Here is a 42,877-nt window from a genome sequence, read left to right as displayed (position 1 = left end):
AAAAGCACGCAACACACAATGCTAGGGGAACATGTTTTCCTGTGGACAACCTGCGCCGGTTGCCCAATAGAGTGGGCAAAATCGGCCCGGTTATCCACAGAAACTAACGCTTCTCACGAGCATCTCAGTTTCACCGGCGCGTTCACGCCGCCGCCGAAGCTACCAGCGGCGGTCAGCCTGGTCGAAGAAGTCCACCTCGTGCCAACATGCCGCAAGGTAGGCGCGGGTGGCACGCGAGCGCGTGGCGGGGTCTGCGGCAGTGAGCGCTTCTTCGACGAGCGCGATGGCGGCGCGCACGCCGGTGAGGAATTCCTCGCCGCCGTATTGCGTGATCCAAGCGTTGTAGGGATGCTCGGGCGAGTTTTGGGCCGCAAGGTGGAGGCCGACCTCAGCGTAGAGCCAGTAGCAAGGCAGGACCGCGGCGGCACCGACGACGTAGTCGTCGGTGTGCGTCGTGGCGACGAGGAAGTCGGTGTAGGCGCTTGTCACCCGTGAAGGGGCGTTGAGCGCTGCAGAAGAGACCGTCGTGGTGTGGTGCGCAATCCAATCCTTGTGAAGGGACATCTCGACGGCGAGGCACTCGGCGGCACCCGAGGCCCAATGCAGCTGCGCGTCGGCGTCCGGTGCGAGGCCGGCTAAGCGCGCCAGCGCCTTCGAATACCGGTTGAGGTACTGCGCGTCCTGCGCCAGGTAAAAGGCGAAGTCCTCTTCGCGCAGCGTGCCGGTACCGAGCGCCTGGATGAAGGGCAGCTGCGTGATGGACTGCCAGGCGTCGCCGGTGAGCTCCCAGAGGCGGGCCGTCTCCGGGCCTGCAGCGGGAACGTGGGGCGCGGGGGCGGCCGCGGTACTCGTGACATCGCTGTAGAAGCGCGCCGGCACGGTGGAAGCCGCCGCCGCGAGGCGGCGGGCGCGGTGCCCATGGTCGACGGGGCCGTGACCCTGGCCGACCTCAAGGGCGGCCGCGTGGGAGATGGCCTCGTGGAGCCAGCGGGTGGACCAGGAGAGGGCATCGGAAAGCGAGTCGCCCGCGCCGAGCCGGGTGGCCAACGCTGAGGAGAGAGAACACCCCGTGCCGTGGGTGTGCGGGGTGTCCACGCGCGGGCAGGAGACACGACGGACGGCGCCATCCGGGGTGACGAGGGCATTATCGGCGAGGTCGCCGCGCAGGTGCCCGCCCTTGACGATGACGGTGGTGCGAGTGCTGGCGGACCATGCGGTGGCGTGGGCGATGGCCTCCTCGAGCGTGGTGGCCTCGGCCGTGTGGGTGAGCACGGCGAGCTCCTTGAGGTTGGGCGTGACCACGGTGGCACGTGCGCACAGCTCGCGCACGGCGGCCTCCGCGTCGCGGTCGAGAAGACGGAAGCCGCTTGTGGCCACCATGACGGGGTCGAGGACCACGGGCACGTCCGATAGTTGGTCGAGAAAGCGTGAGACCTCCGCCACGATGGCGGCGCTGCCCAACATGCCAATCTTCACCGCGTCAATGGTGACGTCTGAGGCCACGGCGGTAAGCTGCGCGCGGAGGAACTCGACCGGCGGGGTGTGGACCTCGCGCACGCCCTGGGTATTCTGCGCGACGAGAGCGGTCACGGCGGACATGCCGTAGCCGCCTGCTGCGGCGATGGATTTCAGGTCTGCCTGGATGCCGGCCCCGCCCGTGGGGTCCGTTCCGGCGATGGAGAGTACGCGGGGTACTGCAGGAATGCGCGCCGAAGCAGGCGCGCCAATAACGGCGTCGTTCACAACGATCCCTTCGCTAGCTCTAACTCAGTGCAGGTTCAATGGGTGTTTTCTCAGCCGCGGCTTCGAGCCTTGGCACCCCATGTTGCGCTCTCGACACTAACAAAGCACGGTGGGTGTGCGCGCGGTTTTGGGCATAAAAATCCCCCGTTCGCGATACAGCGAGACGGGGGAATGATGGGGAAGAGAAGACTTACGCGTCCTTGCCCATCTTGTTGCGGGCCAAACGCTGCTGGTCCGTGATTGCGAGGTTGCCGCGGACCGGGGAGACGGCGTTGATGAGCCAGTTCAGGGCCACGATGGCGCGGGAACGGAAGCCGACGAGGTATGCGACGTGGAGAGCCAGCCAGGCGATCCATGCCGGGAAGCCGGTCATTTCGGTCTTGCCCATCTTCACCACAGCGTTGAAGCGGGAGATGACGGCCATGGAGCCCTTATCGAAGTAGTCGAAGGCCTCCTTTTCGTTGGCAGTGGACTCCTCATCCAGCTTGGCCTCGATGAGCTTGGCAGCGTGTGCGCCACCCTGCATGGCGACCTGTGCCAGGCCCGGCAGACGGTTAAGACCCATCATGTCGCCGATGACGTAGACGTTGGAGTACTCGCCCAGGGTGAGGTCCTCGTTAACCGGGACGCGGCCTGCGCGGTCGGTCTCGACGCCAGCTTGTTCGGCAACCATCTTGCCCAGCGGGGAAGCGGCAACGCCGGCGGACCAGATCTTGACGCCAGCCTCGATGGTGGTCTCCTGCTCGGTCTTCATGTCCTTGTAGGTCACGGACTTCTCGTCCACGTTGGTGACCATGGCGTTGAGGCGTACGTCGACGCCCATCTTCTCCAGGGTGCGCTGTGCCTTGCGGCCCAGGCGCTTGCCGAACGGCGGCAGGACCTGCGGTGCACCGTCGAGGAGGTAAATCTTCGCAGACGACGGCGAGAAGTTGGAGAACTGGCCGTTGAAGGAGCGCTTGGCCATCTCGGCGATCTGGCCGGTGAGCTCGACGCCGGTCGGGCCGGCACCGACGATGACGAAGGTGAGGAGCTTCTCGCGCTCTGCCGGGTCATCGGTAAGCTCTGCCTTCTCGAAGGCGGCAATGATGTTGGCACGCAGCTCGAGTGCGTCATCCAGGGTCTTCATGCCCGGCGCGAACTCGGCGAAGTGGTCGTTGCCGAAGTAGGACTGGCCAGCGCCAGCGGCGACGATGAGGGAGTCGTACTCGAAGGTGCGCTCGGTGTCGTCCAGGGCCGCGGTGACGGTCTGGGCTTTGATGTCGATGTTCGTCACGTTGCCGTTGACGAAGTGGGCGTTGTCCTGGTCGCGCAGAATCTGGCGGGTGGACGGAGCGATCTCGCCGGAGGAGACGAGGCCGGTGGCTACCTGGTAGAGCATCGGCTGGAACAGGTGGTGGTTCTTCTTGTCGATGAGCGTGACGTCAACGTCAGCGTTCTTCAAGGACTTGACGGCGTTTAAGCCACCGAAGCCTGCACCAATAACGACGACGTGGTGGCGGCCGCCGTTGGGACGGAAAGCGTTCTCAGCCATGTGTGAGTAAAACCTCTCTTGAAAAATTTAAAGCCGTGTTTTAGCTACCCGTCTAGTGTAATAGGTTGCTCCTTGGTCGGCATAGTTTAGGTCACAAAATACTCCGGGCGCGCGGCCCCGCCTGGGCGCTGCGGCGTGCTGCGCCGCCTAAACTGGCGGGTATTGTCTGTCGTTCGCCGGTTCTAATGAGTAAGGGGCACCGTGAGCCATTCCCATCTTGACGCCATTGATGCGCAGCTGTGGCCAGGCGTGGCGGAGGTGCCCGTTGCGCGCTTTGGCGCGTGGCGTGCCCGGCGCGCGGAGGCTCAGTTTGCGCAGGCCTGCGACGCGGCGGGACTGGTGCTCGAAGGCGCTGACGCTGACCTGCGGGTCGCGCACGACGCGCTCTTCGACCGCCTCGCGCACGGCGGTTGGGTAGGCTTCGCGGAGTCCTACCTCGCCGGCGAGTGGACGACGCCGGACTCCGCGCATCTCGTGTGTGTCCTCAAGCGCCTGCTCGGTGCTGGGTACGCACCCAAGACCCCCGCAGTGCCCGAATCGCCCGCGACGGGCGGGGAGCTGCCCACAGAGCTAGTCAAGCTCTACGCCGGGGATCGCGTGAGCCACCAGGGCGGCATCTTTTCCACGGGCGTGCCCACGACGGTCCGCGAGTCTGTGCCGGCCTATGAGCGCTCCGGCGCCAAGGAGCACTTCGTCGACGTCACCCATCTGTCGGAGCCCACCGCCGTCGACCGCGAGGATTTGCGCTCTGCCCAAGAGCGCTCCGCAGCCTGGCTTGCCGATGCCACCCGTGTCGGCGCCGGCTCCCACGTCCTGGTTTTCCCGGCGACGGGTCTTCAGGCCGCCGTTCAGGCGGCCGAGCGCCGCGCCGTCGTCGATATTCTTACGGCTGACCCCGCGCGCGCCGAGGCGGTTCGCGAGCATCTCGTGCTCGCTGGCGTCTCTGACAACGTGGCTTGCCAGGATATCGAGCACCTCGTGCCGAGCCCGCAGGAATGGCGCGGCCGGTATGACGCGATCATTTCCATCGAGGCCCTGGAATCCCTGGGCAGTCGGGAGCGTGGACGCTACGTGCAGGCTATCGACCGGCTGCTCGATGCCAGCGGCCGCGCCGTGATCCAAACGACCGTCGCCACCGAGCAGATGACCGGCCCCGGCCGCGACGCGCTGGAGGCGCTCAAGGCCTACGTGTGGCCCGGTCTTGGACTGCTCACCGTCGCCGAGGTCAACAAGCTGGTCGAGCGTAGCACCGGCCTGCGCATTGTGGCCCAGACCCACACCGGACCGCACTACCGAGAGTCGCTCGAGCACGAGCGTTCCTTCTTCGTGGGCCACCTCCGCGAGGCCGCCGCCGCCGGCTTCGACCCGGTCTACCGCCGCCTGTGGACCTATCAATTCGCGCTGCGCGAGGCGCTCTTCGCGCTCGGCATGGCGGACTCCGTCCAGTTCACGCTCGTCCACCGCAATCGCGGCGGCCGCCGTTAGTCCAGCCGAGCTCGCACACGAGAAATCCCCCGCGCTCCTGTTCGAGAGCGGGGGAATTGGTCTGTGTGGGGGTTTAGACCTCGGTGAGGTCGACCTTGCTCATCTCGCGCATCGCGATGATGGCGACCAGGGAGATGGCGGAGACGATGATGAGGTAGTAGCCGACGGCGGCGACTCCCTGCGTCTTTACCAGCCAAGTGGCGATGAATGGCGCAACCGCAGCGCCCAGGATAGAGGAGACGTTGTACGCGATACCAGAACCGGTGTAGCGCACGTTGGTCGGGAACAGCTCGGGCAGGACCGCAGACATTGGGCCGAAGATGAGGCCCATAATGAACATGCCGAGCGTGAGGAAGGCTAGGACGGAACCGGTGGTCGCTGTTTCGATGTCCAGGAAGAACGGGAACGTGAAGCCGAAGGCTATCATGATGGCGGAGGTCACCGTGAGGACCGGTTTGCGGCCGTACTTATCAGCCAGCAGCGAGGCGACGGGGATGCCGGCCATGAAGGCGAAGATGGAGACCAGCTGGATTTCCAGGAACTGGATGTACGGGATGTTCAGACCCAAACCCTTGGAGCTATCGCCGATGCCGTAGGACAGGATCCAGGTGGTGACCAGGTAGAACAGCGTGTAGCAGGACACCATGACGAAGGTGCCGATCAGGGTGGGCAGCCATGCAGTCTTGAAGACCTCAAGGATGGGGGACTTGGCCTTCTTGCCGGAGTCCACAGCCTGCTGGAAGACCGGAGTTTCTTCCAGTTTCAGGCGGACGTAGAGACCGATGAGGACCATCACCGCGGAGCCCAGGAACGGCAGGCGCCAGCCCCACTCCATGAACGTGCCCGTCGTGTCGCCACGGTGGTAGTCCATGGTGGCGACCAAGGCGAGGAAGAAACCATTAGCGAGAAAGAAGCCGAACGGGGCGCCGAACTGCGGCCACATGGCGGCCGACGCACGCTTGCCGTCTTCGGCAGTCTCGGAGGCCAGCAGGGCCGCGCCGGACCACTCGCCGCCCAGGCCCAGGCCCTGGCAGAAGCGCATGAGCGCCAGCAGCGCGGGTGCGAGGATGCCCGCGGTGGCATAGGTGGGCAGGATGCCGATGATGAAGGTGGCGATACCCATGGTGAGCAGCGCGCCCACCAGGGTGGCCTTGCGGCCGATGCGGTCACCGAAGTGGCCGAAGACGACCGAGCCCAGCGGGCGGGCAACGAACGCGAGGCCAAAGGTGGCGAAGGACTGGAGCAGTGCAACCGTGGGGTCTTCGGTCTTCGGGAAGAAGAGGAAGGGGAACACGGCGACGGCAGCCGTGGCATAAATATAAAAATCGTAGAACTCGATGGTGGTGCCGATGGTCGACGCGAAAGCGATGCGTCGACGATCGTGCTTAGTCAACTGTGCCGTCGTGGTAGTGGCGGCGGGTGCTGTGGCAGTTGCGGTTGTGGTCACGGCAAGCCCTCCTTGTGCATTAAGAGAAATGAAGTTTCTATCACCCAATCGGTGAATGCGCTCAAGCTTAATATCTCACGTAATGAAATTGCAAGCTCATTGTGTGAAATTCTTTAAACTAGCCCATCGCTTTCTCCCGCGCGTTTCGTCTGCGCTCCAAGACTCCGAGGTCAACCCGAAAAATGACAACTGCCCGCCCTCGTTACAACGAAGGCGGGCAGCGGTTCCACGGCGTGTCGCATCGTTCCACAGAATGAAACGTGCGCGTTGAGACGCGGTGGGCTATGCGGGAAGGCTACGGCGTGACCACTGGGCGGGATGCGCGCTCGAGCAGCACGGCAATGGAGTCGTACGTGCGGCCGGTCATCATCTCCAAGCCCATCTCGCACGTGCGGTTGTCCGAGACAAACGCGTCGAAGTGCTCCGCGTCGAGGGAGGCGCGCTCCTCGCGGGTCGCAGACTCGACAAGCTCTGGGTGGAGCAGCCCGCGGTCGCCGGCGGTGCCACAGCACATCGCCCCCTCCGGCACCTTGGCCTCGCCGCACGCGTTGGCCAGGGCCAGCAGCGAGTCACTGATACCCATGTGGTGCGTCGAGCATGTCGGGTGGACGGCGATTTTGCCCATGGAGTGGACGATGGGCAGGTGCTCAATGACCTCGTCGCGCAGCCATTCCACGACGTCCATAATGCGCAGGTCTTCCCACAGCTCGCGGTCGGCGGGCTCGAGGGCATCCGGCACGTTGTCGAGCAGGCCATGCGTGCAGCTGGCTGCGTCCACGATAATGGGGAGCTTGCCGTGCTCCGACCAGTGCCACAGGTCGCGCACGATCTTCTGCGCCTGGTACGTGAAGCCCTCCGTGTAACCCTTGGAGGACCATGGCGTGCCACAGCAATCGCCCGTCACGTCGTTCGGAATCCATACCGGCTGGCCGGCGCGGCGGCCGAGCTCCACGATGGCGCGCGGCAAGTCGACGGAATCCGGCGCCGCACCCGCCGGGCGGCCAAAAATGCGGTTGATGCAGGCGGGGAAGTACACGGCGCCCGCGCCCTCACGCGGGGTCTCTGGCAGGCGCGAGGCGCCCTTGGGTAGCGGACCCGGCACCGTGGGCAGTAGGTCCGGGCTCACGACGTTGCGCGCGAGGTTCGCACCGAGCTCGAGCGGCTGATGCGGAATCTTATTCGCAGAAATGATGCCGGCGCGGGCAAGCTTCTCCACGACGTCCCACTTCTGGGCAGTGGTGAGAGCGACTTTTTCCGACTTCGGCGTAGCCTGCTGGCGGCGCAGCTGCTTCATGACGGCACCAGTGTCGATGCTGATCGGGCACGGAATGGAGCACGTGCCGTCCGCGGCGCACATGTCCACGGCGTCGTACTGGTACTCCTCCTGCAGCTTGGCCAGGACCTCGGAACCCTCCGGCTGGCGGGCCATCTCGCGGCGCAGCACAATGCGCTGGCGCGGGGTCACGGTTGCGTGTCGCGACGGGCACACCGGTTCACAGAAGCCGCACTCCACGCACGGATTGATGGTGTCTTCGACCTTGGGGAAGGACTTGAAGTTCTTGAGGTGCACCTTCTCGTCGCGCGTGAGTTTGACGTTGGGCGCGAGGATTCCGTGCGGGTCGAGCATATGCTTAACCTCCCACATGAGCTCCCAGGCTTCCTCGCCCCACTCGTGCTTGAGGAATGGCGCCATGTTCACGCCGGTGCCGTGCTCTGCCTTCATAGAACCCTGGTACTTGTCGATGACCAGCTCCGCCAGGTCGTCAAGGAAGTCCGAGTATTGTTGGCGCTCTTGCGGATCGTCGAGGCGCGGCAGCAGGAAGAAGTGCAGGTTGCCGAAGGCAGCGTGGCCCATGACGGACTCCGGGAAGCCGTACTTCGCCTGGAGATCCATGAGGTCTGCTGCGGCATCGCCGATCTGCGCCGGCGGGAAGCACACGTCTTCCGTGATGTACGTCGTGCCATTGGGTCGGCCCGCGCCCAACAGACCGTAGAGGCCGTTGCGTAGTTCCCATGCGCCGCGCATGCCCTCTGCCGAGGTCTCGAATTCGAGCGGACGCAGGAGCGGGGCATCGGCAAGCACGGCGTGCAGGCGGCCGAGTGCCGCCTGGAGATCGGCCTCATCCGTGCCGCCCATCTCCACGAGCAGCGCTGCGGCGTCGTCGTCAATGGTGCGCCAGCTCTCCGGTGCGTGCGCGTAGTGGTCAGCGGACAGGCGCATGACCGGCGCGATGAGGAGCTCGCAGGCCTCCGCGCCCGCCTCCATGATTGGATGTACATACTTCGCGGCGTCCCGCAGATTGGGCAGCTCGACCCACGTCGTAGCCTTGACGCGCGGCAGCTTCACCGTGTTGATGACGGATTCCGTGATGGCGCCGAAAATCCCCTCGGAGCCCACGAGCAGGCGCTTGAGGATATGGACCGGCTCGTCCTCGTCGAGGAACGCATCGAGGCGCAGACCGTTGGTGTTGCGGATGGAAAACTTCCGGCGCAGGAACTCCACCATGTCCGTATTCGCGCGCAGGCGATCGCGGAACTCGAGAAGCTGTGCATGCAGCTCTGGCTCCTGGGCCTTCAACGCGGCGTCGCCCTTCGTCGTATCGACGATGGTGCCCGACGGCAGGACGAAGGTGAGTTCGTCCACGCAGTGGTATGCGTCGCGCTCGAGCGAACAGCGCATGCCGCCCGAGTTATCCGCGAGCACGCCGCCGATGGTGCACACCGACGTCGATCCCGGGTCCGGTCCCAGCATGAAACCATGGCGGCCGAGGACCGCCTGCGCGTCGCCCAAGATGACGCCTGGACGCGACCACAGCTTGGCGCCGTTATCGCGCACCTCCATGCCCATGAAGTTGGTCTTCACGTCGACGAGAATGTCGTCCGACATGGCCTGGCCATTGAGCGACGTGCCCGCCGCGCGGAAGGTCATGTGGCGGCTGTTCTCGCGGCAGTACTTCATGAGCTTGGACAAATCATCTGCGCTGCGTGCTGAGACGACGATATTCGGAATGGCGCGGTACGGGCCAGCATCCGAGGAAAAGCGCACGAGGTCGGTGAGGCGTCCGTGGACGTTTTCCTCGCCGACGATGGCCTCCATGTCGCGGATGAGCGACAGGGGAGAGCCATTGATGTATTTCGTGGGGACGGCATCGGGCTGGCTCGTCGCGTCGACGGGCCGCCCGATCTTCGAGGAATCCGGGCTGAGGAGCTTGTGCATACTCACTAACTTATCGCCGTGTACCTATCGACCGATAGTAAGCGCGGCCTAAAAAGGGGTGGCCATCCAGAACCGCATTGGCTTCGTCTGTGGCTACTTCCTGGCCAAAGCCACCCGCCAGCGCGAGGCCGCCGCGCGCACCGCGGCCATCGAGGTCGCCACGCAGAACTCCGTCCTGGCACCGCGCCTTAGCATTTAAAACTGCAGGCTAGGGAAGTGGCAGTTCACTGAACTCACCCATGAGGGTAAGGCTCGGCACGAAGAAGTTCGTGCCCGTCACGGCCGTGGAAAAGTCCAGGATACGGTCGTAATTGCCCACCGGATCGCCGATGAACATATTGCGCAGACGCTCGTTGATGAACTCCGGGTCGCGCGCGTAACCGATGAAGTACGTGCCCATTTCGCCCGAGGCGAAAGAACCAAACGCCATGTTCTCGCGGTAGATATCCTCGTCCAGGTCGTTGAGCGCAACGTGGGAGTTGGACGGCTTGACGTCGTCATCCATCTCGATGTCGTCGACCTTGGACCGGCCAATGACGTCTTCTTGTTCCTCGACGGTGAGCTGCGCCCACGCCTTGAGATCGTGCGTGTACTTCTGCACGGTGACATAGGAACCACGCGGGTAGTCAGCGTCCTCGGGTAGGAGGACGGTCTCGAGAGCCTCGTTATCCGTCGGGTTGGCCGAGCCGTCCACGAAGCCCAGTAGGTCGCGGCCGTCCAGGTACTTGAAACCCTGCGTCTCATCGAGAACGCGCACCGCGTCACCGAGCTTCGTGAGAATCTGCGACGCCAGCTCGTGACATACGTCATAGGACTCCGCGCGGAAATGGAAGAGGAGATCGCCCGGCGTTGATGGGGCTGTGTGCTTGCCCTGGGAGATTTCCTCAAACTCCTTAAGTCCCGCCGGTACGGGCGCGGACGTGAGCCGCGGCCAGAGCTTCGCGCCAATGCCGATGACCGCGAAAAGATCCTCGGCGCTATAACGGAAATTCAGCGACTTGACCAGACCCTTGAATCCGCCGATGAGGTCGCGGACGGCATCTTCGCCACCCGGAGTGACGCCGAGAACGAGGAACAGGGCGGCGCGCGAGGGCTTGTCAACGATGTGCTGAATAGTCATGGACTCAATATTAAGGCTTCGGCGTCTGTGTCACGGGGATTGCGCGCAGAAATTTGCCAGATAAGCCCCAACGTGGGGAAGTCTTCTCATCGCTGTTTTGACATAATGTACATTATCGGACATTTATCACGATCTGCATGTTATCGCGCAGCGCTTGCCGATGCCCCCAATATCGCCCGCCGCATTCCCGTCCACCGTCCGCTGGCGCACCGTTGTACTTGCCTTGGCTTCAGCGTCCTTCGCTGAGCCTGTCGCCAGAAAACCCTTTGGCACGTCCGGGCTCATCGTGACTCCGAAACCGACGCAGAACTATTCAGTCTCTTATGGCAGCCGAATGTATAGAACGAGTCTTTCGGCGCTGTTGTGTCGCTGTGATCCGATTGCGCCGCTGAGGGCGAAAATTCCCCCCTCTCCCCGTGTGCTCGAAAAACCCTATTAACGTAACAGTTACGAAACTAACGCTATGGAGCGGACGTTGGTTCGGCAGCCTGTGTGCTGCGATCGTGGGCTTAGTCGCGGTTTCGATACGCGGCGACGAGTTGCCAGATGCTGAGCAACGCCAACAGCCCCGCGATGCCCGCGACGATCCACATCTTCTGCGTGGCGACGAAAACCGTAAACGCGATGACAACGATGAGCCGGAACCAGATAACCGGAATCATGACGCGAGAGTTCATACGAGTGCTTCCCTTGGACGCTGCGTGCGTGGCGCGTGCTTAGTTGGCTTGCTTGAACGAGATACGGATGTTGATGAAGCCGTCCTCGTCGATCTTAGCGGCGATGAGCTCCGGCGTATTGACGTCGTAGTCCGTGCGGTTGATGGGAATATCGCCGCCGACGACGAGCTCCTTGCCATCGCGCAGGACGTCGAAGTCCTCGGTGACCTCGTGCGTCTGATCCTTGATGGTGAGATCGCCGGTGAGGCTGACCTTGCCGATTGTGCCATCGTCTGGGACGGCGGAGAGATCGACCGGCTTGGTGACCGTGAAGGTGGCCTCCGGGTACGTCGTGGTCTCAAAGAGCTTGGACTTCATGTTCTGATCGCGGACCTTCTTGTCCGTGGTCAGCTCGTCCATGTCCACCGTGATGGTGCCCTGCTCAAGGACATTATTTTCAATTGTGGCGTCGCCGCTCACGGCCGTGGTCGAACCGGACGTATCTTTCTTCTCGGCAGGCAGCACCTCGTGGAAGGTAAAGCCCACAGACGTGTGGTTGTCCGGCTTGCCCTTCGTCACCGTCCAGTCGCCATCGAGCTCAACCTCAGCGGCCTTCGCGTGGCTCGCGTTGACGCCCTCGGTCTGGACGCCGCGGCCGGACACGAGAGAAATAACCAGCGGCACGAACGCAACGAGCGTGAGCAGCACGATGATCACGATGAAAATGGTGATAACGAGCTTGCGGTTCGCTAAAAGATTCTTCATTGCTATTTCAATTCCTCCAAACGGCGAGCGAGTTCTACCAGCTCGTCGCACAGTTGTTTAACCTCGTGAGCGTCGGCGCCCTCGCTCGTTGCCGTGGCGATGTCCTCGGCCGAACACCGCAGTTCAAAAAGCCCATCGCGCAGGCTGTCAGCCCGGGCGCGCGTCATGATGACTGCGTCTGAAGGAATGGTGGTTCCGGAGACGTTATGACGCTGCTCGTAGGCGCGTTGTTTGCATGCAGGACTGCAGAACTTGCGGGGCCGTCCGCGACCAGTTGAGTGCAGTTCGCGACCGCACCATTGGCACGTTGCGGGGCGCTGTCGCTGGCCAAAAGTTTGAGTCACTTAGGCGATCTTAGCCCACTTTGCGCGCTTTGGGAACAAACGCACCCAGTGGTCCGTTATACTTATATACCTTGTGTGGACGGTCTCGCTCTCCCCTGCTTCGCCCCGCGGCGCGGCAGAGCCGAACGAGTGCGTTCACGGCCGGACTAGAAGCAGAAAAAGGATGATGAGGCAATGGCAGATCGCGTACTGCGCGGCAGCCGTATGGGCGCCGTAAGCTATGAAACCGACCGCGACCACGATCTCGCGCCGCGTCAGATGGTGAAGTACCGCACCGAAGACGGCGACGTATTCGAGGTTCCCTTCGCGGACGAGGCCGAAATCCCCGAGGAATGGCTGTGCAAGAACGGTAAGTGGGGCACCCTCGTCGAGGGCGAGGGCGTCGAGTCCAAGCCAGCCAAGCCGCCGCGCACCCACTGGGACATGCTGCTCGAGCGTCGTTCCATCGACGAGCTTGAGGAGCTGCTGCAGCAGCGCATCGAGAACCTGCGCAGCCGCCGCCGCACTGCCGCTCGCTTGCTCAAGGAGCAGGAAGAGGCGCAGTCCAAGTAAGTCCCCCGCGAGACTTCCCCGAAGCACCCCGTCCCAGCACGCTGCTGGTGGCGGGGTGCTTCCGTGTTGTGCTGGCGCGCCCGTCCGCCGCCGAAAACACCGCAGGCCCCAACCCGAAGGTTGGGGCTTGCGGCGTCTCTATCTCTCTCAAGCGGTCCCTCTCGGCGGTGTCTCACGCCGCCGCCCCGGAACCAGGGGCTCTCATCTCTCTCACGATATGCGCTCTCTCAAACGCATGAACTCATTATGGGACACGGAGCTGCTCGGACGCTTCCGCGCAACTTCGCGTTGGCTGGCAATTCCTGGCAGTTTCCTGCTGGACTCTCCCCCTACGCTGTGCTCGACTCCGGGCTAGCTCCTCGCGTTGTCTTTGACGGACAGCGCCGGCCACTGCAGCGCGAGCTCGCCCAGATAGATGGCCAGCGCAGGCCCCACCGCGACGACGAAGAAGAGCCAGCCGCCCCACGCGCTCGGCACGAAGAAGGGAAAGCCGAGGAGCAGCGCCCACGGCACCAGCGCGAGAAGCGTGCGCGGAAGGAAGCGCACGGCGGACGTCGCGGCGGCGGCGAGACGGTGGGTGAAGGGGGCATCGGCAAGCTGGGTGTCCAGATGGAAGAACCAGACAGTGATGCCGGCGAGCACGATGAGGCCTGAGAGCAGGCCCGCGCGGAGAACGAGGCCCGCGGTGCCGAGCTCGGCGCGGGCGATGATGGCGAACTCATAGGCGGCCAATGCACCCACGGCGAGGACAATAAGCCACCATGCGGAGTTGACGCCCGGGCGCACGAGCAGGCGGCGCAGGAATGCCCGCCCGCGGCTGGTGCCTTCCTCGCGGACCATGTCCCCAATGACGTCGTGCGCGGTGCGCAGGCTCATGCCCGCCGTGAAGACGGGGAAGCTGGAGACCACGAGCAACACGTTGACGATGACCAAGTCCGCGAAGAGGGAGAGCACTTCGTAGAACTTGGACTCGGGTCCCAGGAATCTATTCATAAGCCTCTACCCTATTCGATGGACATGGAAACGCCCCGCACAGGCCGTGCGGGGCGGAGTGCGTGGCATTTAGCCCTTGACGGCGCCGGCGGCGACGCCTTCGATGATGTGCTTCTGCGTCACGAAGTAGAAGATGACGATCGGGATGATGGCGAGCACGAGCATGGCCATCATGGCGCCCATGTCGCGGTTACCGTTGGAGCCGACGAAGGATTGGACGACGACCGGGATGGTCTTGTACCGGGTGGACAGGCCGATGACGAGGTACGGCAGGAGGTAGTCGTTCCAGACCCACATGGCATTGAGGATGGCCACCGTGACGGCGGTGGGCTTGAGCATGGGCAGGACCACCTTGAAGTAGTTCTGGATGGGGCCGCAGCCGTCGATCATGGCGGCTTCCTCGATTTCCAGTGGGATGGACTTGACGAAGCCAGCGAACATAAACACCGACAGGCCGGAGCCGAAGCCCAAGTAAAGTACGACGATGCCCAGCGGGTTGTTGAGGTGGAGCATATCTGCGATCTTCACCGTGGGGAACATGACCATCTGGAACGGGATAATCATGGACACGACGAAGAGGTAATACAGGAGGTTCGTCCACCACGTCTTCACGCGGGTGATGTAGTACGCGGTCATCGCGGAGAAGAACACGATGACGGCGACGGACAGGATGGTGATGACAAACGACCACAGGGTGGCCTCGAGGAAGCCCTGCTTCATCAGGCCTACTGCGAAGTTCTCAAACCCGACGAAGGTCTCGCCCACCGGAATGGAAAACGGGTCCGAGGAAATGGCGAACTTCGACTTAAACGAGTTGATGAGGATGAACAGAATGGGGCCGAGGAAGACGACGGTGAAGAACGCGAGGACGGCGTAGATGACTGTCTTCGCGCCGCCAGACATCTTGGTCGCGTTGTCCGTGGGCAGCTTGTGGACCTTGGCCGCGGCCTTCTTGGCCTCGTGCGGGTTGTCGGTGATGGGAGCAGTCATGGTTTAGGCCTCGACTTCCTTGCTGCGGGTCGCGCGTAGCTGGACGTACGCGATGACGACCACGACGGCGACGAAGATGACGGCCTTGGCCTGGCCCACGCCTTCGACGTTCATGCGGTTAAAGAGGGTATTGACGATATTGAGGGCGACCATCTCGGTCTGCCCTCCCGGCGCACCGTTGGTGAGCGCCAGGTTCTGGTCGAAGAGTTTGAAGGAGTTCGCCAGGGTAAGGAAGAGACAGATGGTAATCGAGGGCATGACCATGGGGATGGTGACGTGGCGCAGCATCTCCCATTTGCTCACGCCGTCGAGCTCGGCGGCCTCGATGAGCTCTGGCGGAACGTTCTGCAGGCCCGCGATGTAGATGATCATCATGTAGCCCACGAGCTGCCAGTTGAGCAGCATGATAAGGCCGGCGTAGCCGAACTTCCAGTCCGCGCTGATCGTCGTGGCGTAATGCGACAGCACCGCGTTAATCATGGTCTGCCAGGTGTAGCCCAGCACGATGCCGCCGATGAGGTTCGGCATGAAGAAGACCGTGCGGAAGAAGTTGGTGCCCTTGAGCTTGCGTGTGAGCATCCACGCGAGCATGAAGGAGAAGATGTTGACCGTGATGACGGAGACGATGACGACGAGCACCGTGAAGAGGAACGCGTCGATGAAGCCCTCGCGTTCAGAGAAGGCCTTGGTGTAATTGCTCAGGCCGACCCACTTGGCGTTGGTGATGGTGGTGAACTTCGTGAACGACAGGAAGAAGCCGATGACGAAGGGCACGAGGAACGCGATGAGGAACGCGAGGAGGGTGGGCAAGACGAAGACTGGGAAGTACTTCTTCAGTGTTGCTTGCATAAATATCTCACCTAATTTGGTTGGTGTGCGAGGGGCTCTGCGGCGAGCCCGGAGTCATTCGCAGGAGAATGTGCTGGTGCTTCCCTGCCGTAGGTGCCAGAGGTGGCCGGAAGGAACCAGCACACGCCCCTGCGCCACGCCACCGGCCGGGAACGGGTGTCGGCGGCGAGGGTAGGTTCCGCGGAGGCGGCCCGGTAGGGCTTTGGGCCGCGGCGTATCAGGCGTGCGGGCGGGTGGGCCTGCTCGCCTACTCGGACCAGTTGGCTTCCTTCTCGGCCTTCCAGTCATCCTTGAACTGGGTGACGACGTCCTCCCACTTCATGGTGCCGGAGGCGTACTGGCTCAGCGCCTGGCCGAAGTCGTCCTTGAACTGCTGGGACGGGAAGTACTGGAATGCCCACGGAATGGTCGTGATGTCCTTGTTGGAGATAGCCTCCTGGATCTGCTTGGCCAGCGGGTCATTCGGGGTGTCGGTCTCGCTGTAGGAGTTGAACGGCGCGATGAAGCCCAGGTCGTTGATGACGTGCTGCTTGCCCTCATCCGAGGTAAACAGCCAATCGACGAAATCCTTGGTGGCCTGCTGGTCGGCCTCAGAAGCATTGGCGTTCACGCCGAGGTAGTTCTCCGTGCCCACGTTGAGGCCGAAGTCCTGCTCATCCGGCAGGCCCATGTACATGGGCAGGAACTTGATCTTGTCTTCCTTGACCACGTTGCCCTTGGTCTCGGAAATCTGGGACCATGCCCAGTTACCGTTCTGGACCATGGCGGCCTTACCCTGTGCGAACTCGGCCATGGAGTCGGAGACGGTCTTCGCTGGGGCCAGGGTCTTCTCCACGGTGGAGTCGGTGAGGTACAGGTCGAGGAGGTTCTTGTACTCGTTGGAGTACTTGAACTCGACCTCCGTCTTATCCTCGACGCCGTCGTCCTGGAACTCCTGCCAGATCGGTGCGTTGGCCAGGTGGGTCTGCCAGCGCCAGTCCTCGCCCGGGGTAAGCGAGGTGGAAGCGAAGGCGCCCTCGATGCCGAGCTCGCCCTTCTTGGCCTGCATGTCGTCCGCGACTTCCTTGAGCTTGTCGAAGCTCGTGATTTCGTCCGTGGACTTGATCTTCGCGCCGGGCAGCGCGATGTACTTGTCGAAGATCTCCTGGTTGATGATGATGCCGAAGCCCTCGACGGCGAACGGCACGCCCTTCGTGGTGCCCTCGTCATCCTGAAGCGCCGGGACGTCCTCGGTGAGCTCCTGGGCAATCTTGGTGTCAGACATGTCAGCCATGTAGTCCTGCCACGTGATGAAGCCGGCGGGGCCGTTGACCTGGAAGAGAGTCGGGGCTTCATCCTTGCCGATTTCTGCCTTGAGCGTTTGCTCGTAGCTTCCCGATGCCGCCGTGACGACCTTGACGGGCACTCCGGTGCTCTCGGTGTACTCCTTGGCGATCTCCTGGTAGGCGGCGTCCTGCTCCGGCTTGAAGTTCAGGAAGTAGACGGAGCCGGAGTCATCCCCCGAATCGCCCGACGAGCAGGCAACGAGGGTGGTGGTGGCGAGCAGAGCGCTCAGGGAGATAGATGCGATGCGAGTAAGACGCTTCATCGGGTCCTCTTTCTAGGTGTGAAGCCCTACCCTGATGGTGCCGATGTTCGGCGGGCAAGGCTACGGAATGCCTGTGGAGTTATCCCCTGGTGGTCGCGTGGGAGCCTGAGTCAAGCTCGTCACTGGTCCTAACCACCGGGGTGGCGTCGTAGTACCTTGCCGCGGTGTGGACATGGCCAATGGTGACGATGCCCAGCCTTGTGTCCGTGAGTGTGGACTTTTCTGGTGTCCAAGGTGCTACTGACCTCAACAATCAGCTTAGTGATTCTATTGAGCTGGGCCAAACATGAATGTAACATGCGCGGTATTTTGTGACATGTTGCATAGGTTAACACAGTTAACTGCCCCTCATATAGGGGGGGTGAACGGGCATAAACGGTCTATGCTCGGTGTAAATTCGCGTCTGAAATCTTTTATACGGAGCGGAACGGTCCCATCCGGAACAAATCCCACCGTCCTGCGGTAGTGTCCACTTTCCTGCAGGCTATATCCTAAGGCGGCGTCGTCACTCCGGGTCACTCCGAGAGGGGTGGCTGGAGAAGCCGCGCCTCATCGCGGCGGCTGGGGAGGACTGTCGTGAGATAGGACTGCGTGGCCTCGGCCAAGGGCACGGCGGCGCCGCGATGCTCAGCCATGAACCACCTGTGGTCCGAAATCTCGTGGAAGAGCTGCGCGGGCTCGAGCTTGGAGCGTGCGTCTTCCGGCACGGCGGCGATGGTTGGCTCGTATTCCTCCGTGAGCCAACGGTGCGCCGCCTGCTCGAGGCTCGCCGCCTCGGAGCATTCCAAGGCGCGGAACGTGTGGATGGCACCCAGTAGGCGCTGTGCCTGGTGTTCCTCCGCCGACAGGCCGGTGAGCTCGAGGAGCAGGCGATGGTGGTGCCCCGGCGAGACGACAACGGGCCGCAGCGTGACGGTCGCGCGGTCGGCCTCGGTCTCGACGCTCAACTCCCCCACGTCGAAGCCCATGCTCGCCAGCCTTTCGACACGTTCGGTAATCCGCCACGGCTCGCCCGCGTCAATGGCTTCTTCCGCCGTGAGCTCACGCCACAAGTCCTCGTAGGACGACTCCACGAGCGTGCCCAGCGCGATGACGTCGATGTCCTCGGCGAGGTACCCGCCTGCCTGGAGGTCCATCATTTCGCCGATGATGTTGATGCGCGCGGTGTCGAGGTCGTAGGCACGGCGGGCATTGGAAAGCTGGGCCTGGAACTCCCCTGTCTCGGCGTCGACGAGGTAGGCCGAGTAGGTGTCTGCGTCGCGCCGGAAAAGCGTGTTGGACAGGGAGACGTCGCCCCAGTAAAACCCCAAAAGGTGCAGACGCACGAGCAGGACGGCAAGCGCCTGAATGAGTTTCTCCGGCTGGCCCGGCACCATGTCCTGCGAGAAGAGCTCGCGGTACGGCAACGAGAACTCGAGGTGTTCCGTAATAAGCGCCGCCGTGAGCTCGCCATCGCGCGGGTTATCGGGCTGGCGGCCAGTGATGACGGCGACCGGTGCCACTGACGGGGCGCCCACGCGCTGGAGTTCGCGCAGCATCTTGTACTCGTGGTGAGCCGTGCGCACGCCAATCTCCTTCACGGCCACGACGCCGGTGCGCGCGTCCACCCCCTGCGTCGGCGCGGCGCCGAGCTCGATAAACCGCACCACGTGGCGCGATATGCCGCGTGGCAGGGCCGTGATGAGCTCGGCTGGCCACTGCTCCAGCGGCACGCTCCAGGGCAGGGTGAGCAGCGCCGCCGCATAGGTCGACGACGTAATATTCATCGATTCGCGCACGGCGCCCTCCTTATGCGCTGCAGGGGCAGGGTTTGCTTACGGTAGGCGGCGACCCGTCGAGGCGGAGAAGTTGTGCTGGCCGCCCTCGACGATGCGCGCATGGAAGACGCTGCCCGGCGCCGGCGCGGTGTTCGGTGCCGAGCGCACGACGATCTGGCCGGACTCGGCGACGTCTTCGGCGCTGGAGCCTAGGTCGCCTTCGCCCACGAGCTTGCCGTAGAGGTACGAGTCCGAGCCGAGCTCCTCGACGAAGTCGAGCTGGATTGGGATAGAATGCTCGGTGGCCTCGCCCTCGCCGATAATCTGGAGTGCTTCCGGGCGGAAGCCGATGGTGATGTTGTTGTTATCCTCCGGCACCATGGCATCGAGCGTCTCGCGCGAGAGCTTGATGCGCGCCTCGCCTGAGGTTGCCACGCCGTCGGCGCCCACGGTGAAGGTACCCAGGTTCATGGCCGGCGAGCCGATGAAGCCGGCGACGAAGACGTTGTCCGGGTGGTCGTAGAGCTCACGCGGGCTGCCCACTTGCTGGAGGTAGCCGTCCTTGAGCACCGCGATACGGTCGCCCATGGTGAGGGCCTCGGTCTGGTCGTGGGTGACGTAGACCGTCGTCACGCCCAGCTTGTGTTGGAGGGCTGCAATCTGAGTACGGGTCTGGACACGCAGCTTCGCGTCCAGGTTGGACAGCGGCTCATCCATGAGGAAGACTTGCGGGTTACGCACGATGGCACGGCCCATGGCCACACGCTGGCGCTGACCGCCGGACAGGGCCTTAGGCTTGCGCTCGAGGAACTCCGTAAGACCCAGGGTCTTCGCGGCCTCGTCCACGCGGGCGTTGATTTCCTCCTTGGACTTGCCTGCGATCTTCAGGGCGAAGCCCATGTTGTCGCGGACCGTCATGTGCGGGTAGAGCGCGTAGTTCTGGAAGACCATGGCGATGTCGCGGTCGCGCGGCGCGACGTGGGTGACGTCCTTGTCGCCGATGTAGATATTACCGCCGGTGACCTGCTCCAGGCCGGCGAGCATGCGCAGCGTGGTCGACTTACCGCAGCCGGATGGGCCGACGAGGACGAGGAACTCCCCGTCCGCGATTTCCAGGTCAAAGTCCTTGACCGTGGGCTCCGAGGCTCCCGGGTAGGTGAGCGAGGCCTTCTTGAATGAAACGGTTGCCATGAGTTTTCTGTCCCTCCATCGGCAGGTACGTGCCGAACGATCCGTAGTGTGGGTGGCGTCGCACTCCGATTGATGTACGACCTATCTTCGAGCCTAGCACTGTGACTCGCCCAACCTGAATATCGCGCGGTGTCGCACATCTCACCGTCCTGACGGTACAAAAAATCCCCGGACCTAAGGCCGGGGAATTGTGCGCGGTGCGCTGTTATTTCTTGTTGAGTTCGTGCTCGACGAGCTTGCGCATCTCGCCAAAGAAGCCGACGAGGTAGTCCTTCTTCTCGCCCACCTTGGTGCCCAGATCCAGGTCCTGGATCATGCGCTTGCCCACGGCGCCGAAGTCGTTGACGTAGCCCTCGACCTGGTCGCGGCGGTGCGCGACGCCCCACTTGGTGACCTCAGCGAGGGAATCCTTGACGAAAGAGCCGTCGAGCTTGGACTCGCCCAGCTCGCGCTCGGTGAAGGTAATCGGCACCTCGCGCACGTCGTAGCCAGCGCGGATGGCGCGGTTGGCGACGTCGACCTGGAAGATGTAGCCCTTGCGGGACAGAGTGTCGAAGTCGAGGAACTCAAGCAGCTCACGGCGGAAGGCGCGGTAGCCTGCCGTCATATCGGACAGGCCAGCGCCGAGCGCCATCGAGATGTAGACGTTGCCCAGGCGTGAGAGCAGCTGGCGGTTGGCCGGCCAGTTGACGGTCTTGCCGCCCGGCACGTAGCGCGAGCCAATGACGAGGTCGGCGCCCTTCTCGATCTCCTCGAGGAGCAGGTGGAGTTCTTCCGGCGCGTGGGAGCCATCGGCATCCATCTCGCACAGCACCTGGTAGTCGCGCTCGAGCCCCCACTCGAAACCGGCGAGGTAGGCACCCAGCAGGCCGCCCTTTCCCTCGCGGTGGAGGACGTGCAGGCGCTCGTCCTCGGTGGCGAGCTTGTCTGCGGCCTCGCCCGTGCCGTCCGGCGAGTTGTCATCGACAATGAGGATGTGGACCTGCTCCAGGGCCTTACGGACACGGCCCGTAATGAGCGGCAGGTTCTCGAGCTCGTTGTACGTCGGGATGATGACGAGCGTCTTCTCCAGGCGCTCCGGTGCAATGGTGGTCATGAATTCTCCTCGTTATTTTTCTGCGTGCGCTGAAGGCGGTTGGACCGCCACGCGGCGGCGACCGCGGCGAGGCCGATGAGAACGGCCACGGCTTGCAGTAACGCGCCATACTTTACCGCAGGCTTGATTCCCTCTCGCAGTGGGAGTTCCTCAATGAGATATTTTTGCTCGAAAATACCGGACTCTTGCGAGACCCGACCGTCGGGATGGACAATGGCGGATACGCCTGAGGTTGCCGCGACGACCACCGCGCGGTCCGTCTCGATGGCGCGCAGGCGGCTCATGGCGAGCTGCTGGTACGTCATGTCCGAGAACCCGAACGTCGCGTTATTGGTCGGCGTGGCGAGAATCTGCGCACCGTTGCGCACCGACGTGCGGTACGCCGCGTCGAACGCCACCTCGTAGCACGTGGCCAAGCCGACGGCGATGCCGCCCATGTGCACGACACCCGGCCCGTTGCCCGGCTTGAAATCGCCCGCCAGGTCCACCATGTCCGTGATTGTGCGGAAGAAGCTGCGCCACGGCATGGTCTCGCCGAAGGGCTGGAGGTACTTTTTATAGTGGTGCTCGCCCACGGAGCCGTCTGCGTTGAACACCTGCATGGTGTTGCGCTCGCCCACCTCGTCTACGGTGAGCGTGCCCACCACAATCGGCGCCCCCGCGGCCTGCACTGCGGACTGGATGAGCGCCATGGCCTCGGCGTCGCGGAAAGGATTGACGTCCGAGGAATTCTCGGGCCAAATATACAGGTCCACGTCAGGGTCAGCCTTCGCCGCCTTCGCCGTGGCTTGGACGTGGTTCGCGAGCACCGCGCGGCGCTGCGCGTTGAAGTCGAGCCCCAGCCGCGGCACATTGCCTTGGATGGCCGCGACCTTCGCCGTCCCCACCGTGCGCCCTGGGTCGTTGACACTCAGCCCCGCCACGAGCCCCAGCACCACCGGCAGGACGACGGCCGCCGCGGCCCACGACTCGCGCCAGGCGTGCCGCAGCACTGCCAGGTAGAGCGCCGCCACGCCAGTGCCCACGAGTGCCGCCGCGAGCGAGACGAGCGCTGTGCCGCCCCATGCCGCGAGGTTTGCCAGAGGGCCGTTTATCTGGCCCCAGGCCAGCCGCACCCACGCAAATCCCCCGAAAGGCACCGAGGAACGCAGCAGCTCAATTGCCAGATAAAAGAACGGGAAGCCGAGCCAGCCCCAGCGCCAGCGCGCGAGCAGTACGGCGCCGGGCGTGAGCAGCAGCGCGTAGACGGACAGCCACAGCGCGAGCGCGACGTACGGCATTGTGCCCACGAGCTCGCCAATCCACGGCAGCATGAGCAGGTATTGCGTGAGCGCATGGACAAAGCCGATGAGGGCGGCTCGGCCGGCGCGCACAGGCACCCCGCGCCAGGGCACGCACGAGAGCCAGAGCATGCCGATGCCCCCTAGCCCCGCCCACCATAATCCGTGCGGTTCGTAGGAAAAATAGACGGCGACGCCGGCCAACGCCGCAAGTAGCAGGCGCGGGAGCAGCGTCACCGTGGCCGAGAGGGCCGCGCGGAGTCTCACTGGGCGTTGCCGTTGGAGCTACCAGGATCCTGCGGGCGTCCGAAGTCCTCGGGATTGACGGACTCGCTCCAGCGATGGATTTCTTCTTCGTCGATGACCTCGTAGCCGCCGGAGCCGAACGTTCCGTACGAGTTGTGCTGCGCGTCCGGGATGGGTGATGCCTCGTAGACACGCATGCCCATGCGCTCGACGCCGCGCATGAAAGAAAAGCCCATGAGCTTGCGCGTGAGTGCGCGCGTCGGCGGCAGGAGTAGCAGGATGCCCACGATGGCCGTGAGGAAGCCAGGAATGGACAGGAGGATGCCGCCGGCGATGGTCAGGCCCACGTTGCCCGCGAGCTTACCCGCGCCTTCTTGCTTCATATACAGCGCGCCGGAGGCCTTATCCTGGACGATCTGGCGCGCCATGAGGCGGCGCACCTCCCACATGGCCACGGCCATGCCGAAGAACATGGTGACGAACAACGCGGTGAGCGCCCAGCCGACGCCGAGGAGCTTGGCCACGCCGTAGAAGGCGAGCGTCTCGAGGACGAAGTAGGCGAAGAAGAACAGTACTGGCATAGTGCCCACCAGCCTAGCGTCTGTGGGCGAGAGAATTCGCATAGCAACCCGCGCGTTCGCTGTCAGCGTGCGGCCGAGCGCCCGAGCCAGTACCGTCCCCGCGCAGCTGCGCCTTAGACTGGAACGCTATGAGCACTTCTACCCCATCGACCGTCCGCCTCGTGCCCACCGGCGCCGCCCTCCGCTCGCCGGAGTGGCTGGCCCTCGCCGAGCTCGCCCGCACGCACGGCGACGGCCAGGTCTATCTTGGCACGCGTGGCACCGTGGAACTGCGCGGCGTGCAGGATCCCGATGCCGCCCGCGCCGCCGCCCCGCAGACCCTCCAGGCCCCAGTCCCCGTTCTCCTCGACCCGCTCGATCTCGCCGCCGTGGAGATGGCCGAGCGCGTCGGCGCGGCGCTGGCCGATCTCTTCGCCGGCCGCTACGCCATCGACTTCGAGTCGGACGGCGGCGCCTTTGGTTCCTCCCCGGGCTTTGTTCTCGATCCGAAGGTCCGCCCCGACCCCAACGATGAGGACGCCGCCGAGTACGCGGACCTCATCGCGCTTATTAGCCCGGCACGCCGCGCGCTGGCACGTCGCGGTGCCGCGGACCCGTTCGTGGTAGGTGTCGGCTCCCCCACGGGCGACGTGCATCGCCACCGCCCGCACCTGCTCGTCGCACCGGCGAAGGACCAGACGGTCTATACCCCGCGCGGAAAGCGCCGCACCCCGGTGGAGATGCAGGGAGCTACCGCGCGCATGCTCCTCGACAACCTCGTCGAGGAAGCCCTCGCGTTGCTCGCAGGCGACGTCGACGCGGGCCAGGGGCCGGCCACCCCGCCGGTGCAGGAGGCGAAGAACCCGCCCATCGGCTGGTTCGAGGAGCACCTCCCCGACGGTCATGCGGCTCTTGGCGCCGCTCTTCCCGAGGGCTCGATGCCTGCCGAGTACGCCGAGATGATCGGCCGCATGGACGTTGACACGGTACTCACGCCGTGGGGCGGCGTCGTCTTCCCTGATCTGCCCGTCGCTGACGCGGACGTCGTGGTCCGCTTCCTCGCCCCACGCGGCTTCGTCTTCGACATCAACTCGCCACTGCTCTAGATTCGTCGCCAGCCCAGGGGACGAAACCCCACCCACACTCGCCGATCGTGTACAGATTTCGCGAGAGTCGGTGGGGTGTGGTCCGGTTAGCGGGGCATGTGCCGCCAGAGTGGGCGCGGAACGCAGCGCATGACCCAGGCCAGCAGCCGCAGCGCGCCCGGAATCCACAGCGTGCGGCTGCGCCCCGAATCCATCGCCCGCACGACCGCGCGTGCCACGACGTCCGGCGTGACCGAGAGCGGCGCCGGCTTCATGCCCGTGGTCATCGAACCGATGACGAAGCCCGGGCGCGCCGTGATGAGCGCCAGCGGCCCGCCATGCAGCCGGTCCGCGAGCCCCTGACAGAACGCGTCGAGGCCTGCCTTCGTCGAGCCGTAGACGTAGTTCGCTCTCCGCGCGCGCCAGCCCGCAATGGATGAGAACGCCGCGATGTGGCCCGACTCCATGACGTCGGAGAGCACCGTGAGCATGGACACCTGCGCCGCGTAGTCGATGGTCGCTATCTCCGCCGCATGCGCCTCGTCGCGTTCCGCCCGCTCCTGGTCGCCCAGGATGCCGAACGCTACCACCGCAGTCGTCACGGGACCGGCGAGCTCGACGGCCTGCTCCACCACACAACGGTGCGCGGCAAGGTCCGCTGCATCGAAGTCGATAATGTGCACGGCCGTGGCGCCGCGCGCCGTGAGTTCGCGCTGCAGCGCCTCGAGTCCATGCGAGCCGCGCGCAGCCAGCACCACCGGGCGCCCTAGTGCGAGCAGCCGGGCGATCTCCCCGCCAATGTCGCTGCGCCCGCCGAGGATCAGCACCGCTCCCATTAGCGCAGCTCCCGCGGGCAGGCGTTAAGCGACTCGCAGCCGTCCGCCGTCGTCACCACGATGTCTTCCAGGCGCATGCCCCACGTACCCTCGAGGTAGATGCCTGGCTCGATGGAGAAGGTCATGCCTTCCTCAAGCACGAGCTCATTGCCCGCGAGAAGGAACGGCTCCTCGTGGACCGAGAGACCAATGCCGTGGCCCGTGCGGTGAAAGAAGGCGTCGCCGAAGCCCGCCTCGGCTATCACGGAGCGTGCGGCGGCATCGATGTCCTGGGCGCGCACGCCCGGCGCGGCAAGCGCCCGGGCCGCTGCTTGTGCCTCGGCGAGGATGGCGTAGGCGTCGCGGAAGGGGGCATCGGCAAGCTCGGGCCCACCCACGACGTAGGTGCGGGTGCAGTCCGAGTGGTAGCCCGCGCCGAAGGTGCCTCCGATGTCGACGACGACCGGCTCGCCCTCGGCCAGCACGCGGTCCGAGAAGCTGTGGTGCGGATTCGCGCCGTTGGGCCCAGAGCCGACGATGATGAAGTCGACGGAGACGTGCTCAGCGAGGATGCGCTCCTCGATATCCGCCGCGACCTCGCGCTCCGTGCGGCCAGCGCGCAGCAACTCCGGAACGGCTTCATGGACGCGGTCGATGGCGGCTGCCGCCCCGCGCAGCTGCTCGAGCTCCGCGTCATCCTTGCGCATGAATAGTTCTGAAAGCGCCGTCGACGCCAGTAAGAGCTCCGCGTCCGGCGCGTGTTCCTGGAGCTTAAAGAGGTGGTCCGCGGTGAGCGACGCCGAGACCGCGAGCCGCGCGTAGCCGGCCTCGCCCAGCGCGAGCCCGTACGGGTCCTCGCCATCGGCCCACCCGATAAGCTCCATGCCCATCTCAGGCACGGCCGTGGACTGCAGCTCGAGCACATCCGTCTGCGGCGCGACGAGACGCGGCGTCCCCTCGGCCGGGATGACCAGTGCGGTGAGGCGCTCATTGGAGGTCATCCACGAGCCAGTGAGGTACGCGAAATCCGGGCCCGTCGCAGCAAGTAGCGCGTCGAGCCCCTGCGCGCGCAGGACCTCCTGGGCACGTGCCACGCGCGCGGCGTAGACGGACGGGGCAAAAGGTTTAATCTCATGCGACATGCTGGTTAGTTTAATCGCGGTACTGTCGTGGGAATGAACACCTCTCCCCTGCCCGTCGTGCGGCTCACGCGCGCCGGGAGCTACTGCTCGGGCACCCTGGTTGCCCCGGACCTGCAGCCGCACGCGCACGTGGCGCCGCGGCTTGTGCTCACGTGCGCACACTTCTTCCGGGAACCAGGGCCGTACCGCGTCACACGCGCCGGGGTCTCTGCCCGCGTTTCCGCCGTGCGCGTCATCAACGGCACGGATCTGGCGCTCGCCCTCCTTGACCGTCCCGCCGGTCCGCGCGCGGTGCCGGGCCTGCTGCGCGACCGGGTGCGGCTGGGCCAGACCACGCGTACCCGCGGCTTTGGCGGGCGCGCACTCGACGTGCACGACTACCGCGGCCTGCTCGTCGCGACGCTGCCTTGGGCCGTGTCCCGGGACGGGCTCACACGCGTGCGCCACGGCGCGCTCGTGGCGCATGGCGCGGTTAAAGGCGATAGCGGCGGCCCCGTCCTTCTCGGCGATATGGTGGCGGGCGTGCAGTCGCTCGTCCTCGATCCGTTCGGCACGAACCTCGGCCTGGCGACCGTGAGCCTGGTCGCACCCCATCTTCCGGGGCTGCGTCGCGCAGCCCGGGCACTCCTCCTTATGACAGGCACCCACGCATGACGCAGATCATTACTCCTACCTTCTGGATGAACCGCACCGCCGACGAGGCCGCCGCAGCGCGCGACCAGCATGGCTGGATGGTCGACCCCTTCGGCGTGACGCGGCAGATTGGCATTGCCGGTAAGGAGGCCTAAAAAGTCCGTTCCGACCGTAGCCGAGCGCTGCGAGGGGTTTTCCGTGTCGGAGGGATTTGCGGTGGCTTAGGCGCCGATGGCAACGACGCCGCGCTGAATGGCGTCGATGGCGCGCCGGGCGTTGGCGCGGATGTCGTCCTCGTAGCCGGTCTTGGCGACCTGCTGGAGAAGATCGACGACTTGGCGGCACCAGCGCACGAAGTCGCCCGGAGTGAGCTCGGCGCCGGACTCGTTCGCCGCGGCCATGCAGTAACCCAGCGGGGCGCCCGCGGTCCACTGGTGGATGGCGAGCGAGAAACCCGCGTCCGGCTGGCGCGTGAGCGGCAGGCGGTGGCGCTGCTCGTCGGCGATGAGCTCGGTGTAGATGCGTAGGGTGGCGTTCATGGCGTCGGCCATGGGCTCCGTGGCGGCCTCGGGCTCGCCGGAGGTGGCCTTGCGGTTTTCAAAGATGCACATCGACGCGACACCGGCGAGTTCCGCAGGGTCGAGCGCGTTCCAGATGCCGCGCTTGAGACACTGCGCGACGAGGAGGTCGGCCTCGGAGTGGATCTGTGCCAGGCGGTCGCCCTCGTCCGTGACGAGCGGGCGGCGGTCGTCGCCGAAGCCCTCGAACTCGACGTAGTCCATCTCGGCAAGCAGCTCCACGATGCGCGTAAACGTCGTGCCCAGGGTGTCGCGCGCCGTGGAGACAACGCCCTTGAGTTTGGCGAGCTCGGACTCGCGGCGGGTGAGCTTCGCCGCGAGACGCGCGAGCTGCTCGCGGTCGGCCGCCGGCCACGCGTGCACGGGGTGCTGACGGATGGCGTCGCGCAGCTCCCCCACCTTTTTGCTGGGCCGGTTGCGCGTTGTCATTTTCATTTTGCGCGGCCGATCGTAGTGGTTGCGGCGGAACTGGTCCTGGAAGAACTTCGTGTGGCGGCGCGGGTTCTTATTCATGCCGCGCGGAATGCGCATGTGGCCCACGACGATGGGCGGATTGCCAATGCCAGAGGCATCGATGCGCCCCGACCAGCCCTGCTCCGTCGTCACCCACGGGCGCGGGTCCTGCGCCTGGTTCGCTGGAGTGTTGACCACGGCGAGGATGGGGTGCTTGCGTCCAGCCATCGCAATAACGTCGCCGAGCTGCAGGCGCGCAAGTACCTTGACTACCTCGACGTTGCGCTGCGCCGTGGAATCCTTGGCGGCTTTGCGCTCCTCGCCCGTAAGTTTATGGCGCAGGTCCGTGTACTCGGCCAGCAACTCCGCGGGATCCTCGTCGTCGCGGGTGGGCGGGGCGAGGGCGGAGACGGCACGGACAAGCTCCGTACGCAGTTCGCGCACGCGCTGCTCGGCGCGCTCAATTTCTGCGGCCTCCTCGACGACGGAACCATCTGCCTGGAACTGGGCGAAGGAGCGCTCGATAAGGCGCAGCGAGTCGTCGAAGCCCCTGAGCCCTAGCAGATTGATGGCCATGTTGTAGCCGGGCGTGAACGTCGAGTCGAGCGGGTATGTGCGTGTGGAGGCCAGGCCTGCGACGGCGTGCGGGTCCATGGCTGGGGCCCACTGGACGACGGCGTTGCCGAGCGTATCGATGCCGCGGCGTCCCGCGCGCCCCGTGAGCTGCGTGTATTGGCCCGGCGTGAGGTCGACGTGAGCCTCGCCGTTGTACTTGATGAGCTTCTCCAGCACGACCGTGCGCGCCGGCATATTGATGCCCAGTGCAAGCGTTTCCGTAGCGAAGACGGCGCGTACGAGCCCCTTGACGAAGAGCTCTTCTACGATGTGGCGGAACGCCGGGAGCATGCCGGCGTGGTGGGCGGCGAAGCCGCGCGAGAGGGCCTCGCGCCAGCGCTTGAAATCGAGAACCTGGAGGTCTTCTTCCGGGATGCCCTCGACGCCGGCGTTGACGATGGCCTTGATTTCCTCAGCCTCCTCTGGGCTGGTGAGCACCATGCGCGAGCGCAGACACTGATACAGCGCGCCGTCACAGCCCGCACGCGAGAAGATAAACGTAATCGCAGGCAGCATGTTCTGGGCTTGGAGGACCTTGAGGACCTCTGGGCGGCCGAGCGGGCGGTAACGGTCCTGCTGGCGCGAGGCGCCGGAACGCCGCGGCGAATGGTCGTCCCCGTGCTTGGAGCGTGAACGGAAGGAGTTGCCGGAGCGATAATCTGCGCGGCCGTTATCCGTATCGCCCGCCTCAAGGCGCTGGATGCGGTGTGCGAGCTCGCGGTTGACCTGGCCGCCGGACTCGGGCTCGAAGAGCGGGTAGATCTTGCGGCCCACGAGCATCCACTGATCCAGCGGAACGGGACGGTGCTCGGAGACGATGACCTTCGTGTCTCCACGGACGGCGGAGAGCCACTCGCCGAATTCCTCAGAGTTGGACACGGTGGCGGACAAGCCCACGACGTTGACCGTGGGGTGCAGGTTGAGGATGACCTCCTCCCACACGACGCCGCGTGAGGCGTCTGCGAGGAAGTGGATTTCGTCCATGACCACGTGCGTGAGTCGGTCGAGCGCCGGCGACTCCGCGTAAATCATATTGCGCAGGACCTCGGTGGTCATGACAACGATCTCCGCGCTGCCGTTGATGGAGACGTCGCCGGTGAGCAGGCCCACGGCGTCCTCGCCGTGCTCCGCGACGAGGTCGTGATACTTCTGGTTGCTCAGCGCCTTAATCGGCGTGGTGTAGAAGCACTTCGTGCCCTGCGAAAGCGCCAACGAGACGGCGAACTCGCCGACGATGGTCTTGCCAGCTCCGGTCGGCGCGCAGACGAGGACGCCATGGCCCTCCTCGATAGCGCGGCAGCCCTCCACCTGGAAGGGATCGAGCGGATGGGAAAGTCCAGCGGCGAAAGCCTCAAGGTGGGTGGTAGTCATATCTGTTCACCCTACACGGCAGCCCCGCGCCACGCGGGCTTAGAGCACGTCGTCAAAGATGCTCGGGCCTGCCGATGCTCCCCCGCCCGGCGTCTGCTTTCCCTGCGACGCAGACTGGTTCGGCGCCTGCGGCGGTGCTGGTGGCATCATGCCAGGCTGTGGGCGTCGACGGCTGCTGGTCGGGCGCGCAGGAGCCGGGGGCTGTTGCGGCGGTAGGCCCTGCTCGCGGCGGACCTGGGCGCGGGAGTAGCCGGAACTCGACGGTTGGACGGGGTCGGGCGCCGTGACAGGTGCGGGGGCTTCAAGACCCGCCGAACCAATGGGGCCGGATGCCTGCTCATCGTCGAGGTCCATCCACTCGGGGCGTTCCCGGTTGCGACGCTTGTCGTTGATGCGGCAGAACTGGAAGGCGATTTCGACGAGCAGGCACACGGCGCTGCCCATGGTGACCATTGCGATGGGTTCGCCGCCCGGGGTGAGTACCGCCGCGAAGATCATGACGATGACGATGATGAGGCGACGCTTGCCCTGGATGGCGGTGTACTCGAGGATGCCCAGGATGTTGAGCATGACGATGACGAGCGGGACCTCGAAGCTGATGCCGAAGATGACCAGCATCGCAAGGAAGTAGTTGTAGTAGTCGCCGCCGGAGAGCGCGGTGGTCTGGAATTCTTCGCCCACGGAGAGGAGGAACTCGAGGCCCTGGCTCATGACGAAATAGGACAGGAACGCGCCGGCGAGGAAGAGCAGGACTGCGAAAAAGACGAAGATATAGGTCCAGCGGCGTTCGTTCTTGTGCAGGCCGGGCACGACGAAGGCCCAGACCTGGTAGAGCCAGAACGGCGAGGAGATGACGAGGCCCGCGAGCGCGCCGACCTTGAGACGCAGCATGAACATCTCGAAGGGCTTGGTGGCCAGCAGGCGGCACTCGTTGTCGTTGGTAAACGAGGCGCGAAGGTTCGCCGGCAGGTCGCAGTAGGGTCCGCGCAGGAAGTCGCCGAGGCTCGGCCAGCCGAATGGTGCCTGGGCGTACCAGTAGAAGCCTACGATGGTGCCGATGCCGATGAAGAGCACGGCGAAGAAGAGGCGGCGCCGCAGCTCCTGGAGATGCTCGACGAGCGTCATGTCCCCCGTCGGGTTCTTCGGCTTACGCGCCGCGCGCAGACGCGCGAGGGCGCCCGCGCGTTTCGCGCCACGGGGGCGCTGCGGACGCCGTGGACGCTGCGGGTTGGAACCGGGGTTCGGAGTTGTGGTCATGGGGCAACCTTCATCTTCAACACAGGAGGCGCCCACGGTCACCGCTGAAGGTGACGATGAGCGCCGTTGAGCAAGCCTTGGCTGGAAGCGCTAGGCGGCGAGCCAGAAGCGAGCCAGCTTTAGGCGTTCGGGTTCTGCTGCTGCGGCGCCTGGCCGTAGTCGCCGCCCTGGTAATTGCCGGTAGAGCCGTAGTTGGGCTGCTGGCCATAGTTCGGCTGCTGCGGCTGCTGTGGTTGCTGGGCCTGGGGCTGCTGCGTGAAGTTCTGCTGCGCGGTCTGCTGGTACTGCTGCTGACCCTGCGGGAGCTGGTTCTGCTCGAGGTCGCTCGAGGGACGAGCACTGTCGTTGTTCATCTCGTTGACCTCAGACTTGATGATGCGCATGGACCGGCCCAGGGAACGGGCTAGGTCCGGCAGTTTCTTCGCTCCGAAGAGCAAGACGATGATGAGGACGATGATGATGATCTCGGGAGCGCCAATCCTGCCCATAGCAAGACCTCTTTCAGTGGTAGATCGTCCGGAGCGTGACCTCCGGCTGGGAAACGATTATTGAGTATAACGGTCGCGGGCCGCAGACGCGGCGCGAGCAACGGCATCAACCAACTTTTGGGGGCCAACTACCCGCAATCTATCAGCTTGCCCCAAGCAAAAACGCACCATCCATTCCTCGGAGGCGACGGGCATCGTGGCGCGCACCCAGCCGTCGGAGGCGGTGGTCAGCTGCGGCAGCGGGTCATCGATGGGCGCGTCATCCGGATCGTCTGGGTCGTAACCGTCATCGTCAGTGCCGGAGAGCTCGGCATCGAGAGCAGCCGAATTCACGACGCGTGCGAACTCGCCCTCGACAACGCGGTCATCCGAGTCGACGATATGGAACTCAATGTCATAGTGCTCGGCCAGCCACGTGGCATCCGGGTGGATGTCGAGGACAGCCTCCTCGTAGCGGTCGTAGCCGAAAGGATCCTCGGCATCGAACTTGAGCTCGTCCTTGTGCGGCGTGGCGGGCGTGTCGAGCACCTGCAGGTCGCGCATGCGGTCGATGCGGAACGTGCGGTGAGCGCCGCGGTCCTCTTGCCACGCGATGAGGTAGCTCTCCCCCTCCCGGACATAAATTTGGGCGGGCGAGACGGTGCGGTGCGAGGTGGTATCGCTCGAGGCGGCCCAGTACGTGAAGGCAACTTGGACGCCGTCGCGGAGGGCATCGGCAAGCTGGGCTTGCAAGGGCGACTCGACGGGGTCGGGCTCCGCGGTGGAGTCGTAGATGCCCACGCCACGCTCGTCGAGGACGGCGCGCAGCTTGGCCGCGGCGGAGCGCACGGCGTCGGCGTCGACGAGGCCCGGGATGGCTTCGAGGGCCTCGAGGCTGAGCAGGAACGTGCCGGCCTCCGTGGGGGTCAAGCGCAGTGGCTTGTCTAGGCCCTGATCATTGAGGATATTGACGCCGCGGTAATCGACGATGAGGTCGAGCATCTCTTCCGTGTACGAGCCAACGCCGGTGGTCGTAAGCGCGTCGAGGGCGCTCTTGACCTCTTTGGCATCCATGTTGAGGTCTTGGGCTGCTTCGAAGATGGACGCGTTCGGCTTATTGCGGAAGTACGGCACGAGGTTGAGCCACCGCACCAGGGTTTGGTTCTTATCGAGATTCGTGGCCACTGCGGTTAGTCCTCCTCGGTAGTGAATGGGGCGGCCTGGAGCAGTTCGCGCACGCGCTCGCGCGCGACGGCAGGCTCGAGGATGTCGACCTCGGGCGCAAAACCGACGGCGGTGCGGGTCAGCCAGTCGAGCGAGACACCCGTGAGCGCGTAGCGGCCGTCGGGGCGGCGGGTGCCGCGCACGGCGAGCTCCTGGGCGGTGCCTTCGGGGATCTCGAGGACGGCGTCGATGAGGTCGTGTGGCTGCAAGATGTCTGCAACAATATCATCGAGCGGCGCTGTGGGCTGGGTAAATTCTGGGCTTTTGCGCTGGAGGGCGACCTCGCGCAGGCGGGTGATGCGGAACGCACGCGGGGCCTGACGGTCGATGTCGAAGCCGACGAGGTAGACGCGGCCGCCCTGGGTCACCATGCCCCACAGATCCATCCGGCGCTTGGTGAGCGGCGTGGTGGGCGTGGCGCGGTAGTGGAAACTGATGCGGTAGGAACGCTCGACGGCGTTGACGAGCATGTAGAAGTCCTCGGCGCGCAGACGGTTGAGGTCGTTGGTGGCGAGGACGTGCTGGAGCGGGTGCTCCTCGGCGCCGGGAGCTGAGGTCACGCCGGCGGCGGCCATCTTGGCCCAGCCGGTATCGGAGTAGCGGGACAACTCGCCAAACTGGTTGAAGCCGCGGATGAGCGAGAGCGCGAGGGCCTCCTCCGCCGTAAACGAAATTTCCGGCAGGCGGTAGCTGTCCCGGTCGATGCGGTAAAGCGTGTTTTCGTCGCCGCCGCCGGAACGGCGATGGATAGGCACGCCCACGCGGTGAAGGTCCTTGGCATCACGCTTGAGCATGGTGCTGGGTTCTTTGGACTCGCTATAGCCTTCGACGTGTTCGATAATCCACGCGGCGGAGCGCTCCGGGTTGCGGCTATGCTCAGCCGCGCCAAGAAGCACGAAGGTCAGCCGGGTCATGCGTTCTACTGCGTCGTCGTACCGCGACATGAAGTGCCTTCCAAGAAAAGTGGTGGTGAGCGTCGTTTATCCGTTATTCGGCAAGATGACGGGCGTGTACGTCCATGTACTCTAGCAGCGCGTCGAGGCGCGCGTCCGCCGAAATGAAGGGATCGCTAAATTCCTCCACCCGCGCTTCGGGCCGGTTGACCTTCATGCGCGTCCAGTCCACGGTGTAGTTCGCGCCAGTCTCCTTCGCCTTGGCGAGGAACTGCCCGCGCATCCACGCGCGCGTGGTGGGCGGGGCGGTGTCGACGGCGCGGGTGATGGCGGCATCGGTGGTCCAGCGGTGAATGAGCCCGCGGGATTCCAGGACGGAGTACAGCCCGCGGCCCGGGCGGATGTCGTGGTACGTGAGGTCGACCTGCGCGAGCTTGGGATGGCCCCAGTCCCCGCCCAGGCGATCGCGGTAGCGCTCGAGGAGCTGGAGTTTGATAATCCAGTCGACGTCCTGTGCGACGTCGGACAGGTCGCCGGATTCCAGCGCGTCGAGGACGCGGCCCCACAGCTTAACCACGCGCTCGAGCTCGGTGCGTGGAGTGCCCTCGTCTGGGCGCTGCGCGAGCCACTCGACGGCGCGGGCGTGAAGCGCCTGCTGGACCTCGAGCGCGGTGATGGTGCCGCCGGACGCGAGCTCCAGGACCGTGCGGCCCGTGGTGTCGCGCGCAATGTCACGGATGCGGGCGATGGGCTCGACGATTTCCAGGTTAGGCAGCTCGAAGCCGGCCTCGATCATCTCGAGCATGAGCAGCGCCGTGCCGATTTTCAGCGCGAACGTGGGCTCGGCCATGGTGGAATCGCCCACGATGACGTGCATGCGGCGGAAGCGTGCGGAGTCGCCGTGGGGCTCGTCGCGCGTATTGATGATCGGCCGCGAGCGCGTCGTCGCAGACGACACGCCCTCCCAGACCTGGTCCGCGCGCTGCGAGAGCAGGAACTGCGCAGGCTGGTCGCCCTTGGCCGGCTGGATAAGGCCGGCGCCGCAGATGAGCTGGCGGGTAATCATAAACGGCAGGAGCGCACGGCCCAAGTCGCGCAGGACGAGGTCGCGGCCCACGAGGTAGTTCTCGTGGCAGCCGTAGGAATTGCCCGCGGAGTCCACGTTGTTTTTAAACAGGTAGACCTGCGCGCCGGTGGCGTCCTCGGCCTGGCGCGCGAGGCGGTCGACCATGACGTCCCCGGCGCGCTCGTAGGCGAGCAGCTGGCTCAGCGAGTCGCACTCGGCCGTGGCGACCTCAGGGTGCGAGCCCACGTCGAGGTAGAGACGCGAGGCGTTGGGCACGAAGACGTTGGACGAAGAATACTCGTCGATGACCGGGCGAAAGAGCTCGCGCGCGATCTCGTCTGGGTGAAGTTGGCGGCTTCCCGCAGGTGTGCGCGCCGTGATGCCGTACTCCGTCTCCACGCCCATAATCCGGCGGTAATGCACGCTCATGAGGCTTACTGGCCACCCTTTTGCACGTAGGAGCGCACGAATTCCTCGGCGTTGGACTCGAGCAGGCCGTCAATCTCGTCGAGCAAGTCGTCCGTGCCTGCCGTATTAATCTGCGCCTGGCTTGCCGATGCCCCCTCCAGGGCGTCGTCCTCGCCGGCACCGCCGCCAGAGATCTGGGATTGCTTGTCAGCCATGATTTCTCCTTGAGGTTGGGTTATAGATGACGATACTCGGGGTTGAGGCCAGCCTTGGCGAGCGCCCCCAGAAGGGCGTGGACGTCGCCGGCGGGCGTGGCCTCGAGGGCCGCGATGATGTCAGGTCCCGTCGCGGCGTCGACCTCGTCGAGGTGGAACAGGACATAGCTGTCTTTTGCGCGCAGCGTGACGTTTTGCCAGCTGGCCGCGACGACGGCGTCACCGAATTTCTCGGTGACGCGGCCCCGGAAGTAGGCGCGAGTCTCGCGCGGCGGGGTCACCGAGGCGCGCTCGAGTTCGGCGTCGGTGACGAGCGTGCGCATCTGGCCTTTGCGCACGAGCGCGTGGTAGAGCGACTTCGCCGGGTCGATATCCGCGTACTGGATGTCGATGGCCGCGAGCTTCGGGTTGTCCGGATCCACGCCGCGGTCGAGGAAGGCCTTGATGAGTCGCCACTTGGCGACCCAGTCGAGCAAGTGCGCAGCTTTGAGCGGGTCCTCGGCGAGTAGGCCCGCCGCCTCGTCCCAAGCGGTGATGACCTTCTCGTCTGCCTCGGTGCGCGGGGTGACGCGCGTGCGGTACTCCCCCAGCAGCTCCAGCGCCGTGAGTTCGCGGCCATCCCCCAGCACGAGACGGTGCGTCAAGGAGACGTCGTGGGAGACTGCGGCGACCTCGGAGACGGCATCGGCAAGCTGAAGGTCGGAAAAGTCTACGCCCTCCTCGATGGCGTCGAGGACGAGCGAGGTCGTGCCGAGCTTGAGCAGCGCCGAGGTCTGCGAGCAGTTCGCGTCGCCAATGATGACGTGGAGGCGGCCGAAGCGGCCGGCCTCGGCGTGGGGCTCGTCGCGGGTGTTGATGATGCCGCGGTTGAGCGTGGTCTCCAGCGAAATCTCCTGCTCGATGTAGTCTGCGCGCTGAGAAATCTGGAAACCCGGCCTGTCGCCATCGTGGCCTAGGCCCACGCGGCCGGCGCCGGTGAGCACCTGGCGTGCGACGAAGAACGGGATGAGGGCGTGCGCGAGCCGGTCAAAGTCCGTGTCCCTGTTATAGAGGTAGTTCTCGTGCGCGCCATAAGAGGCGCCCTTGCCGTCGACGTTGTTTTTGTAAAAGCGCAGCGGCGGGCAGGGCTCGTGGCCCTGGAGGATGGATTTGTTGTCCTCGTAGAGTTCGGCCACGCCAGCTAGCGCGCGCCGGGCAAGCACGTCTCCAGCCGCGTCGTAGACCATCGCGTCCCACGCGCCGAGGCATTCCGGCGAGGAATACTCCGGGTGGGCGTGGTCGACGTAAAAACGTGCGCCATTGCTGGGCACGACGTTGGCGACGCCGATGGCGTTGGGATCGACCACAGGCACGGTCTGGTAGCGCTTGAGATCAAAGCCACGCTGGTCGCGCAGCGGGTGTTCCTCGGCAAAATCCCAGCGCGAGCGCGCGGTGGTGTGCAGCGCGCCGTAGGCGACGACGGCGTGCGTTGAGGTGACGATGGGTGACAGTGCCGGGTTCGTGGGACACGAGATGCCGTATTCGGTCTCAGTGCCCATAAAGCGCGGGACGCGCGTGCTTTCTAGTTGCTGTGCCATGTCGGGCTCCTGAATCCGAGTAGTTCGACGCGTTCAATGGGCCGGCCGCTGCGCGAGCCGTTGCCCGCGATGCGCGCCCACTCGTCTGGGTTTGTGGAAGTGGGCAGGTGCTCGCTTTCGGCCTGTTCGGCGGCGATGGCCTGGTGCAGGTGCGCGCTGGAAATGGCGGCGGGCGTGCCAGCGCCGAGGGCCTCCTTGATGGCGAGCTTCTTCGCGCGCGACATGATATTGGCGATCATCGCGCCGGAGACGAAGTCGCGGTAGTGCAGCACGCGCGGCTCGTCGACGCCCACGAAGTGCAGGGCGACGAAGGGACGGTCGGCGTAGAGCTCTCCCACCGCGGCGTTGATGAGTTCGTCCACGGGCTGGGCATGCGGCACGGTGTCCGGGAAGTGGCGCGCGAAGATTTCGCGGGCGCCCTGCTGCGTCGGGCGGTTGACGCGAATCTTGATGTCGAGGCGGCCCGGGCGCATGATCGCCGGATCAATGAGCTCTTCGCGGTTGGTCGCGCCGATGACGATGACGTTGCGCAGATCTTCCACGCCGTCGAGCTCCGTGAGTAGCTGCGGGACGACGGTAGTCTCCATGTCTGAGGACACGCCCGTGCCGCGGGTACGGAAGATGGACTCCATCTCGTCGAAGAAGACGATGACGGGGCGGTCTCCCCCATGGGCGAGCTCGCGGGCGCGCTCGAAGATGAGGCGAATGCGGCGTTCGGTCTCGCCCACATACTTGTTGAGCAGCTCGGGGCCCTTGACGTTGATGAAGTAGCTGGGAGCGCTCTTCTCCGGCGAGGGCGAAATCGCGGAGGAGAGCGAATTCGCGACAGCTTTGGCGATGAGCGTTTTACCGCAGCCCGGCGGGCCGTACAGCAGCACGCCCTTGGGCGGGTGAAGGTCGAACTCGCGGTAGAGGTCCGGGTGGAGGAAAGGCAGCTCGACGGCGTCGCGGATCTGGGAAATCTGGGCGTCGAGGCCGCCGATGTCCTCGAAGTGGACGTCCGGGACTTCCTCCAGCGAGAGCTGGGAGACCTCGGTTTTCTCGATGGCCTGGAACGCGACGCCAGCCTTGAGATCCACGAGGACGTTGTCCCCGGCGCGGGCGGTGCCGCGCAGTGGCTGGGCAAGCAGCACGACGTGCTCGTCGCCCGAGGGGGTGGCGATGACGGCGTGCTCGGTGTCGAGGACCTCGACGAGGCTCACGAGCGTGCCCGTCGGCTCGATGCCGCAGGCTTCCACGACGATAAAGCCGTCGCCCAGGCGCACGGACTCCCCCGGCTGGAGGCTGCCCGGCTCGACCTGGGGCGCGACCTTGAGACGCATCCGCCGGCCGTTGGTGTAGACCTCGGCGTCCTGGCGGCCGTCCTCGCCGCGCGGTGCGCCGGAATAACGCAGGAACGTGCCGTATGTGGAGGCGGGCTCGGCCAGCGCATTCAAGTCCGCGGCGAGCTCGCCCAGTTTCGTGCGGGCCTCGTGGAGCAGGCCCGCAAGTTTGGTGTTGCGGGTGGATAACTGCTCGATGTGGCGCTTGAGCTCGGCGGACTCGCGCAGGTTGGTCGCCGTGCGTGCCTCTCTGACGTGTCTACTCTGATGCGAGGAAGTGGCGTCATTCATGTCTCCACCCTAGCGCGCGACTGCGTCACACTGGTAAGGCACCCCTATCGTGGCGGACCGGCGGCCCAGGATCGCGAAAACCCGCAGACCAGGCGGCGGTTCTACGGGTTCTACGTCGTCCGGCGGGCAGGACTACTTTCGGGCGCGGCGCTGCGGGCGCGGCGGCGTGACGCCGTCGGCCAGGCGGCGGGTCCACACGAGGAACGCGGTGTGTGCGTTCATGCGATGCTCCGGGCGGGTGGCCAGGCCCTCGACCTTCCACTCGCGCACGAGGGACTCCCAAGCCTTCGGCTCGGTGAAGCACTTGAGCTCGCGGATGCCTTCCATGACGTTCATGAGCTGCGGCACCGTCGCCACGTAGGTCATGAACACACCGCCCGGGATGAGGATGTCGCGTACGGTGTCCAGGTAGTGCCACGGCTCGACCATGTCGAGGATGACGCGGTCGACAGGGCCGCCCAAGTCTTCGACCTTCACGTCGCCGAGGTCGCCCAAGCGCGGGGTCCACCATTCGGGCTGCTCGCCGAAGTATTCCTGCACGTTGTTTACGGCGAACTCGAGGTGGTCTTCGCGAATCTCGTAGGAGTAGACGTGGCCCTCAGGACCGACGGCACGCAGCAGCGACATCGACAGCGCGCCGGAGCCGGCGCCAGCCTCGAAGACGCGGGCACCCATAAAGATGTCGCCCTCGACGAGGATCTGCGCCGCGTCCTTCGGGTAGATGACGGCCGCGCCGCGCGGCATGGACAGCACGTGGTCGACGAGGAGGTGGCGAAAGAGCAGGAAGTCTGAGCCCAGCGTGGAGCGGACCACGGAGCCTTCGTCCAATCCGACGATGTCGGAGTGCTTGATAAGGCCCTTGTGCGAGTGGAACTCCCCGCCCTCTTCCAGGACCTGGGTGTAGTGGCGGCGCTTGGCGTCCGTGAGCTGGACGCGGTCGCCGTAGTGGAACGGGCCGGAATAAGGCATGGGCGGATCTCTCCTCGAGATGGGTGAAACTAACCTACCCAGTATGCCTCAAGGCCCTGGGAGAGCCACACTTGGTCGTCGACGCCGACCATCTCGCGCGCCGAGTGCATGGACAGCATGGGCACGCCCACATCCACGGTGTCGATGCCCAGGCGTGTCGCCGTGATCGGGCCGATGGTCGAGCCGCACGGCACATCGTTATTGCCCACAAACCGCTGGACCGGAACTCCGGCCCGGGCGCAGGCGGACTCCCACAGGGCGACCGTGGTGGCATCGGAAGCATAGCGCTGGTTGCCGTTGACCTTGGTCACGGGGCCGCCGCCGATGATGGGATGGTGGCCTGGGTCGTGCTTGCCCGCGTAGTTGGGGTGGACGGAGTGAGCGGCATCGGCAGACACACACGAGGAACGCGCGTACATCTGGTGGCGCGCCTCCTCATCTGCCCCTAAAGCGCGGCCCGTGCGGTCGAGGACGTCGGCGAGGATGGGGCCCGCCGCACCGAAGCGCGACGACGAGCCGACCTCCTCGTGGTCGAAGGCGGCCATGACGAGCACGTCGGTGCCGTCATAGGACTTGGCGGCGTTTCGCAGCGCGACGAGCGAGGCGTAGACCGAGCTCAAGTTATCCATGCGGCCTGCAGCGATGAACTCGTTGCGGGGACCGAATACGGCGCCGCGGGCGGCATCGGCAGTAATGAGGTTGAACGCAGCGATATCCTCGCGCTGGATGCCCGCCTGGGCGGCGACGACGTCGAGGATGGAGGCCTCGCCCGTGGTGAGCACCGGCTGCATATGGGCCTGGCGGTCCGGCTTGAACTCGTCCTTGCGGTAGAGGTGGATGGCCAGCGAGGGCAGGCGCAGGACCGGGCCGGTGGTGACGAGGTGCTGCGTCCCGTCCTTGGAGACAACTTGGCCTGCGGCGGTGAGCTCGCGGTCGAACCACGTGTGCAGCAGCGCGCCACCGTAGACCTCCACGGCGACCTGGGACCAACCGGCGTTCTGGAAGTCCGGGGTGGGCTTGAGCGCCAGGCCCGGCGAGTCGGTGTGGGATCCGACGATTTTGAAGGCGCTGTCTTTGGAGGCATGGGACGGGACGAACCACGCCATCACGGCGCCGCCCCGGATGAGGAAGTGCCCGCCGGGTGCGGCGGACCACTCGGCGGCCTCGTCCTGTTGGGTAAAGCCTGCCTCGGCGAGCTGGCGCGCGACCTCGTGGGCGGCGTGGTAGCTCGACGGCGAGGCGGCAATGAAATCAATAAAATCGTCTGCGTAACTCATGCCCTCTAGCTTGCCACGTTTGGCAGCGCATTAGAGTAGAGATCAACCATGACTTCTTCGACACCCCGCCCCCTGGCTCTGTCCCCCTCGCGCGCGAGCGACTACAAGCAGTGCCCGCTGCTCTACCGCTTCCGCGCCATCGACCGCCTGCCGGAGCCCAAAACCGAGGCACAGGTCAAAGGCACGCTCGTCCACGCGGTGCTCGAGCACACTCACCACGCCCCGCGTGACGAGCGCACGTTTGAAGCGGCCGTCGCACGGATTAAGCCGGAGTGGGAGAAGATGTGCGAAGACCCTGCGGTGGCCGAGGTCGTACCCGAGGGTGAGACCTCCCGCTTCCTCAACGAGGCATGGACGCTCCTGCGCGGCTACTTCCAGATGGAGAACCCACAGGGCTTCGACGCCTACGAATGCGAGATGTATGTCGACACAGTCCTGCCCAACGGCGTGCCTGTGCGCGGATTCATCGACCGCGTGGACGTCGCGCCCACGGGCGAGGTCCGCGTCGTCGACTACAAAACGGGCAAAAAGCCCAAGCCCCAGTGGTCCCACGACGCGCAGTTCCAGATGCGCTTCTACGCGCTGGTCTACTGGCGTCTTTTTGACACCATTCCCTCCCAGCTGCGCCTGATGTATCTCAAGGTGCTCGACTCGATGTTCCTGGCTCCCCATCGCGAGGAGCTCGAGTACTTCGAGCGCGACCTGGGCGAGTTGTGGGCCAAGATCGAAGGCGATGGCAAGTCCGGCGACTTCCGGCCCAAGACCTCCAAGCTGTGCGGCTGGTGCTCCTTTCAGGCGCTTTGCCCCGCCTTCGACGGTGTGCCGCCCGAGTACCCGGGATGGCCCGGGTCCGCTGCGGACTAGCACGGGTTCGCTACGGCTAGGTGATAACCTCTTTCACCATGAGCGAGGAAATAGAGCGGTTCCAGCCCCGCGAGGTCGACTATTACCGCAGCCGCAATCTGCCTTCTTTCGCGACATGGCTCGTGCCCACCCTCCCTGCTGGCGTGGCCTTCGGCGCGCTCTCGCTGCATTCCATTCCCCTGCTCGTCCTTGGGCTCGTCCTCGCCGTCGCCGGTGCCGTGTGGATTTTTCGCCGCTACCCCATGGTCGCACCGCAGTTCGTGGAATTTCGCGATGACGATTACTCGTTCTGGTACAAGTACTCCTGGATCGCGCCACTTATCCCCATCGGCCCGCTCTACGGACTCATCGAGCCCACCCTGCCCCACCTCGAGCTCGAACCACCCCTTCTCCTCGTCTCCGCCGGCGCCGGCCTCTACGCCACACTCGGCCTCGCGTGGGGCGCACACCTCCAAGTCCGCTGGCTCCAGCGCATTGGGGCGCGCCGGGTTCGGCGGCTGTCGCACAGCTTGGAGGGCGTGACTCCCGAGCTCCTCGAGCTCGTCGACCGCCAGCACGTGCTCCTCGCCGGGCTGCAAGGAATCGGCGCGGTGGACGGCGGGGAGATTTCCGCCACGGCCTTGAGCCGCGTCACCGGCACCCCGCTTTCCGATGCCGCCCCTTCCCTCCGCGAGCTTGATTCCGCCGGGCTCGTGCATGTCAATCGGATTGGGCTCTACGCCGACGAGCCCAAGTGGCGCGTGACGCTCACGCCTTTGGGCGTGCGCTGCGTGGCCGCGAGCGCACGCCGCTGACCGGCGTGAACGCGCCGGTGAAACTGAGATGCTCGTGAGAAGCGTTAGTTTCTGTGGATAACCGGGCCGATTTCGCCCACTCTATTGGGCAACCGGCGCAGGTTGTCCACAGGAAAACATGTTCCCCTAGCATTGTGTGTTGCGTGCTTTT

At 65.0% G+C, this 42,877-nt stretch carries 38 protein-coding genes and 1 riboswitch; of the genes, 8 read left to right on the top strand and 30 right to left on the bottom strand.

Annotation, left to right across the window (positions count from 1 at the left end; translation table 11 throughout):
- Nucleotides 1-159 precede the first annotated feature (159 nt).
- Complete coding sequence (locus tag ABJ196_RS10940; protein WP_347307050.1) at nt 160-1,743, bottom strand: bifunctional hydroxymethylpyrimidine kinase/phosphomethylpyrimidine kinase; 1,584 nt, start codon at nt 1,741-1,743, stop codon at nt 160-162.
- A riboswitch (TPP riboswitch) is annotated at nt 1,731-1,833 on the bottom strand. It overlaps the preceding gene by 13 nt.
- Nucleotides 1,834-1,933: 100 nt before the next feature.
- Complete coding sequence (locus ABJ196_RS10935) at nt 1,934-3,274, bottom strand: NAD(P)/FAD-dependent oxidoreductase (RefSeq protein ID WP_347307048.1); 1,341 nt, start codon at nt 3,272-3,274, stop codon at nt 1,934-1,936.
- A 201-nt stretch (nt 3,275-3,475) separates the two neighbouring features.
- Here ABJ196_RS10935 and ABJ196_RS10930 point away from each other — a divergent pair, with 201 nt between their 5' ends.
- A complete protein-coding gene (locus ABJ196_RS10930) occupies nt 3,476-4,759 on the top strand; it encodes a class I SAM-dependent methyltransferase (RefSeq protein ID WP_347307046.1) in 1,284 nt (427 codons plus the stop codon).
- A gap of 73 nt (nt 4,760-4,832) precedes the next feature.
- On the opposite strand, the gene ABJ196_RS10925 is transcribed toward ABJ196_RS10930, so the two are convergent.
- Both ABJ196_RS10925 and ABJ196_RS10920 read right to left on the bottom strand, forming a co-directional pair.
- Nucleotides 4,833-6,206 carry an MFS transporter gene (locus tag ABJ196_RS10925; RefSeq protein ID WP_347307044.1) on the bottom strand — a complete coding sequence of 458 codons (1,374 nt, stop codon included), beginning with the start codon at nt 6,204-6,206 and terminating at the stop codon, nt 4,833-4,835.
- A 295-nt stretch (nt 6,207-6,501) separates the two neighbouring features.
- Nucleotides 6,502-9,423 (bottom strand): FAD-binding and (Fe-S)-binding domain-containing protein, encoded by a 2,922-nt coding sequence (locus ABJ196_RS10920; protein WP_347307042.1) that lies wholly within the window; start codon nt 9,421-9,423, stop codon nt 6,502-6,504.
- A 58-nt stretch (nt 9,424-9,481) separates the two neighbouring features.
- Here ABJ196_RS10920 and ABJ196_RS10915 point away from each other — a divergent pair, with 58 nt between their 5' ends.
- Nucleotides 9,482-9,622 (top strand): hypothetical protein, encoded by a 141-nt coding sequence (locus ABJ196_RS10915; protein ID WP_347307040.1) that lies wholly within the window; start codon nt 9,482-9,484, stop codon nt 9,620-9,622.
- Between the two features lie 9 nt (nt 9,623-9,631).
- Here the strand turns inward: ABJ196_RS10915 and ABJ196_RS10910 are convergent, their stop codons facing one another.
- The 4 genes from ABJ196_RS10910 to ABJ196_RS10895 all read right to left on the bottom strand — a co-directional run bounded on the left by ABJ196_RS10910 (nt 9,632) and on the right by ABJ196_RS10895 (nt 12,308).
- Nucleotides 9,632-10,543 carry a Dyp-type peroxidase gene (locus ABJ196_RS10910; protein WP_347307038.1) on the bottom strand — a complete coding sequence of 304 codons (912 nt, stop codon included), beginning with the start codon at nt 10,541-10,543 and terminating at the stop codon, nt 9,632-9,634.
- A gap of 509 nt (nt 10,544-11,052) precedes the next feature.
- Nucleotides 11,053-11,220 carry a hypothetical protein gene (locus tag ABJ196_RS10905; RefSeq protein ID WP_347307036.1) on the bottom strand — a complete coding sequence of 56 codons (168 nt, stop codon included), beginning with the start codon at nt 11,218-11,220 and terminating at the stop codon, nt 11,053-11,055.
- A gap of 39 nt (nt 11,221-11,259) precedes the next feature.
- Nucleotides 11,260-11,964, bottom strand: coding sequence for a YceI family protein (locus ABJ196_RS10900; protein ID WP_257034550.1), 705 nt, complete (start codon nt 11,962-11,964; stop codon nt 11,260-11,262).
- Between the two features lie 2 nt (nt 11,965-11,966).
- Entirely contained in the window at nt 11,967-12,308 is a 342-nt protein-coding gene (locus tag ABJ196_RS10895) for a hypothetical protein (RefSeq protein ID WP_077210065.1), read from the bottom strand.
- A 174-nt stretch (nt 12,309-12,482) separates the two neighbouring features.
- Here ABJ196_RS10895 and ABJ196_RS10890 point away from each other — a divergent pair, with 174 nt between their 5' ends.
- The gene (locus ABJ196_RS10890; protein WP_066488077.1) at nt 12,483-12,860 is read left to right on the top strand and encodes an RNA polymerase-binding protein RbpA; all 378 of its coding nucleotides are present in this window, start codon (nt 12,483-12,485) and stop codon (nt 12,858-12,860) included.
- Nucleotides 12,861-13,211: 351 nt separating this feature from the next.
- Here the strand turns inward: ABJ196_RS10890 and ABJ196_RS10885 are convergent, their stop codons facing one another.
- The 9 genes from ABJ196_RS10885 to ABJ196_RS10845 form a co-directional block, all read right to left on the bottom strand.
- Nucleotides 13,212-13,853 carry a hypothetical protein gene (locus tag ABJ196_RS10885; RefSeq protein ID WP_347307032.1) on the bottom strand — a complete coding sequence of 214 codons (642 nt, stop codon included), beginning with the start codon at nt 13,851-13,853 and terminating at the stop codon, nt 13,212-13,214.
- A 69-nt stretch (nt 13,854-13,922) separates the two neighbouring features.
- Entirely contained in the window at nt 13,923-14,756 is an 834-nt protein-coding gene (locus tag ABJ196_RS10880) for a carbohydrate ABC transporter permease (protein ID WP_347307056.1), read from the bottom strand.
- A 90-nt stretch (nt 14,757-14,846) separates the two neighbouring features.
- Nucleotides 14,847-15,692, bottom strand: coding sequence for a sugar ABC transporter permease (locus ABJ196_RS10875; protein WP_347307030.1), 846 nt, complete (start codon nt 15,690-15,692; stop codon nt 14,847-14,849).
- A gap of 247 nt (nt 15,693-15,939) precedes the next feature.
- A complete protein-coding gene (locus ABJ196_RS10870) occupies nt 15,940-17,280 on the bottom strand; it encodes an ABC transporter substrate-binding protein (RefSeq protein ID WP_347307028.1) in 1,341 nt (446 codons plus the stop codon).
- A 515-nt stretch (nt 17,281-17,795) separates the two neighbouring features.
- The gene (locus ABJ196_RS10865) at nt 17,796-19,058 is read right to left on the bottom strand and encodes a DUF4032 domain-containing protein (RefSeq protein WP_347307026.1); all 1,263 of its coding nucleotides are present in this window, start codon (nt 19,056-19,058) and stop codon (nt 17,796-17,798) included.
- 36 nt (nt 19,059-19,094) lie between these two features.
- Nucleotides 19,095-20,228: a sn-glycerol-3-phosphate ABC transporter ATP-binding protein UgpC gene (ugpC, locus tag ABJ196_RS10860; protein ID WP_347307024.1), complete on the bottom strand. Its 1,134-nt coding sequence runs from the start codon at nt 20,226-20,228 to the stop codon at nt 19,095-19,097.
- 205 nt (nt 20,229-20,433) lie between these two features.
- Nucleotides 20,434-21,324 (bottom strand): polyprenol monophosphomannose synthase, encoded by an 891-nt coding sequence (locus ABJ196_RS10855; protein WP_347307022.1) that lies wholly within the window; start codon nt 21,322-21,324, stop codon nt 20,434-20,436.
- Nucleotides 21,321-22,841 (bottom strand): apolipoprotein N-acyltransferase, encoded by a 1,521-nt coding sequence (gene lnt, locus ABJ196_RS10850; protein WP_347307054.1) that lies wholly within the window; start codon nt 22,839-22,841, stop codon nt 21,321-21,323. The genes ABJ196_RS10855 and lnt overlap by 4 nt, the downstream gene beginning before the upstream one ends.
- A gap of 26 nt (nt 22,842-22,867) precedes the next feature.
- Nucleotides 22,868-23,431: an FxsA family protein gene (locus ABJ196_RS10845; RefSeq protein ID WP_347307020.1), complete on the bottom strand. Its 564-nt coding sequence runs from the start codon at nt 23,429-23,431 to the stop codon at nt 22,868-22,870.
- A gap of 128 nt (nt 23,432-23,559) precedes the next feature.
- Here ABJ196_RS10845 and ABJ196_RS10840 point away from each other — a divergent pair, with 128 nt between their 5' ends.
- On the top strand, nt 23,560-24,516 hold the full coding sequence (locus ABJ196_RS10840; RefSeq protein ID WP_347307018.1) for a hypothetical protein: 957 nt from the start codon (nt 23,560-23,562) through the stop codon (nt 24,514-24,516).
- 86 nt (nt 24,517-24,602) lie between these two features.
- Here the strand turns inward: ABJ196_RS10840 and ABJ196_RS10835 are convergent, their stop codons facing one another.
- Nucleotides 24,603-25,331, bottom strand: a complete 729-nt coding sequence (locus tag ABJ196_RS10835) for an SDR family oxidoreductase (protein WP_347307016.1) — start codon at nt 25,329-25,331, stop codon at nt 24,603-24,605.
- Entirely contained in the window at nt 25,331-26,452 is a 1,122-nt protein-coding gene (locus ABJ196_RS10830; RefSeq protein ID WP_347307014.1) for a Xaa-Pro peptidase family protein, read from the bottom strand. Before ABJ196_RS10830 ends, ABJ196_RS10835 begins: the two co-directional genes overlap by 1 nt.
- A 33-nt stretch (nt 26,453-26,485) precedes the next feature.
- Between ABJ196_RS10830 and ABJ196_RS10825 the strand changes: the two genes are divergently transcribed.
- Both ABJ196_RS10825 and ABJ196_RS10820 read left to right on the top strand, forming a co-directional pair.
- Nucleotides 26,486-27,106, top strand: a complete 621-nt coding sequence (locus tag ABJ196_RS10825) for a trypsin-like peptidase domain-containing protein (RefSeq protein ID WP_347307012.1) — start codon at nt 26,486-26,488, stop codon at nt 27,104-27,106.
- Complete coding sequence (locus ABJ196_RS10820; protein ID WP_347307010.1) at nt 27,103-27,240, top strand: hypothetical protein; 138 nt, start codon at nt 27,103-27,105, stop codon at nt 27,238-27,240. Before ABJ196_RS10825 ends, ABJ196_RS10820 begins: the two co-directional genes overlap by 4 nt.
- A gap of 66 nt (nt 27,241-27,306) precedes the next feature.
- Here ABJ196_RS10820 and ABJ196_RS10815 read toward each other — a convergent pair whose 3' ends face one another.
- From ABJ196_RS10815 to ABJ196_RS10765, 11 genes are all read right to left on the bottom strand, one after another.
- Nucleotides 27,307-30,102, bottom strand: coding sequence for an RNA helicase (locus ABJ196_RS10815; RefSeq protein ID WP_347307008.1), 2,796 nt, complete (start codon nt 30,100-30,102; stop codon nt 27,307-27,309).
- A gap of 39 nt (nt 30,103-30,141) precedes the next feature.
- Nucleotides 30,142-31,227 (bottom strand): twin-arginine translocase subunit TatC, encoded by a 1,086-nt coding sequence (gene tatC / locus ABJ196_RS10810; RefSeq protein ID WP_347307052.1) that lies wholly within the window; start codon nt 31,225-31,227, stop codon nt 30,142-30,144.
- Between the two features lie 251 nt (nt 31,228-31,478).
- Complete coding sequence (tatA, locus tag ABJ196_RS10805) at nt 31,479-31,847, bottom strand: Sec-independent protein translocase subunit TatA (RefSeq protein ID WP_257070314.1); 369 nt, start codon at nt 31,845-31,847, stop codon at nt 31,479-31,481.
- A 57-nt stretch (nt 31,848-31,904) separates the two neighbouring features.
- On the bottom strand, nt 31,905-33,011 hold the full coding sequence (locus ABJ196_RS10800; protein WP_347307006.1) for a WYL domain-containing protein: 1,107 nt from the start codon (nt 33,009-33,011) through the stop codon (nt 31,905-31,907).
- A 5-nt stretch (nt 33,012-33,016) separates the two neighbouring features.
- Entirely contained in the window at nt 33,017-33,994 is a 978-nt protein-coding gene (locus tag ABJ196_RS10795; RefSeq protein ID WP_347307004.1) for a WYL domain-containing protein, read from the bottom strand.
- A gap of 43 nt (nt 33,995-34,037) precedes the next feature.
- Nucleotides 34,038-35,438, bottom strand: coding sequence for a Pup--protein ligase (gene pafA, locus ABJ196_RS10790; RefSeq protein ID WP_347307002.1), 1,401 nt, complete (start codon nt 35,436-35,438; stop codon nt 34,038-34,040).
- Between the two features lie 5 nt (nt 35,439-35,443).
- Complete coding sequence (locus tag ABJ196_RS10785; RefSeq protein WP_066488174.1) at nt 35,444-35,632, bottom strand: ubiquitin-like protein Pup; 189 nt, start codon at nt 35,630-35,632, stop codon at nt 35,444-35,446.
- Nucleotides 35,633-35,652: 20 nt separating this feature from the next.
- The gene (gene dop / locus ABJ196_RS10780) at nt 35,653-37,209 is read right to left on the bottom strand and encodes a depupylase/deamidase Dop (RefSeq protein WP_347306999.1); all 1,557 of its coding nucleotides are present in this window, start codon (nt 37,207-37,209) and stop codon (nt 35,653-35,655) included.
- On the bottom strand, nt 37,194-38,822 hold the full coding sequence (arc, locus tag ABJ196_RS10775) for a proteasome ATPase (protein WP_347306997.1): 1,629 nt from the start codon (nt 38,820-38,822) through the stop codon (nt 37,194-37,196). Before arc ends, dop begins: the two co-directional genes overlap by 16 nt.
- Before the next feature lie 132 nt (nt 38,823-38,954).
- Nucleotides 38,955-39,791: a tRNA (adenine-N1)-methyltransferase gene (locus tag ABJ196_RS10770; RefSeq protein ID WP_066488184.1), complete on the bottom strand. Its 837-nt coding sequence runs from the start codon at nt 39,789-39,791 to the stop codon at nt 38,955-38,957.
- Between the two features lie 29 nt (nt 39,792-39,820).
- Nucleotides 39,821-41,068 carry a M18 family aminopeptidase gene (locus ABJ196_RS10765; RefSeq protein ID WP_347306995.1) on the bottom strand — a complete coding sequence of 416 codons (1,248 nt, stop codon included), beginning with the start codon at nt 41,066-41,068 and terminating at the stop codon, nt 39,821-39,823.
- Between the two features lie 48 nt (nt 41,069-41,116).
- Between ABJ196_RS10765 and ABJ196_RS10760 the strand changes: the two genes are divergently transcribed.
- Entirely contained in the window at nt 41,117-41,932 is an 816-nt protein-coding gene (locus ABJ196_RS10760; RefSeq protein WP_347306993.1) for a RecB family exonuclease, read from the top strand.
- 38 nt (nt 41,933-41,970) lie between these two features.
- Complete coding sequence (locus ABJ196_RS10755) at nt 41,971-42,726, top strand: hypothetical protein (protein ID WP_347306991.1); 756 nt, start codon at nt 41,971-41,973, stop codon at nt 42,724-42,726.
- Nucleotides 42,727-42,877 lie beyond the last annotated feature (151 nt).

Source organism: Corynebacterium sp. SA-MJD20WY100, from assembly GCF_039822565.1.
Lineage (GTDB): Bacteria > Actinomycetota > Actinomycetes > Mycobacteriales > Mycobacteriaceae > Corynebacterium > Corynebacterium phoceense_A.
The sequence above is the reverse complement of the archived record's forward strand: the minus strand, read 5'-3'. Positions and strand labels throughout refer to the sequence as shown.

Excerpts from the sequence above, each read along its gene's own strand:
- ABJ196_RS10935 (WP_347307048.1), bottom strand. The coding sequence starts at position 3,274 with ATGGCTGAGAACGCTTTCCGTCCCAACGGCGGCCGCCACCACGTCGTC.
- ABJ196_RS10920 (WP_347307042.1), bottom strand. The coding sequence starts at position 9,423 with ATGCACAAGCTCCTCAGCCCGGATTCCTCGAAGATCGGGCGGCCCGTC.
- ABJ196_RS10910 (WP_347307038.1), bottom strand. The coding sequence starts at position 10,543 with ATGACTATTCAGCACATCGTTGACAAGCCCTCGCGCGCCGCCCTGTTC.
- ABJ196_RS10905 (WP_347307036.1), bottom strand. The coding sequence starts at position 11,220 with ATGAACTCTCGCGTCATGATTCCGGTTATCTGGTTCCGGCTCATCGTT.
- ABJ196_RS10900 (WP_257034550.1), bottom strand. The coding sequence starts at position 11,964 with ATGAAGAATCTTTTAGCGAACCGCAAGCTCGTTATCACCATTTTCATC.
- ABJ196_RS10890 (WP_066488077.1), top strand. The coding sequence starts at position 12,483 with ATGGCAGATCGCGTACTGCGCGGCAGCCGTATGGGCGCCGTAAGCTAT.
- ABJ196_RS10885 (WP_347307032.1), bottom strand. The coding sequence starts at position 13,853 with ATGAATAGATTCCTGGGACCCGAGTCCAAGTTCTACGAAGTGCTCTCC.
- ABJ196_RS10880 (WP_347307056.1), bottom strand. The coding sequence starts at position 14,756 with ATGTCTGGCGGCGCGAAGACAGTCATCTACGCCGTCCTCGCGTTCTTC.
- ABJ196_RS10875 (WP_347307030.1), bottom strand. The coding sequence starts at position 15,692 with ATGCAAGCAACACTGAAGAAGTACTTCCCAGTCTTCGTCTTGCCCACC.
- ABJ196_RS10870 (WP_347307028.1), bottom strand. The coding sequence starts at position 17,280 with ATGAAGCGTCTTACTCGCATCGCATCTATCTCCCTGAGCGCTCTGCTC.
- ugpC (WP_347307024.1), bottom strand. The coding sequence starts at position 20,228 with ATGGCAACCGTTTCATTCAAGAAGGCCTCGCTCACCTACCCGGGAGCC.
- ABJ196_RS10855 (WP_347307022.1), bottom strand. The coding sequence starts at position 21,324 with ATGACCACCATTGCACCGGAGCGCCTGGAGAAGACGCTCGTCATCATC.
- ABJ196_RS10845 (WP_347307020.1), bottom strand. The coding sequence starts at position 23,431 with ATGCCAGTACTGTTCTTCTTCGCCTACTTCGTCCTCGAGACGCTCGCC.
- ABJ196_RS10840 (WP_347307018.1), top strand. The coding sequence starts at position 23,560 with ATGAGCACTTCTACCCCATCGACCGTCCGCCTCGTGCCCACCGGCGCC.
- ABJ196_RS10835 (WP_347307016.1), bottom strand. The coding sequence starts at position 25,331 with ATGGGAGCGGTGCTGATCCTCGGCGGGCGCAGCGACATTGGCGGGGAG.
- ABJ196_RS10830 (WP_347307014.1), bottom strand. The coding sequence starts at position 26,452 with ATGTCGCATGAGATTAAACCTTTTGCCCCGTCCGTCTACGCCGCGCGC.
- ABJ196_RS10825 (WP_347307012.1), top strand. The coding sequence starts at position 26,486 with ATGAACACCTCTCCCCTGCCCGTCGTGCGGCTCACGCGCGCCGGGAGC.
- ABJ196_RS10820 (WP_347307010.1), top strand. The coding sequence starts at position 27,103 with ATGACGCAGATCATTACTCCTACCTTCTGGATGAACCGCACCGCCGAC.
- ABJ196_RS10815 (WP_347307008.1), bottom strand. The coding sequence starts at position 30,102 with ATGACTACCACCCACCTTGAGGCTTTCGCCGCTGGACTTTCCCATCCG.
- tatC (WP_347307052.1), bottom strand. The coding sequence starts at position 31,227 with ATGACGCTCGTCGAGCATCTCCAGGAGCTGCGGCGCCGCCTCTTCTTC.
- tatA (WP_257070314.1), bottom strand. The coding sequence starts at position 31,847 with ATGGGCAGGATTGGCGCTCCCGAGATCATCATCATCGTCCTCATCATC.
- ABJ196_RS10795 (WP_347307004.1), bottom strand. The coding sequence starts at position 33,994 with ATGTCGCGGTACGACGACGCAGTAGAACGCATGACCCGGCTGACCTTC.
- pafA (WP_347307002.1), bottom strand. The coding sequence starts at position 35,438 with ATGAGCGTGCATTACCGCCGGATTATGGGCGTGGAGACGGAGTACGGC.
- ABJ196_RS10785 (WP_066488174.1), bottom strand. The coding sequence starts at position 35,632 with ATGGCTGACAAGCAATCCCAGATCTCTGGCGGCGGTGCCGGCGAGGAC.
- dop (WP_347306999.1), bottom strand. The coding sequence starts at position 37,209 with ATGGCACAGCAACTAGAAAGCACGCGCGTCCCGCGCTTTATGGGCACT.
- arc (WP_347306997.1), bottom strand. The coding sequence starts at position 38,822 with ATGAATGACGCCACTTCCTCGCATCAGAGTAGACACGTCAGAGAGGCA.
- ABJ196_RS10770 (WP_066488184.1), bottom strand. The coding sequence starts at position 39,791 with ATGCCTTATTCCGGCCCGTTCCACTACGGCGACCGCGTCCAGCTCACG.
- ABJ196_RS10765 (WP_347306995.1), bottom strand. The coding sequence starts at position 41,068 with ATGAGTTACGCAGACGATTTTATTGATTTCATTGCCGCCTCGCCGTCG.
- ABJ196_RS10760 (WP_347306993.1), top strand. The coding sequence starts at position 41,117 with ATGACTTCTTCGACACCCCGCCCCCTGGCTCTGTCCCCCTCGCGCGCG.
- ABJ196_RS10755 (WP_347306991.1), top strand. The coding sequence starts at position 41,971 with ATGAGCGAGGAAATAGAGCGGTTCCAGCCCCGCGAGGTCGACTATTAC.